This window comes from Paenirhodobacter populi, assembly GCF_004022215.1.
Classification (GTDB): domain Bacteria; phylum Pseudomonadota; class Alphaproteobacteria; order Rhodobacterales; family Rhodobacteraceae; genus Rhodobacter; species Rhodobacter populi.
Window position 1 is genome coordinate 56,476 of record NZ_SAUZ01000004.1, and the last position, 57,671, is coordinate 114,146.

Genomic DNA, 57,671 nt, shown 5'->3' on the forward strand with positions numbered 1-57,671 from the left:
GTTCGCCCGCATATCACTACCCGAGGCAGTGGTAACGTTGATCGCGCCTTCAATAGCGCCATCTCGCCCAAATACCGGCGCCGTCATGCACGTCAGCGCCCGGGTTGAACTCCCATAATGCTCACCCCCCGCTATCGCGATTGAACGACCCGTGCGAAGGCAGGTCCCGACACCGTTCGTACCCTGGCGCTCCTCGACCCAGACCGATCCCGGCTGAACGCCGAAGCCCGACATATTGTCCATGAACGGGTAATCACACCGGAACAGCATCATGACAGCCTCGGGCGACGCAAAGGATACGAGATATTCGCTGTCGACCAGTCTCGTGAACAGCCGTTCGACCTCCGGTTCCGCAATGCCGATCATCTCGTGATGTCGATCCGCAAGCTCGCGCATCTCGGAGTGGGTAAGCACAGCCGCGCGCGGCACACGATCAGGGTCGAGATTGTAGTCTGAAAGGCAACGTTTCCACGAGTCAGCGACAATACCTGACAGCGGGGCTGCTACTTTCTGGCTTCTGGCGGCACGCAGCCGGTAAACTTCCTGAAGCGAAGCATCCGTTCCGCAAAGATCCGCACTATTCACTTGCTCCCACATCCTGCTCCTCCCAAAGCAATCGCTGGAATATGAATTCAGATCGGTCATGTTCTCGGGTCAGGGTAGGCTGAAATGCCTTCTGCCTGTCCCGATCATGGATTATCCGTCTTTCTTCATCTCCCCTGGCCCTCTGGCTCCTCAGACAGAAGGTCGGCAAATGCTACATTGGGAAATGAAGATTGGTATATGGCTCAGGCGAGACAAAGCAGACGGAATGACTGTCTCAAATGAGACTGGCCACAGATCGGACCTCCCGGCGGAACACCGGGGCTGAAATCCGTCCAACTCGGTTCATAGGAAATCCCATGCTCATCTGACCACACCCTCCCCGAACAGGTCGGCGATTTTCATGTCATCAAAGCCAAACCGGCCAAGAACCTCGCGACTGTGCTGGCCGATCGTCGGCGGGACCAGCCTGACCGAGCCGGGCGTCCGCTTGAGTTTCACCGCAAGACCCGGTCCGCGATAGTCCTCGTATTCGACCGTCATTTCGCGGCTGCGGGTGTGGTCGAGCGCCAGCGCCTGCTCGACCGACAGGACCGGCGCACAGGGAACGCCAAGCTCCATCAGCCGCTCGAAGAGCGCCAGACCGTCATGTTGCGTCAGCAGAGGCTCGATCCGCGCGCGCAGGCTCTTGCGATTCACCACCCGGTCGCCATTGGTGCGGTAGAGCGGGTCGGTGCCCAGGGCCTCGTCGCCGAGTTCGCGGCAGAAGGTGCGGAACTGGCGGTCGTTGCCGATGGCAACGAACAGCTTGACCGTGCCGGTCGGAAACAGGTCGTAAGGAACGATGTTCGGATGCCCGTTGCCGGTGCGGATGGCCTTGCCGCCATTCAGGACATTGGCGACATGCGGATGCAGCATCGCGATGGCCGTGTCGTAGAGCGTGACCTCGACCATCTGCCCCTTGCCGGAGCGATTGCGCTCCAGCAGGGCCATCAGGATGCCCATCGCGCCATACATACCGGTGCAGGTGTCGACGACCGGAACGCCGATGCGACAGGCGTCGTCCGCCGGGTCGCCGTTGATCGCCATCAAGCCCGACATCGCCTGGATCGCCGCGTCGTAGCCCGGAAGCCCGCCATATTCGCCAGTATCGCCGAAGCCCGACACCCGGCAATGGATCAGCCGCGGAAAGCGCCGGGTGATCTCGGTCAGATCGCCGATCCCCCATTTCGCCCAGGTGCCGAGCTTGAAATTCTCGATGAACACATCCGCCTGCTCGAGCATCTCGAACAGCAGCTCCATTCCGGCACTGGTCGAAAGATCGACGGCCAGGTCCTGCTTGTTGCGATTGAGGCCGAGAAAGTAGGGCGCGACACCGTCGACGAAGGGGGGCCCAAAACGTCGGGTATCGTCCCCATCAAAGGCCTCGACCTTGGTGACCTCTGCACCATAGTCGCCCAAAAGCTGGCCGGCGAACGGCCCGGCGAGCACCCGCGAGGCATCTACGACGACCGTGCCGCTCAGGCAGCCCGAAGGCAATGTGTTCATGTTCGCTCCAGCGGGCTTCAGTGAAAGATCGCCGCCCCCATCAGGACAAACGGGGGCGAACAAAGTAAGGGTCAGATATCGCCGCGCGCCCTGCGCCACTCGATCATTTGCGCGACAGAGATGGTCTTGAGCCCAAAGCGACGGGCAAAGGCAGCGATCTGTTCACCGCGCATCATAGTGCCATCCGGATTGACAAGTTCGCCGAGCACTCCGACCGGCACATGACCGGCAAGCCGGACAAGATCCCAAGCGGCCTCGGTATGCCCTTCGCGCGTCAGGACACCTCCCCTACGCGCACGCAGGGGAAAGATGTGCCCGGGCCGACGCAGCATTCCTGGTTGAGGTGTAGCCGCCGACAGCGCGCGGAACGACACCGTTCGGTCACTGGCCGAGACACCCGTCCCGCAGCCGACAGCATCACAGGTTACGGTGAAAGCCGTTGCCTGTGGATCGTTGTTCCGCGCAACCATCGGGGGCAGATCAAGCGCATCCGCCCGCTCATCATCCATAGCCGCGCAAAGAATTCCGGTCGTATGGTTGACCATGAAGGCGACCATCTCCGGTGTAATGCTTTGAGCGGAAGCGATCAAATCGCCTTCGTTCTCGCGGTCATCGTTGTCGACAACGATGACCATCCCACCCACCGAGACTATTTCGATAGCCTGATTCACCGGGTCCGCTTCGTGTGGAACCGCATGGACGGCGAGCGCCTCGGTGGCGGGTTCGATCCTGCAATCAATAGTCACGATCATTTCCTCCGGCTTGCAGGTCCTCTGCGGTCAGGATGCATTCACCAATGGCAGAACCTCCTGGGCCAGAAGGCGCATCGTCAGGCGCTCGCGTTCAAGATTTTCCCCGCTACCGTCCATTGCCGCCATCAACAGCGTGCCGAAGGGGCCGGAACGCTCGCGCAGACTGCGGATCTTTTCGGCCACGGTCCTCGGCGAACCGAATATGACCGAGGCCCGAACAATATCCTCGACCGTCACATCCTCGTCCTTCATGTCGGGATCTGGTTTGATCACCGAGATGTAGTCGGCGCGCTTCAGCACTTCGAAGAGATAGTCAAAGTAGTAGAAGTTGGAGCCCTTGGGATCCATCAGCCAGTCCTCGGCCTGCGCGTCGCTTTCGGCGATCAGCACGTTGCGCGCGATGGTCCAGTCATCACCCGTGGGTTCCCGCCCGATCGCTTCACAGCCCTCAACATATTTCGCCCAGTGGCTGATGATCGTGCTTTCCGGGGCGAAATTCGCCGAAACCGGCCTGTAACCCTTTTTGACTGCAAAGGAAATCGAGCTGCTGCCGGGCGACATTGAAGTCATTGCGATCGGCGGATGCGGCTTGGTATAGGGCTTCTGCATAAAGCCGACGCCGAGTTCGGGGATGATGTTCTCGGTGATCTTTATCTGCCAGTGCTTGCCCTGAATGTCATAGGGCGGGTCCTGCGACCAGATCTTCAGGATCATCTGCATCGACTCGGCCATGCGTTCGTTGCGGATGCCGGCGTCAAGGTTCCCGAACAGTTCCATGTCGGAAGCAAGACCGCCCGGGCCGACACCGAACACGAAGCGACCTTCGGCCATATGATCGAAGAGCGCGACCTCGGCAGCCACGATGGCGGGGTGGCGGTTCGGAAGGCAGACCACACCGGAGCAAAGCTTGATGTTCTTCGTCTGCGGCAAAAGCGAGGCAAGGAAGACCAGCGGCGAGGTGATCGGCTCGGTCGTCGCCGACATGTGCTCGCCCACCCAGGCCTCGGCGAAGCCGAGTTCATCGGCGTAGATGATCTTCTGGGTGTTTTCCTTCACGACATCCGAAAGCGCACGAGTGGCCGGATGCAGCGGCATGTGGAACAGTCCGATTTCCAAGGTATTCCTCCCTCAGGTTTGTTCGACGCCCTGTCGGGCGATGTTGAAAGTTTCAGGCCACATGGGGGTGGATGGAGACCCGCCCGCCATTCAGCCATACGAGCGGCGCCGCCGCCTGCCCGTCGTCCCCGGGCAGAACGACATCGTCGACCTGGCCGAAGAAAACCGTGTGAGTGCCGAACTCATGCGCGGCGACAACGGTGCACAGATGCGAGGCCAAGGCGCCGCGCAGGACCGGAAGCCCGTGCAGCCCCGCAGACCAGTCGTCGGTCGCGAAACGCATCTCGCGCATGTCGCTGCGCGAAAAGCGCTCGAGGATTGCGCCGTGGTCCTCGGCCATCAGGTTCAGACAGAACGTGCCGCCGGCCGCGATCACCGGATGAATCGACGCCGAACGATTGACGGCGACCATCATCGACAGCGGATCCATGGACAAAGAGGTGGCGCTGGTCACCGCCATTCCGTGCCGGTTGCCCGACCCATCGCGGGCGGTCACCAGAGAAATGCTCGCCGCGGCAAGGCGCATGCTGGCCCGAAAGCGATCTTTCAGGGCCTGGTCCACACTCACATCGTTCATCTTCATCTCCAGCCTCCCCTCCGGCGCTTCGGGCAACTGCCCGTCAGGCAATGCTTCCGACCAGCATCCTCCAGCTATTCCCCCTATGAATATCAATTGGTTAGCGTCTGTATACTGGTCCAATTGCGCCAGTCCGGGCGTGCCCGATGTCTCATGAGAGACAGTTGTCACCGCACACGGCGACCAATTATTTTCTGTTCCTGCTGCCCTCGGCACACCCGCGCTCTTCCAAAGTCCGAGTTCGGTGGGTCCGCCAGAGCAGTCCGCCTGACGCCTCCGTCAGGTGGCACGAGGGAGGAGGAAACCCCATGAAAGCACTGCGTTTCCACGCAGCCAAAGACCTGCGCGTCGAGACCATTCCGGAGCCGGCAGACCCGGCGCCGGACGAGGTGGTCATCCGCAATCGCTATGTCGGCATCTGCGGCACCGACCTGCATGAATATGCCTACGGGCCGATCTTCGTGCCGAAGGAGCCGCATCCCGTGACCGGGGTGTCCGGCCCGCAGGTGCTGGGCCACGAATTCGGCGGCGTGGTCATGAAGACCGGCCGCGATGTGACGCATGTCGCCGTCGGCGACCGGGTGTCGGTTCAGCCGTTCATCACCCCGCGCAGCGGCGACTATTACATCGACCGTGGCGCCTTCAACCTCTCGGACACGATGGCGCTGGCCGGGCTCAGCTGGGTTGGCGGTGGAATGGCCGAGGCATGCCTGTTGAAAGGCTATAATGTCTATAAGGTGCCCGAGACCTTGTCGGATTCGGATGCGGCCTTGGTCGAGCCGACCGCCGTCGCCGTTTATGGCTGCGAGCGGGGCGGTGTGAAAGCGGGCGACTCGGTCCTGGTGACCGGTGCGGGTCCGATCGGCCTTCTGACGCTGCTGGCCGCGCGCGCGGCCGGGGCGGTGCAGCTCTTCGTGTCCGACCCGAACCCGACGCGCCTGGAAATCGCCAGGAGCATTCTGCCGGACGTCGTGACCATCGATCCGAAGAAACAGAATGTCGGTGAAGTCGTCCGCGCCGCGACCGAAGGAAATGTCGGTGTCGATGTGGCTCTGGAATGCGTCGGTAACACCTTTGCCTTGCAGGCCTGCGTCGATGGGGTCCGCAAGCAAGGCGTCGTGGTGCAAATCGGCCTGCATTCCGGCGAGGCTCCAGTGAACTGGTTCAACGTGGTCTACAAGGACATCGACATCCGCGGGTCCTGGGCCTACCCGAGCCAGATCTGGCCGCGCGTGATGCGTCTTCTCGCTTCGGGACAGATCCCGGCACATAAGGTGGTGACCCGGACGGTTACGCTCGACAGCGCGATCAGGGAAGGCTTCGACGTGCTGCTCGATCCTGCGGGCAGCCATCTGAAGATCCTGATCGACCTCCAGCCGTAGCGATTGCCTGGAACGCTCTATGAGTTGAGGAAAGCGGGGCCGGATCGCGCGCCGGCACGATCCGGCCCCCAGCGGTGGTGAGACGCCCTTGTGCCGGCGTTCATCATGTAGTGCCCACCGACGGCCAGACGCTCCAGACAGTCTGCACCTTCAACCGGGGGTGCCGGCCCGTCACGGACGCTCAAGCAGCAGGGCGACACCCTGCCCCACGCCCACGCACATCGACACGATCGCCCGGCGGGCATCCGTACCGTGCAGATCCAGCGCTGCGCTGCCCGCGATCCGGGCTCCCGACATGCCCAGGGGATGGCCGAGCGCGATGGCCCCGCCATGCGGGTTCACCCTCGGATCGTCGTCGGCGATGCGCAGACCGCGCAGACAGGCCAGAACCTGCGAGGCGAAGGCCTCGTTCACCTCGAAGAGGTCGATATCCGCCGTACCGAGCCCTGCCCGCTCCATCAACTTGCGCACCGCCGGGACCGGGCCGTAGCCCATAATCCGGGGCGCAACCCCCGCCGCCGCACCACCGGCGACGCGGGCCAGGGGGCGAAACCCGTGGCGTTTCACCGCCGACTCCGACGCCAGCAGCAGCGCGGCGGCACCATCGTTCACGCCCGAGGAATTGCCTGCAGTGACAGAGCCATCGGCGCGCACCACCGGCTTCAGCCGCGCCAGATCCCCGGCTGTCGTCTGAGGGCGGGGATGTTCGTCCTGCGTCACCTCGACCGTTTTGCCCCGGCCGACCGGAACGCTCACCGGCACGATTTCGCGCGCGAAGAACCCACTGGCCATCGCGACCCCGGTCTTTTGCTGCGAAGCCAGCGCGCAGGCATCCTGATCAGCACGCGAAATCGCGAAATCTGTCGCGACATTCTCGGCGGTTCCCGGCATAGGATCGACGCCGTATTGCGCCCGCATCTTCGGATTGACGAAGCGCCAGCCGATGGTGGTATCCTCCATCGCGACAGTCCGGGAATACGCGCTTTCCGCCTTCAGCATCACGAAGGGCGCGCGGCTCATGCTCTCGACGCCGCCCGCAATGGCCATGTCCATCTCGCCCGCGCGGATCGCCCGCGCCGCCGTCAGCACCGCCTCCAGCCCCGAGGCACAGAGCCGGTTCAGCGTGACCCCCGGCACGGAATCAGGCATGCCCGCCAGCAAAAGCGCCATGCGCGCGATGTTGCGGTTGTCCTCACCGGCCTGGTTGGCGCAACCCAGCCATACCTCCTCGATGGCGGCCGGATCGAGCTGGGGTTGGCGTGCCAGCAAGGCCGTCAGCGGCACGGCCGCGAGATCGTCCGTTCGCAACGCCGCCAGCGCGCCGCCGTGACGCCCGATCGGGGTCCGCACATAGTCGCAGATGAACACATCGCTCATGGTCGTTTCCTGTCGGTTCAGTCGTTAAGGTCGGCAAAGGCCGTCCCGGTGTCGGCGAGGCGGCGCAGCAGAGGCGGCACACGCCAGATGAGCGGATCAGCGGCGGCCAGTTCCTCGATCCGGCGCAGGATCGCAACGGTGCCCAACGTGTCGGCATAGTGCAGCAGGCCGCCGCGCCAGCGCGGGAAGCCATAGCCATGCACCAGCACGATATCGATATCGCGCGGGCGCGCGGCGATGCCTTCATCAAGGATGTCCGTCGCTTCGGCGATCATCGCCAGCAGTATCCTGCCCGAGATTTCCTCGGGCACGAAGCTCCGGCGCGTGACACCAGTGCCTGCCGAAGCATCGAGAATGACCTTTTCCACCGCCGCCGAAGGCACCGGCGTGCCCTTGTCGTCGTAGTCGTACCAGCCCGCGCCAGTCTTGCGGCCGAGACGCTTCATATCCTCGACCAGCGTGTCGGCGACAGGGACATAGCGGATATCCGTACGGCCCTTGAGGTTCTGGCGCTTGCGGTTGGCATAGGCGATGTCGAGCCCCGACATGTCCTGCGCGGCATAGGGACCCATGGCCATGCCGAAATCGCGCATCGCAGCATCCACCTGCCCGGGCAAAGCGCCCTCGATCAGCAGGATGTCGGCGACCTGGCGGTAGCGGGTCAGGATGCGATTGCCGATGAAACCGTCGCAGACGCCCGCCAGCACCGGCATCTTGCCCAGCCGTTTCGCCAGCGCGAACGCCGCCCCGAGCGTTTCCGCCGAGGTCCGCTCGCCGCGCACGATCTCCAGCAGCTTCATGATATGCGCCGGGCTGAAGAAGTGCAGCCCGAGGAAGCGGCCCGGATCGCGAATGCCGTCGGCCAACCGGTTCACATCGAGATAGGAGGTGTTGGTGGCGAGGATCGTCGTGTCAGGCTGGCTGGCCTGCAAGCGGGCGAAGATGCCCCGCTTGACCTCCATATCCTCGAAGGCGGCCTCGATCGCCAGATCCACCTGCGGCAGGGCATCGAACCCCGCCACGCAAGTCAGCCGCGCACCGATCCGCGACGCCGCATCGGCCGATAGCACGCTGCGCTTCACCCCCTGCTGCACCAGCCCGTCGACATTCGCCTGCGCCCTCGCCTGGCCGACGGCATCAGTCTCGACCACCGTGACCTGGATGCCGCTGCCCGCAAGCGCATAGGCGATCGCGGCGCCCATGTTGCCGCCGCCCACAACGATGGCGGTCTCGATAGCGCCGGCCGGCACGGGGAAGGCCTTGCCCGCCGAAAGCGCCGAGCGTTCGGCAAAGAAGATGTGCCGCAGCGCGCGCGACTGGTCCGCGCCGCGCAAGTCCAGAAACGCTTTCCGCTCGGCCGCCAGATTGGCCTCCAGGGGACGCTCTGCCGCAGCCTCGACCAGGCCGATTGCGATCAGTGGCGCTGTCTGTCCCGGCATGCGTCTGGCCACCAAGCCGCGCGCCGCCGCGATGGCCGCCGCATCGGCCTCGGGGGCGGGGCGGACATCCGCCACGATGGCGCCGCGCAGCATGACCTCGTCCAGCGCCTTCGCCGCCGCGACCGGATCCTCGGCGATCGCATCGATCATACCCAGATCGAGCGCCTCTGCCGCCTTCACGCTACGCCCCTGACCGATCAAATCGACCGCGGCCGCGATGCCCGTCAGCCTGGGCAGCCGCTGTGTGCCACCCGAGCCGGGAACGATCCCGAGCGTTACCTCGGGCAGACCCAGCACAGCCGAGGGCGCCGCGATGCGATAGCGGCAGGCCAGCGCGATCTCGCAACCACCGCCGAGCGCGGTGCCGTTGATCGCGGCGACCGTGGGGATCGGCAGCGCGGCAAGACGCGCAAGGATCTCGTTCAGATGCGGCGCCAGGGGCGGGCCATCGAATTCCCTCGCATCCGCCCCGGCGACAAAGGCGCGCCCCGCACCGGTCAGGACGATGCGGCCGACTCCGGCCTCGACCGCCTGCCCGATCGCCGCCTCAAGACCGGCGCGCGTTGCCTGGCCGAGGACGTTCAGGGGCGGATTGTCGATGGTGATGAGGGCCACGCCGCCGGCGATCTGACAATGTACAGTCATCTGATCCTCACGCCACGGGCCGGGTCATCATGGAAACGAATTTGGTGTTGAGATAGGCATCGAAGGTCTCCGACCCGCCCTCGGTGCCATAACCGCTGTCCCGGACCCCGCCGAAGGGCGTTTCCGGCAAAGCGAGGCCGAAATGATTCACGCTCACCATGCCCGCCTGCAACCCGGCCGCCGATTGCTCGGCACGCTCCAGCGAATTGGTGAAGACATAGGAGGCGAGGCCGAGCGGCAACCGGTTCGCCCGCGCCAGACCATCCTCAATGCCACGGAAGGGCGACACTACCGCGATCGGGCCGAAGGGCTCGTCATTCATCAGGGCGATCTCGTCGCCCTCGGTGGTGACGATGGTCGGCGCGTAGAAGTTCCCGACATTGCCGATCCGGCTGCCGCCGGTCACCACAGTCGCCCCACGCTCGACCGCATCGCCCACAAGGGATTCCATCGCGGCGACCCGGCCGGGATGGCACAGGGGCCCCATCTGTACGCCCGGCTCCAGTCCGTTGCCGACCTTCACCTTAGAGAAAGTCCCCACCAGTTCATCGACGAACCGCTCATATCCGCGCTCCTGGACGAAAAACCGCGTCGGCGAGATGCAGACCTGCCCGGCATTGCGCAGCTTGTTCGCCGCCAGCGCGCGGGCCGCGGCCTCGGGATCGGCATCGTCGAAGACCAGCACCGGAGCATGTCCGCCGAGCTCCATCGTCAGCCGTTTCATGTGCCGGCCGGCCAGTTCCGCCAGATGCTTGCCCACCGGAATCGAGCCGGTGAAGCTGAGCTTCTTGACCTCGGGCCGCGCCAGCAGCGTCTGCGAGATCAGGTTGGAATCTCCCCAGAGGAGGTTGAGGCAGCCGTCCGGAAGACCAGCCTCGCGCAGAAGATCCGCCATAGCCATGACTGAGGACGGCGTCTCGGCCGCCGCCTTCAGGATCACCGTGCAGCCCGAGGCGAGCGCCGCCGCGATCTTCCGTACCGCCTGGCTCATCGGGAAGTTCCAGGGCGAGATCGCGAGGCAAACACCCACCGGTTCGCGCAGAACCTGCTGCTGCACGCCGGCGACACGGGCGGGAATGATGCGCCCGTAAATGCGCCGCCCCTCCTCGGCGTGCCAATCGACGTGATCGGCCCCCGAACGGATCTCGATCACCGCTTCGGAGAGCGGCTTGCCCATATCGCGCGTCAGGTTGGTCGCGATGGCTTCGGCATTGGCGCGCAGCAGATCGGCAAACCGCCGCAGGATCGCGCTGCGCTCATAGGCCGACATTGCGCGCCATATGGCGAAAGCCGCTTCGGCCGCGCTGACGACCCGGTCCAGATCCTCCGGCGTGGCCGAGGGCATCATCCCCAGCTGTTCGCCCGTCGCCGGATTGAGCACTGGCCGGGCCTCGCGCGCCTCGGGGCCGATGCGTTCGGCGCCGATCACAAGCTCGATCCGGGGGTATTGGGTGGAAAGCATCGCGGGTCCTCCTCATTGCCGACGGCCCGCACCCGGGAGCGATCCGAAATGTCCGCATCCGGCCCCACCGAAAGCTGCGCCGCCACATTCCCCTTCATTGCTAGAGGGGTCCTCACCCCCGCGGCAATTGTCTCTTGTGCGACAGGTCATCCCTCCCGCGCTGGTACATCTGCGCCAGTTCCGCGGTTCCCAAGTGTCTGATATTCCTTCCGTGAAATGCCGATCACCGGACGGCTTCAGCCAACCGGCCGCCAAGAAGAAGGACACGCCAGACCATGAGCCTGGATCCCGAGACCCTGAAGCAGTTTCTGGAAACGCTGGATCGGTTCGTGCGCGAACGGCTTGTGCCGCATGAAGCGCAGGTTGCCGAAGAAGATCGTATTCCGTCCGGGCTCATTGCGGAAATCCGTGAAATGGGCCTGTTCGGCATGTCCATCCCTGAGGAATTCGGTGGGCTGGGCCTGACCATGTCCGAAGAGGTTTCCGCCGCATTTGTTCTTGGCCAGACCTCGCCCGTGTTCCGCTCGCTGGTCGGTACAAACAACGGCATCGGCTCGCAGGGGATCATCATCGACGGCACGCCCGAGCAGAAGGCGGCCTATCTGCCGAAGCTCGCCAGTGGCGAGATGATTGCGTCTTTCGCCCTGACTGAACCCGAAGCTGGTTCTGATGCGGGTTCGCTGCGCACCTCGGCCCGCCGCGACGGCGACCATTTCATTTTGAACGGGACCAAGCGGTTCATCACCAATGCACCGCATGCCGGGCTGTTCACCGTTTTCGCGCGCACCGACCCGACGTCGAAAACCTCGGCGGGCGTTACCGCCTTTCTGGTCGAGGCCGGTACGCCGGGCCTGTCGATCGGCGCCGTCGACAAGAAGATGGGGCAGAAGGGGTCGCATACTGCAGATGTGATCCTCGAAGACTGCCGCGTTCCGGCCTCAGCGATCATCGGCGGGCCCGCGCGCGAAGGACAGGGCTTCAAAACCGCGATGAAGGTGCTGGACCGCGGGCGCCTTCATATCTCGGCCGTCTGCGTCGGCGCCGCCGAACGTCTGATCCGCGACAGCCTGGCCTATGCGATGGAGCGCAAGCAGTTCGGCGAACCTATTGCCGAAAAGCAACTGATCCAGGCGATGCTGGCTGACAGCCGGACCGAAGCCTTCGCCGCGCGCTGCATGATCGAGGAAACCGCGCGTCGCAAGGACGCGGGGGCCAAGGTCTCGACCGAGGCTGCATGCTGCAAGATGTTCGCCTCGGAGATGGTGGGCCGCGTGGCCGACCGCGCAGTGCAGATCCACGGCGGAGCGGGCTATGTCGAGGAATACGGCATCGAGCGGTTCTATCGCGACGTGCGCCTGTTCCGCATCTACGAGGGCACGACCCAGATCCAGCAGGTAGTGATCGCGCGCAACATGATCCGCGATGCCTCAGCCTGAAACGACCGGATTCGGATGGCCTCCTCCCCGCGAATTCGCACCATCCGAAACATGGAGCGGCCCCCGTCCGATGCGGGGGCCGCTTTCCGTTGCAGAACTGCTCTTGCCTTCAGAATGCTTTTCTCTGTCTTTCTTTCGAGAAACGCCTAGATTGATGAGATTCCCGGTCGGCCAGACCCACCGGAATGACGACCATGTCTGTTGCAGGGGAGGGCCCGGGCATGCTTTCTGACATTCATCGAATGCGCACGCTGCCCTTGACGGAAATACCAGAAGGGTTGCCGGCTATGGTTGAAGGTAGCTGGCGCAGGTGCCTTGGAACCCATCGGCTTTCGCCTGATTTCACGCGCCGCGCTGACGTTCTGAGCTATGGCGAACTCCGTGAAACGCTTGATCAGGAGGAGTTGCTGATCCGCTCGGCCACTGCGGAAATAGATCGGCTGTTCCGCCGCCTGGCACCCGATGCCTGTACCGTGTCTCTGGCTTCGGCTCAGGGGGTCAAGCTGCTTTTCCGGTGCGATCCTTATCATATGGACGACCTGAAACGGGCAGGCGTTCTGCCGGGTTCGATCTGGGTCGAGGACATGCAAGGGACAAATGGCATTGGGACCTGCCTGCTGGAACGTCGTCCACTCTCCATCGTTGGAGATGAACACTTCAATCGCGCATTGAGTGGCATCACCTGCACCGTCGCGCCGATCTTCGGCAGCCATGGCCTGCTCGCAGGTGTCCTCAACATATCTTCGCTTGACAAGATTGGCGCACAGGCCGTCCGCCTTCTGAGCGATGTGGTAAACCGTTCCGCGCGCAGGATCGAAACCCAGCTCTTTCAGCGGCGCAATTCCGGCCACCGGCTCGTCAGCCTCTCGGCGGACGGCGATTTCGCCGATGCAGCGGCGCTTTCTATGCTGGCGCTAGATGATTTCGGGCTAATCGTCGATTTTACGCACGACGCTCCCATGATGCTCCGTCGCACGGCAGACGAACTCCGGACGGCTCGCCTCGATCAAATCGTCGAGCCTGATGCTGTACATGGAGTTCGGTCCGAACCAGTGACCCCGGCCGGAGCAGGGCACTTGCGGATGGCCGCCCTGAGCCAGGCAGCTGCGGCAATCAGCGATCACGGGCCAGCGGCACCGCCCGAATCCGAAGCCCCGCTCTCAGATCCCCGGTTAGACGAAATACTGCAGCAGGCTCTTGGTCTCGCGCTCCGACAACTGCCGCTTATGCTCACAGGTGAAACGGGAACCGGAAAAACGACACTCGCGCTCCGGCTCGCCCGCCTTGTCTCTGGCGATTTTCTGATGCTAGAGGGTGGAGCGGCTGATGAGATCACCCGTCTGAAACTCGATACGCTCAGGGCACGACCAAGCTGTACTCTTGTTCTGGATCAGATCGACGAGATGTCTATTCCAATGCAGAGAAGCCTAGTTCAGGTTCTCGAAGGCGCCCAACACCCTCTCATCACGATCACATCTTCCGCAAAGAACCTGCAGCCCGAACTGGCGGGATTGCGTCCAGACCTAATCCATCGGCTTAACGGTGCCGCGTTCACTCTGCCCCCGCTGCGATCTACCCCCGAGCCGGAGAAGGTAATTCTGCGGGCTCTGGCCGAAGAAGCCCGACTGGCCGGCCGGGCTGCGCCGCATATCTCCGGCGAAGCCCTGGCAATCCTGTCCTGCCATCACTGGCCAGGGAACCTCAGGGAGCTTCACTTCGCCCTGCGTCGTGCAATCGCGCTGGCAGAGAATACAGTCACCGTGGCGAATCTTCCTGCCCGGCTGATCGAGCTTTCTGAAACTCATGATGTTCTGGCACGCTCGAAATACGAGACGGCAAGGATTGAAACAGCCCTCCGCTATCACAAGGGCAATGTGATGGAGACGGCACGCTACCTCGGAATTTCGCGCGCCACGCTCTATCGCAAAATGCAGGGCAAGCGATCAAATGGCCTGATCGACAAACCCTGACCTTGATCGCAGACTTCACCATCATTCATGACAGGGCCTCCGCCACAAGCTGGTAGGAGCGGCAACGGGCAGCAGGATCGTGGATCCGTGCGTCAATGATCAGTTCATCCGCACCCGTCCTGGCAATGAAGTCCGACAGCCACTGCCCGACCTGCGTCTTGTCGCCGAAAACGGAATAGGCCAATGCCTGCTGTAAGCCCTGCTTTTCCCGATCGGAGAGCGTTGCGAGATAGCCTTCCTGCGGACGCGGCAAGGGGCCCGGGCGACCCTTGTGCAGCATGTTGACCCAATGGAAATGCGAACTCGCAAGAAAAGCTGCTTCGGCCTCGGTATCAGCGGCGAAGGCATTGACACCCGCAATCACATAGGGCCTGGCCAGCGCCGCAGACGGCCTGAAGTTCTCACGATAGTACGCAAGAGCATTCATCAGGAAATGCGGCGCGAAATGCGATGCGAAGGCATAAGGGAGGCCAAGCCTGGCGGCCAGATCGGCGCTGTACATGCTTGACCCCAGAAGCCAGATCGGCACTTCGTGATTGCCGGGAATGCCGCGCACGGGCTGGCGGCCGTTGTCATGCAGAAAATCGGCCAGCTGCCGGATATCGTCTTCAAAATCCCGCTCGGGGGCGAGGCCCCGCAGCGCCCTTATACTCGGTCCCGCAGCACCTGCGGCGCGGCCGATACCCAGATCGATCCGTCCGGGAAAGATCGTGTCGAGCGTCGCGAACTGTTCGGCCACCACCAGCGGCGAGTGGTTGGGCAGCATGATCCCACCTGAACCCACACGCAGTCTGGACGTCGCACCGGCAAGATGCTGCACAAGCACGGTCGTCGCCGACGACACGATGCCCGGAAGATCGTGGTGTTCTGCGATCCAGTAGCGGCAATAGCCGTGTTGCTCGACATGCCTGGCGAGCAGGGCCGCATCGGCCAGGGTGTCGGCGAAGGTCTTGTCTTCACCGATCATCATGAGATCGAGCACGGAAAGGGGAATCATATGCGCCTCCTGACTGACGGGACTGCGGGCATCGAGATATGGCCGCCGACCAAATTAAAGGATCGGGGTTACAGTCCCGCCCCGAAATCGGCCCATCCCGGATGAGCCTGAAGGCGCCGGTCGATGGCACGTATCGTCGCAAGGCAACGATCCAACTTGGGATAAACGTCGCCGCAATAGTCCCAGCCAAGGATACCGAGGCTGCCGGTGTAGCCGATGCGGTCGAGCGCGGCGATCACCGCGAAATTGTCGAGCTCGCCGCGATCGACAGGCTCCATCGTCGCAACCCCACCCCAGCCCAGAGGCGAGAGCGCGCTGCCAGACAGCACCACCTGCATCAGCCAGGGCCGCATTGCAGCGAGGCGCTCTGCCAGCCTGCCTTCCTGGCTTGCGTACCAGTGGTAGCCGTTGAAGGACGCGCCCAGCCTGGGGTGGTCGAAATATTCGCACAGGCGCACGACTTCGCTCGTGGTCTGGGTGACGTGCCGCAGATGCGGATAGAGCGCGATCCGCAAATCCCGACGCTCCGCTATCCGCAACACTGCCTCGATGTTGCGCAGGATGGCCGCCTCGCCGTTGACGGATGTCTGCACGGCCAGCTCGATCAGTTCTACCCCATCGACGGATTCGATGATCCGGCGAATAAGGGCGTCATTGCGCCCCTCATGCAGCACGGCATACAGGCCGGTGACATCCAGACCGTGGCGTGCCTTGACGGATGGCAGAAGGGAGAGATCGGTCAGCGGTTGACCGCCCCAGGCCGAAACCGTGATCCCGTCATAACCGAGTTCGGCAAGCATTTCGCATTGCGACTCGAAGGCATAAACCCCCATCGAAGTGTAGAAGAATGAGTCGAGCGCGTGGACAGAATGGGACATCGGGCGACTTTCTGTCACGTCAGCTGGGTCATGACCGCCCAGCCCGGATGCGCGGACAGCCGTGCCTCCATCGAGCGGAATGCGCTCATCGACCGTTGCAGGTTGCCATAGACATCGCCGCCCATGCTTTCCCAGCCCAAGACACCGCAGCGGCCCTTGAACCCCCGGCGGTCGAGCGCGCCGAGCAGCACGAAATTGTCCATCTCTCCCTCGTCAAGCGGCTCGATGGTGGCAAGGCCGCCCCAGCCCAGGGGCGACATTCGGCATCCGGCAAGATTGACCTGTCGCAACCATGGCCAGAGCGCATCGAGGCGCGCCTCCAGCGATCCTTCCTGCATCGCATACCAGTGATAGCCATTGAAGACGATTCCGAGGGCCGGGTGATCGAACCGCTGGCACAGCGCGACGGCCTCGGCGGTCGTCTGCATCCCGTAGCGCCCATGCGGATAGAGCGCGATGTCGATGCCCCGGCGTTCGCAGATCGGCAGCAGCCGCTCGATCATCCTGAGGTCGGCATCCGTGACCTTGTCCCCGGAATGCAGCGCCAGTTCGATCCGTGTGCAGCCTTCGATGGTTTCGAAGATGCCGGCAACGAAATCTTCGAGCCCCCGGCGGTAGATCAGGTAGATCGCTCCGACATCCAGCCCCCATCGCGGCTTCACCGAAGGCAGGGCATCCAGTTCCTTGCTCCAGGCCGAAACGGTGAAACCCTGATAGCCTAGTTCGGCCAGCATCTCGCATTGCGCAGTCAGCGGATAGGTCCCGAGCTTTGTCTGGAAGACGAAATCCATGTGGTGCAGTGGCAGGGTCATGCGCGGTCTCCGACGGCGTCTGCCCTGGTGTCTTCGGGCTCGTGGCTGGTGAACAAAGGCAGCAGATAGGTGCCAAGCTCATCGATGACTTCCGACGCCGGTCTCCGCTGCGGTTTGAAGTGCAGGCCGACATGCGAGACGCCCATCTCCTGCTGTCTCAGCCATAGCTCGCGCAGCGCGTTGCGACCGCCGCGCAGGATGCGGCCGGGTTGTACCGGCATGTCGGGGTCACGGTCGAGATCGAACAGCGTTCCGTATCCATAGGGCTTGAACACGGTCGCCGGGCTGGCAGCGCGCCATTGCGCGATGATGGCCGGAATATGCGCCGGATTGGCGATATAGGACAGGATCCCGTCGGAATTCTGCGCGGTCCAGTCCAGCGTCTGACCGGCATGGCCGATGATGATGGTCGGAAGGCGCGGCGCGGCCGGTTTCGGCACAAGATCGAGCCCGCCGTTCAGGGTGCCGTAGAAATGCGAGGCATGCACCGGCCATTCCTGCTCGGTCGCGGCCCGGATCATGGCGAGCGCATCGCGGAAGCGGGCCGAGCGGGTGTCATAGTCGATCCCGAAGGCCGGATATTCCACCGCACGGTCACCGGTCGCCAGTCCAAGCAGGAAACGACCGCCCAGCAACTGATCGATCGTCGCGGCCTGCTTGGCGACGATCAGCGGATCGCGTAGCGGCAGCACGATACCGGCGGTGCCGATCGAAATCCTTCGGGTGATTGCCGCCAGATAGCCCGCATAGACCAGAGGATCGAGAACCTGACCGATATCACCGAAATTCGGGTCGTAGAATGGCACGTCACGCAGCCAGATCGCGGAAAAACCGGCATCGTCGACCATTCTCGCCATGGCGGCATGACCTTCCAAAGTCGGGCCCACGCTGTCGGGATAGCTTTCGAGCGGCGCGATGAAGCCGAACGTGAGATGCCCCGGCTGGAAAACGCGCGCATAGCCCCGATGTGTGGCGAGCTCGGGGGGAGGAGCGCCCCATGCAGCAGTTGATGTCATTGCGGTCCCACTTCCGATTGATACGCGCCGCGTCGGTCACGCATCATCTTCCTAGATGTCATGCGCTCTGGATATAACGCGCGCCCGGCTATAGAAAAATGGTCCACTGTTCCGAACATATCGGAATTAATCGCTGAAATGGGATCACCATGAACTCTTTCGGAGCACTCGAGGCATTCGTGCATTCGGCGGAAACCCGCAGCTTCACGGAAGCCGGACACCGGCTGGGCATATCGCCTTCAGCGGTCGGAAAAGCAGTGGCGAGGCTTGAGGAGGAACTGGGTGCGCGGCTGTTCCACCGCTCGACACGTGCCATCACGCTGACGGCCGAAGGCGGCCAGTTCCTCGATCGGTGCTATCGCATCTTTGCCGAGTACGACGAGGCGAAAAGAGAGCTGACCCACGCTTCGAGTAAGCCGCAGGGGAAAATGCGTGTCGGGCTGCCGCAGCTCGGCATCTACCTCATGCCGCATCTGATCGCGTTCCAGCAGCAATTTCCCGAAATCGAACTGGAACTGGATTTCAGCGACAGGATCGTCAATCTCATCGAAGAGGGCTTCGATGCGGTCATGCGCATCGGCGAACTCAATGATTCCCGACTGACCATGCGCAGGCTGGACGGCTATCGTCACCGGCTTGTGGCAGCGCCCGCCTATCTGGCGCACCACGGCACCCCACATCGACCGGCAGAGCTGATGGATCATGCCTGCTTGCGGTATCGATATCCGACCACCGGCAAACTCGCCCCCTGGCCATTGCATACGCGCGGTCGCCCGCTGAACATAGACCCACCCCAATCGTCCGTCACCAATACCATGGATTCGCTGTTGGGTTTGGCGCAAGCGGGCCTGGGCATAGCGCTGCTGCCCGATTTCATCGTGTCAGATGCCATCGCGGCAGGTCGGCTGACCCTGGTGTTGGACACATATGTGCAGGATCAGCGCGATTTTTGCATCCTGTGGCCTTCCAGCCGCCACACCGCGCCGAAGATCAAAGCATTCATCGACTTCATGGCGTCACGTCTCGGTGCGGCCGGAACGCTGCGGGGTTGAACGGATACCCTTGGTTGCGCTGCGAACGAGCGGACGCAGGCAACGCCTGTCGCGCACCCCGGCCATGTGGCATTAGCCGGAGCGAAAAGCGCGCACGAACAGATCGGCGCAAGAGGCCAGATAGATGTCCAGCGCCTGCGCATCCCTGCCGGGTTGCAGATCCAGAAACGCCCTCATGTGTTCATTTCCGCGGACCATGGCGAGAAATTGCTCCGCGGCCATTCTCGGCGAGGGAATGGCGAACAAATCCTGGTCGCAGTACCGCCGCAGAAGCATTTCAACCTGGAGAACCGCAGCCTGCGGCCCGCTGTCGAAGAACGCTGCCGCAGCACGGACATCTTTCGCACGCGGCTGGCACAGCAGATGCAGCTGCTGAATCGTGGCGGGTGCGGTGATCGCTTTGAGATAGTGCCTCGCGATCTCGACGAGTACTTCCCGGGGGTCGGCATCCAGAGAAAGCTGCCCCACCCGAGGCAAGTGGCTGATCAGCAGATTGTTCCGAACCTCATGGAACAGCACCATCTTTGAGGCGAAGTGTTGATAGAGCGCCATCTTCGATGTGCCCGCGCGCAGGGCGATGCGTTCCATACGCGCCCCATCCAGCCCTTCGTCCAGGAACTCGGCCTCGGCGGCTTCCAATATCCGTTCGCGCAAGCCTGCGTCTCGCGGCCTTCCCCGGCCACGGCCGGAGGGGTTTTCTGGCTTCGCGGTCATGCAGATCCTATTTACTTTACCAGCCGGTTCTGAAAATAGACGGGTCTGCTTGTTTCGGCAACCTTCCCGTCCGGTCTTCTTGACAGGATGGACAGCCTTTCGGAACGCTCCGATGAAAAACCTGAACGGCGCTTTGCGTGATCCGCTTGTCCGGGCAACCGCCCTTCGACTGACTCTGGCCGCGATGATCGCGATGGTTGTGGCCACCGGGCTTGGCCTGGAGAACCCTTGGTGGGCCGCGATGGCGACATGGATGATCGGCCAGCCACCGCGCGGGCTGCTCTTGGAGCGCAGCGTTGCCCAGTTCGTCGGAACCCTTCTGGGCGCGGGCGCCGGGGTGGCCATCGCGTTTGCGGGGAACCCGTATCTTGAACTGACAGGCCTCGCGCTTTGGCTTGCGTTCTGCTGCGGCCTGGCGAACGCCATGCGACATCAGCGCGCCTATGGGGCCGCGCTGGCGGGGCTGACCGCCAGCGTCGTCGTAACCCTGACGACCGGAACCGGAATCTCACCGCTGAACTTTGCCGGCGCCCGCATCGCCGACACCCTGATCGGGATCGGCGCATCGCTGGCCGTGGGATTCCTGCTGCAGCCCCGCGCGCGGAGCCAGAGCCTGTCGGCGCGCTCGGCGAATGTGTTGGCCAATGGTCTTCGCCTGGTCGGCATGGCGCTGCAGGAGCATCAGACCGACCTGATAGCACGGGAAAGCGCCTTTCTTTCGGCCCTGGCCGCTATCTCGGCTGGCGCCGAGGATGCGGCCGCCGGATCGTTCAGGGCCCGCCGCCGCCTGCGGCCGCTCAACACAATGTTCGCATCGCTGCTGGATCTGATCGTGGTGGCCAGGATGATCCGCAAAGCATCGGAAAGCCGATCCTTCACCGAACAGGCGGACCTGCCGGCGCTACGCGCCGAACTGGAGCGTGCGGCAGATGTTCTGGAGCAAACCGGTGAACTCGCCCCACTGCGCGCCCTCGGTGTAGTCGAGCGGACCGCAGCCGCGCATACCGAACTGAAGGCAATCCTGGGCACCTTCGCGGCCGAATTGCGGGAGGTTGCCCAAAGCCATAGAGCACTCGCCGATCCCTCGCTCATTGTCGCCACCTCACGCATGCGGCCGCAACCGGATTTGACCGGGCTCAAGCGCGCAATGGCGCGCGGCTTTCTCGCGATTGCAACATCTGCCCTTATCTGGATCGTGACGGGATGGGAGGCGGGGCGCTTCCTGGTGCTCGGCGCCTCAATTTTCACCGTGCTATTCGCAACGCTGGATCAGCCCTTGCCCCTCGTCCGCCAGGGTTTGATCGGCGGCACGGTCGCGGCACTGGCGGCCGTCGCATGGCGGCTGGATATTGTCCCCTTTGCAGAGCTTTCGTGGCTCTCGCTGCTGCTTGCGCTCCCGCTGTTCTGCGTTGCCTCCCTGCTGCAGGCAGGCCGGGCAACGGTTTTCGCCGGGCTGACTTTCAACATGTTCTTTGCCGTCATGGCGCGTCCGGTGGACATGTTGCCGTCCTCGCCGCAGACTGTCGTATCTGGCGCCGCCATGCTGATCGTAGGTGTGGTAATCAGCGATTTCTTCTATCGATGGATCCTGCCCATGGATGTCGATCGCCGCCGCCGCCACATCGAAACTTCGATCAGACGCGAGATCGCGTTCGTCAGCCTGCGCGCTGGCACCCCCTGGGCTGAGCGCCATCTGTCGCGGCTACGTCATTTAGTCCTGGAAATGGTAATGCGTGCCCGAGCGGACACGGCGGTCATCGGCGATGCAATTGCCGCGCTGTCCCTGGGCCATATCGCGATGCGGCTTGGGCAGATCGTGCATCAGGAGGCGCCCGCCGCCGATGTGGGCGGCATTGCAAGGGATTGCCTGCGCAGGCTGGCAAACCCGATAGAAGATCCTGCCGGCTGTGGTCGCGAAATTCTCGGATCAAGCCAAGATGGTCTGCCAGAGAAAACGACCTCTACCATTCGGCTAGCGCATCTGATGGCGCGCGAACTCATCGACCATCCGAGGGCTTTTACAAGCGCCGCCGCGTGAAGACCCCCGCGGAGCGACAAGGCTTCGACATCGCCCCACCGGGCGGCAGGCCCTGAGGATGATGGTCCTGATCGTGACCAGTGCAGTTTTCGTAAGGATCGCCCCAGGTCTGATTCCCATCCAGCGGGCATGCGCCAGACGGCAGACGCAACTGAGGTGAAACCGTAATAGGGCGCCGGAGAAGAACTCCCGCGCCCATGCTCCCCATAGCCAGACCAGAAGTCCCGCTTTAGCGTGTCAGTCGGCGTTGTTTCCGAGCTTTGCATCGACGCTGACCGGTCCCGGCCCCGAGGTCACGAAATACAGGAACAGAAACGAGAATACGATTGCGGCGTACCCACCATTTTCGGTCGGGAAGAAGCTCTGCGGCAAATGGGCGATGAAGTATGCCGAAGCCATAAGCCCGCTCATGACAAAAGAGACCGCCCTCGTCTGATACCCTATCATGAACAGGAAACCACCAATCAGCTCAAAAAGCCCTGCAACCCACACGAGGGAATACGCCGGCGGCGTAAACTGCCCGGCGTGAAAGTGGAAAATCTTCGCCAGGCCAAAGGAAAATATAACGAGGCCGAATACGATGCGCAGCAGGCTCAGAACATACGGCTGCGCGGATTTGATGTTTTGTTTCACTTTTTTCTCCAATGATGATACCGATCAAGATCGCGCAGATGCCCCTCATCTAGGAGGTGCTCCTTCTTGCCGGATTAGCTCGCCGCATATTTACGGCGTCAGATTTAGGCGGCTGCTCCGAGCGAAACATCCGGTCTTGTTGTCATGTCCGGCTCAGGCCTGCTTTGCAGCGATTTTGGCGATATAGGCGCCCTGGAACCTCGCGCCTTCCAGCTCAACTTCAGAAGGCTGCCGCGAGCCGTCGCCATCGGTGAGTGTTGTGGCCCCATAGGGCGAGCCGCCCTTGACCGCATCGACGCCCATCTGCCCCTGGAAGGCGTAAGGCAGGCCGGCCACGATCATGCCGTGATGCAGGAAGGTGGGAATAAAGCCGATCAGAGTAGATTCCTGGCCGCCATGCTGCGTGGCCGATGACGTGAAGACCGCACCGACCTTGCCGACCAGCTTGCCGGTGAACCACAGTCCACCCGTCTGATCCCAGAAATTGCGCATCTGCGCCGCCACCGTGCCAAACCGCGTGCCCGCACCGACGATGATCGCGTCGTATTCCACCAGTTCGTCGACCGTCGCAATCGGAGCCGCCTGATCGAGCTTGAAGTGGGACGCTTTGGCCACCTCTTCCGGCACCAGCTCAGGCACACGCTTGACGGTCACTTCGGCACCGGCCGATTTCGCGCCCTCGGCCATGGCATAGGCCATCGTTTCGATATGCCCATATGAAGAATAGTAGAGAACCAGAACCTTGGTCATTTTCACTGTCTCCTTGTTGATGGTGGGGGTCGAAGGCGCAGCACTTGCCGCACCGTGGAAAAGTCGTCTGATGAGTCCGGACAGCATGCTTCGTCTCTCGTGGTTTCGTTCAGTTCAGCGGCTTCAGCTTCGCCTCGATCTCGGCACGCCTTGCTTCGAGGAACGGCGGCAGCGACAGGGTTTCCCCCAGGACCTCAAGCGGTTCGTCCACCGTGAAGCCCGGACCATCGGTTGCGATCTCGAACAGGACCCCGTTCGGTTCCCGGAAATAGAGAGACCGGAAGTAGAACCGCTCCACCTCCCCCGAAGACCGCATGCCGCGCCCGCTCAGCTTCTCGGCCCATTCTGTCAGATGATCCGGGTCCGGCGTTCGAAACGCGACGTGGTGGACGGCCCCTGCCCCGCGTTTGGTCGCAGGCAGGCCGGGCTGCACCGCAACATGAAGCTCGGCCGCCAGCCCGCCGTCCCCCATGCTGAACACATGCACATCGCCGATCCCGTCCGGTGACGGGTAGCTCCGGATCCGGCCCATGTTCATCACGTCTTCCAGAACCGATTGAGTGCCGGCGAGATCCGGAACGCTCATCGTGATCGGACCCAGCCCCTTGATCTGAAATCCTGCCGTTACAGGGCCTTCCAGCCAGGGATGTGCCGGCGCGCCGCCACCGTCATCGACCAGCCGGAACCGCTGCCCTTCCGGATCCTCGAAATCCAGCGAAAGGCGGCCATCGACCTCAACCAGATCGCCCCTCTGGACCCGCAGATCATCGAACCGCGCTTGCCACCAGATCAGCGCATCCTGCCCGGACACCCGAAGCCCGGTCCTGGAAACGCTGTGAGTTCCCCGCTCTTCCCTCTCCAGCGGCCAGTCGAAGAAGGTCAGATCCGTTCCCGGCGTCGCGGCGCCATCCGCGTAGAACAGATGATACGCGCTGGTGTCGTCCTGGTTCACCGTCTTCTTCACCAGCCGAAGACCAAGCGTGCCGCTGTAAAATGCCCGGTTCCCCGACGCATCCGCCGTAATCGCCGTCAGATGATGGAACCCTGTCAAAGCAAGAGACATGCAAGCCCTCCTATGGCCAAACAAAAGTCCGTGTCCCGCTCCCATTTCCCGCTGCTCGGAAAAACCTGGAACGGGTCTCTCACCCCGCCTCACTTCGCGAAGGGCGCTGGCTCTCCGGCTCCCGCTCAGAGCCGACTTAACTTGATGCCTTGCTTTCCGTCGCCTTGGCCGCCCTGTCCACGCGCCACCGAAGCGGAGTTGTCCCCGCTTGCGTCGGCAACCGCTCTTCAGGCCGTTCTCTTGGTCGCCGCTCGCCGGGCGCGATGACAAGCATTTCACCGTTCCGATATCGAGTAACAGCGCTCTCCACTCATAGACACGACCGTTCGCAGCATGTGGCCACAAGATAGCCGTTCCGAAGGCAACATAAAGATAGCGCTCTGGGTTTGACTATCCCATACATGAGACAATGTAGCGACGAGCGCGCTACGCGTAGCGTCGCTCATGCAATTTCGAAGGCAGAGCCATGGACAGAATCGACCCCAACGACCTCATGATGTTTGCCTACATCGTGGAGCAGGGCAGTTTCAAAGGAGCTGCGGATCGCACTGGCATACCTCACTCAACGATCTCACGGCGAATAATGCTGCTGGAAGCGCAACTAGGAGAAAAACTTCTCCACCGCACGACCAGAAAAATAACGTTGACCGAATTCGGCAAAGGCGCACTGACACACGCCCGGCAAATCACCGCCGAAGTCGAAGCCGCCGAAGAGCTTATTCAAGGCCGCAGCCCGGAGCCATGCGGTCGGCTCCGCATTTCGATTCCGACAGACTTTACGAGCGACATACTCGGCTCGCTGCTGACGCGCTTCGCGGTCGCATACCCCAAGATTACACTCGATATCGACGTCTCCCGGCGCCGCGTTGACCTCGTTGCGGAGAATTTCGACCTCGCGATACGAATCGGCAGTCTTCCGGATGACGCAACACTTATCGCGAGAAGAGTGGGCACATTTCACATGGGCCTCTATGCCTCACCGAGCTACCTCAATGAGTACGGTCTGCCGAGACACCCGGATGACCTCGCAACACACGCCATCCTACATCTGACTCAACGCTTTGACGAATCAATGACATTGAATCTCAATTGGGATCAGCAAAATTGGAAGGGAAAACCAGAAAGGCGAGTCGCCGCAAATACGCCAGGAGTACTCATGCATATGGCAATGAATGGTGCGGGGATCGTGAATTTGGCAAGCCATTTTGCGCGGGACAATGTACAAGCAGGCCGCCTTATCGGTATTCTTGACAAATGGCAGCAACCGGAAATTCCGATATGGGCCATAGTTCCGGGTCGAAGACTCCTTCCTGTAAGGACAAGAACATTCATTGACCAGTTAAAAGCGGATCTTTCCAATTAAGCCGATCACATGCAAACCGAATCAGATCGAGAACAACCCTGCCAGATCCATTTGGTATCGTCTGATGCCGGCGCCCGAGAAAACACGCCCGCCTGAGGCCGGCCCCCCGGACCGGAATTTCTCTCAAAGCGACCTTCCCGATCAAGGGTGTCGTGGAGATGCAAGTATGCTCGATTTCGGAAGGCAACACGCTCGAATTTCCAGACGATCACGCAGACTATGGTGGAGATCGACAAGCGCAGTCCGCAAGGAAGCTCGCTGCAAGGTTCGCCGAGAGGCTTTGCATAAGAAACCCGCCCCCGTTGGGGCGGGCTTTCAATTTCAATTATCTATAATCTGCGGGAGATTACTCGGATCACTGCTCGTCGGGCAAAGCGTAGGCGACCACATAGTCGCCGCGATCCGGCGATTGGCGAGCACCGCCAGCCGACACGACCACGAACTGGCGCCCGCTTTTCGGGGAGACATAGGTCATCGGGGTGGCCTGGGCGCCAACCGGCAGCCGGCCTTTCCAGATTTCTTCACCCGTCGCAGCATCCAGTGCGCGCAGGTAGTAGTCCTGCGTGCCCGCGTAGAAGACCAGACCAGAGCCAGTGGAGATAGGGCCGCCCAATGTGGGCATGCCCAGCGGGACCGCCAGACCGGCCTTTATGCCACCGGCAACCACAGTGTCCTCCACCGTTCCGGCGGGCCGCTGCCAGACCAGTTCACGCTTGGACAGATCGATTGCCGAAAAGGTGCCCCACGGCGGCGCATTGCACGGCAGCCCAAGGAACGACACCAGCGAGCTATGTGTGATACCGAAGGGGACACCTTCCTGAGGATAGGTACTGCCGACGCCATGGCCCGCATTCACCCCGGCGAGGTCGGCCTGCGGGATCAACCGGACAACCTGCGGCATGCGAATGTCGTTGACGATCAGATAGCCCGTCCCCGCGTCGATCGAGGCGCTGCCCCAATTCATCCCGCCGTAGTAGCCGGGGTAGAGCAGGCTGGCCTCCGTCGTGGCCGCGGTGAACTCGCCCTCGTAGCGCAGCTTGCGGAAGGCGATCCGGCAGGAAAGCTGATCAAAGAAGGTCGCACCCCACATCCTTTTCTCGGTCAACGGCTCGGTCCCGATGGCGGGCATGCCGACCGAGTAGGGCTGCGTGGCGGAGACCCAGTCGCCTTCCTGATGCTCCTGCGGAACCGGCTTCTCGACGACTTCGGCAATCGGCTCGCCGGTGCGGCGGTCGAGCATGAAGATCTGGCCGCGCTTCGTCAGCTGAATCAGGGCCGGGATCGTGCCACCCTTTCCATCCGGCACGTCATAGAGCGCCGGCTGGGCCGGAACGTCGTAGTCCCAAATGTCGTGATGCACCGTCTGGAACTTCCACCGCTCGCGGCCGGTGGCGATGTCGAGTGCGACGATCGCCGACGAGTATTGCTCGGAAAGCTCTGGCCGCAGCGCACCCCAGAAGTCGGGATTCTGGTTCCCGGTCGGCAGAAAGACCAGGCCCAGATCCTCGTCGAAAGCAGGCGTAGACCAGACATTGGGCGTGGTGCGCGAATAGGTCTCGCCCGTCGGCGGCAGTCCGGTGATCTCGGGGTTGCCCAGATCCCAGGCCCAGACAAGCGCGCCGGTGTCGGCATTGAACGCGCGGACGACGCCCGAGGGCTCATCGACCGAACGCCCGTCGAACACCCAGCCGCCGACGATGATCAGCCGTCCAACCACAGTCGGCATCGAGGTGGGTTGATACCAGGCCGGCTTGATTTCGCCCATACCAGCCTTGAGATCGACGATTCCGCCCGTCCCGAAAGTTTCGCACAAGGCGCCCGTCTCGGCATCGAGTTGGATCAGACGCGCGTCGATCGTCGTCGTCACAATACGACGACCACAGATCGCGTTTGCGGCGATGATAGCCGGAACGGCGCCCGTATTGGCATCCGGGATCGGCGGATCGGCGACGGCGGAGGGTTCGTAATATGCCACGCCGCGGCAACGGTTCCACACGGTCGTGTCCGCTGGCTTCGGATCGTAGCTCCAGCGCTCTTCGCCGGTGTCCGCGTCGATAGCGAAGACCTTGTTCAGCGGCGTGCAGATATAGAGAGTATCTCCGATCTGGATCGGAGTGTTCTGGTTTTCAGACCCGAGTTCGGCCATCTCACCGGTGCGGAAGGTCCAGGCAACAGTCAGCTTGTCGACATTCTCTGGCGTGATCTGGGCTTCGGGGGCGAAGCGCGTCCCATCTGGGGTGCGGCCGTAATACTGCCAACGAGATTCCTCCGGCGCATCCACCGGTGCCCGCGCGACGGCCGTGCCCGCCGCGCTGACGACGCCGTGGGGAACAAATACAGATGCTCCACCGGCGATCAGGATCAGCGCAGCGACCAGAGAAACCGAATAGCCGGTTCGCTTCTTCATTCCCACCACCAGCAGTGGCGCTAGCAGTCCCATGACGAGGGTCATCACCACGAAGGGCGCAAGGCGGGGCATCAGTGCCCAGAAATCCAGCCCGGCTTCCCAGAGCGCCCAGAGAATCGTAGCGGAGGCGGTTGCGCCGAAAAGCCACAACGCTTCGGACCGCCGCAGGGCGACAAGAAAGCCGGAACCCAACAGCGCCAAACCAGCAAGAATATAATACCAGGAACCGCCTAACCAGGCGAGTTGAATTCCCCCCAAGGCGAGGGCGAGACCGACCAGAGCGAGCAGCGCTCCAAAAACCAAGAGCGTCCACCTCGCACGGGAACTCTGGCCGACACGGCCGTCCACGCCACTTAATCCTGATCCTGACATTTCAGTCCTCGTCCTTGCTGGTCATACGCTTCTTTAATGCTCGAAGCCGCAAGACGACCCGGAGCAGTCTCATTGACAAATTATCTGCGGCTGCTGACGCACACGCATACTCGTTTCCACTCACACACGAGCCAGCTCCGGACGAACTTTCCCTAATCTTCCAGGTCCCGACACTCACCGATCCAATTTCATCGGCCGGGTTGGGCAAGAGCCTCCGCAAGCTTGCCATCGTCGTCCAAACCTGGGTGCCGCCGCCCATGCATGCGGATCCGGTCTCATCTGCGAAATCCCGGTACGCGGCACAAAGCATCCGAAACGTCCCCTTGTCCGACATACCGATCACACCTGCATGTTGGGTAAGGGATGAGATTTTTTGACCACGCGTCCGAGCAGTCAGATCGCAACACCCGCCTCAGTATGCCACCGCATACAGTCCTAGATTTCGGTATCCCTGTGAAGTTTCAGCGTCAATCTCGTAAAACTCTACTCAGAGGTTCCGAATTTTCTACTATACGCGGCCATCGACATGTCACGATCTCGGGGTCGGGCGCTCGAATCGCGCCCCCCCCCGCGAAAGGCAGCTGTCGGCTAAGAAGCGGGGCACAATTGCCTCGGCCAGTCTCGTATCCTATGCTATCGCGCACCGTCAGAACCGAGCTTTAGCAATTTATACTCCACGTTGCCGATATGCGCTGTCATCATCACCAACGGCTCGTGAAAGAGCGCTATCATTCGCCGTGCCGACCCAAGTTCTTGTAAAGCGCTCAGCGAAAAATTGCTTCTGTATCTTATGATACAGCTACATGAGAACACCCTGATTCATTTGCTACACTGCCTCAATTGACGTGATTAAATTCGGCATTGAATGTCGGCAAATTCAGCTACCCCCCAGAAATTGGACAGTGACGAAAGCTTAAGCCATGGACCGGCAAGTGAGACGTGGCATGATTGAACGGGACCATCCCGCGCTTTCGATCAGGGCGCAGTACCGGTTGCTGTCGATCTTGCGCTCGTCGTTCTGTCATGAACCGGAGGGCGAAATGGAACAGAACTTCGGCCTGATGCGTATGATTGACCGGCAGTTTTTGGATACGCCCTTCTACGGCATCCGGAGGTGGTTCAGTTTATCCGAACAGGTTCCGGGCGTTTTCTAAGTGATCTTCCACCTTGGTTATGCCGCCCCTGCTTCAGGCATTTTCTGGTTGAAGTAGGCTTGACCGGGGGGCTCGCGTCAAGAGATGAATGCGGCTGTCGTAGAAGCCGAGATGGCAGCTAATGCCGGTCCCTGCCTCGGACACGCTGGCAGAGGCCCACAGGTAGACTTCCCCGCATTTGATGATCCGCCAGAGGCGCTCGACGATCACTTTGTCGCGCCATGCGCCTCGGCCATCCATGCTGATCATGATCTCGCGGGCGGCCAGCGCCGATACGTTGACACGACCGACAGCCACGTTTCGATCCGGAATCGAGCAGGACCTCAGTCAGCCACCGAAACCCATGCGGGCGCGATCCCGGTTCCGCGACCAAGGAAATAGCCGAACTGGATGTTCATCTCGCCGATTGGCTCAAGGAAGCGACTGTTTGTGAGCGGTCCTGCGTCCGTGGGTGCAAAGCCAAGTGCGGCCGCGAGATCGCGGACTTTCCCGGTCGCGCTTGGCTCATCCCCGGCAACGAAAACCTGAAGGGTCTTGCCCGGCCGTGCCTCCTGAGCGAGCAGCCCAGCAAAGATGGTATTGAATGCCTTCACGACAGTCGCCGTCGGCGCGGCTTTCTGTATTTCCTCCGCTGCAGAGGTGGTCAGCCCCAGGACCAGATCCTTGTAATCCGGAGCGATTGGATTGCTGATATCCACCAGAATCTTACCCGTCAGGTCACCGGCTTCCTTCAGGTGCGCGATTGTTGCGTCATATGGCAGTGCGAAGATGGCAATATCCGACACCTTCAGCGCGACAGGGATGCCTCCCCCTTCGACATTCGAACCGATGTCGGCCGCCAGCGCTGCGGCCTTCGCCGGATCACGATGACCGATAATCACTTCTTTGCCTGCAGCCACCAGGGCTCGCGCGAACCCGCTTCCCATGTTTCCGGTCCCAATCACCGCAATCTTCATGATCCGTCTCCATTCTACGGTTGGTTACATCCGCACTATCAACCTGAAAGCCAGTGCGATAAATCTGCACTCCAGCTCATCAAATGAAACAGGGTGTTTGCAATGGACAGGCTCGCCGCAATGGAGGTGTTCGTCAGGGCCGTCGATCTCGGATCGTTCAGCGCCGCAGCGGACGCGCTCCAGATGTCATCACAGCTGGTCGGCAAGCATGTCCAGAAGCTGGAACAGCATCTCGGTGTTCAGCTTCTGCATCGAACGACAAGGCGGCAAAGCCTGACCGACTTCGGACGCTCGTTCTATGAAAGGGCAAGAATTATTCTCGCCGAAGTCGCGGCGGCCGAAGGGCTGGCGGCGGAAACCCGCGCCATCCCGAGCGGCAGACTTCGGATCAATGCCCCCGTCAGCTTCGGAATGCGGACGCTTTCCCCGAAGCTTCCCGAATTCATGAAGGCCTATCCGGATGTGACTGTCGATGTAACCCTTGGCAACCGCGCCGTCGATCTCGTTGACGAAGGTTTCGACGTGGTCTTCCGAGTAGGAGAACTGATTGACAGTGGGCTGATCGCGCGAGCGCTCGCACCCTACCGTCTGGTGCTCTGCGCTGCGCCCGCCTATCTGACAGGGCGATTGCCGATACGCGAACCAAAGGACCTCGCACATCATGAATGCCTCGGATTCGCACATACAGAACTGCGCACTCACTGGGCCTTCTACGGACCCGAAGGACGAGAGGAGGTGACAGTCTCCAGCCATCTTATGTCAGATCATGGAGAGCCCCTGCTCTGTGCAGCCTTGGCTGGCCTTGGAATAATCCTTCAGCCCGAAGAGCTGGTTCACGACGCAATTTCCGATGGAACCCTCATCCCGCTCCTGCCCGGATATCGCGTCCCGACGCGCCCCCTGCACCTTCTCTACGCACCGGATCGGCGGATCACACCCAAGCTGAGATGCTTTATCGACTTCGCGGTTCATGCGTTTGGGCACAAAAGACCGACGACGGACGGAGAACCAAGGTTTCCAGAGCTCCCACCAGGGAATGTTCAAACGGACTAGAGAGTGCCCTGCTGCCCATGTCTGGCAAGCACATCTACAACGTAGCGGATACGGGCCAGCAGATGGCGCGTCTCTGGCCAAAGCGCATATATTCCTACCGGAGCTATGCCATATTCCGGCAGCACTTCAACCAGCCGGCCTTCCGCAAGCGGCCGCGCGACCAATGACAGTGGCATCTGTGCGATGCCAAGTCCGGCCATCGCTGCCTCCACCACTGCTGAGCCATCTCCTATCTCATGAGTTGCGAGGACATGAAGGCGTTCGGGCTGACCATCACCTCTTGCGATCCGATACCCGGTCGGCACATCGCGCCTGACACCGGTAATACAGTCATGATGATGCAGATCCTCCGGGGTCGATGGAGCGCCCTTGCGAGCAAGATATCCGGGTGCCGCCACCAACGGAGCGCGCTGCTCAGCGAGCTTGCGCGTGATCAGCCCACTCGTATCCGGCGTTTCTCCGAAGCGGATCACAAGATCGACGCGCTCCTCGATCGGGTCGATAATGCGATCAGTGAAGGAGAGCGAGAGATGAAGTCCCGGATGCTCCTGTGTGATGCCGAAGAGGATCGGCAGCAGAACTTCCCGTCCCCACGCTGCGGGGGCGTCGACGCGAAGACGCCCGACAATGTCGCGATTGCCGCTCGCAAGAGACGTCTCGGCCGCGCCGATTTCCTCCAGGGCGCGACGCGCCACGGCAAGATAGGCCTCACCATCCGCCGTAAGGACCAATCGACGCGTGCTGCGATGGATCAGCTGGGTTCCAAGGCGCGCCTCCAGACGACTGACGCTTTTGCCCACCGCAGACTTGGTGACGCCGAGCGTGCGCGCGGCCTCGGTGAAGTTCAGATGACGGGCGGCCTCGACAAAGGCCTGGACGCCGGCGAGGTGATCGAGCTGGGCCATTGTAGAGTTTAGCTCCACTCTGAAGTCACTTTGGAAGTATTTATGCCAACCAAAGATACGACTATTTTTGCCAACGCAAGTCTTCTCGCGCTTTCAATCGGAACGCAGAGGGTCTGCGCCCCATGTTCTGACAATGAAAGGAAACAACATGCCCGTGGTTCGCGTAAGCTGGTTCGAAGGCAAATCCGCTGAAGAAAAGGCGAAGGTTGCCGCCGAAATCACCGAAAGCATCGTCCGCAACACCAAGACCGATGCGAGCTACATCTATGTCATCTTCGACGACGTGAAAGCATCCGATTGGGCCGGGGCCGGCAAACTCTTCGGCTGACGCTCCTACAGTGCGGGGCGCCGATACATTTCGGGCCCCCGCCAGGCGCACGTTGAACTGCGCTCCCCCCCTTGCATTGCATCCCGTGTCGGCGCATTTCGAAGGAGACCCCATGAAACGTTTTCTTTTCTCCATTTTGGCCTGTGTGCCGCTACTGACGAGCCCGGTTCTGGCAGAGCCTGCCGTCGAGGCGCTCGGCACCGATTTCACCTTCCCCAATCAGATCGAAGGCATGCCCGGGAAACTCTCGGATTTCGTGGCGCTGCAGATCAATGCTTTTACGACCAATGACGATGTTCGGCTGACCTACTGGGAAGCGGGCAGCGGCGATCCGATCGTCTTCATCCCGCCTTGGGGCGGCAATGGGGCCGAGTTGATCAGCGTGATCTGGCTGATGTCGCAGACACATCACGTCTATGTTCTAGACCCGCGGAACCAAGGGCTCTCGGAAAAAACCCTGAAAGGGGCGCGGGTTTCCCGCTATTCGATGGATCTGAACGAGTTCCTTGATCATGCAGGGCTGGAGAAAACAACACTTGCAGGTTGGTCGATGGGAGCCTCGGTCCTGTGGGGGTATATCGACCTCTTTGGCACAGACCGGATCTCGAAAGCTGTCTTCGTCGACGAACCCGTATCGATCTATACCCATGCCGATTGGTCCGAGGAAGAACGCCGCAATGCCGGTGGCATGACAACTTCACCCGAGCGGATGATCGCGGCATTTCAAGGCGCACCCACCAACCAGCAGATCGTCGACATGAAGGTGGTGGAACGCTCCCAGATGATGGATTCCCCTTACGCCCAAAACTCCGCCGCCCTCGCCAAAGCGGTGGTCGACACCGACATGGCCTATGCGATGAGAGTGATGTTCGATCATGCGACCAACGACTGGCGCGACGTGATCGAGCACAAGCTCGACATTCCGGTGGCCGTCTTCTCTGGTGAGCAAAGCAACAATCTGCTGAGCCAGGTCTGGATTGCCGAAACGGCTCCCGACGGTCGCCTTTTCAGCTATACGACCGCCGAGGAGGGCGATCATTTCCTCATGCTCAAGAACCCGCTGAAGTTCGTGGAAGATCTACGGACCTTCCTTGCGGAGTGAGCAGATGAAGATTTGTCCCACACATCGGGGAAAAGAACATGCTCGGCATTGGCATTTTAGGCTGCGGACTGGTGTCGCAACATCTGCACATTCCGGCTCTCGCGCAACTTGCTGACCGCTTTGCGATCAGGCCGCTCTACGAGACACCTCGCCACAGTACGGGAGCAACTGGCCGCGCGACTGCCGGGCACTGCCGCCTATTCATCGGTCGATGCACTTGTGAGTGATCCCAGTGTCGATGCCGTCCTCGTTGCCAGCCCATCAGCCTTGCACGCACGACATGCATTGGCATGCCTTGGGCACAGGCCGACATGTGCTGATTGAAAAACCCATGTGCATGACACTCCCTGAAGCAAACGAGCTTGGGGCCGCAGCCTGTGATGCAGCAAGAGTCGTTCAGATTGGCTATATGCGCCGCCACACGCCCACATTCGAAAAGGCAAGGCAGCTGGTCGACGCGATGGCAGGTGGAATCAACATGGCGCGCGTACGGGCGATCATCGGTCCGAACAGCACGTTTCTCACACCCACAACGGCAGTCATCTCCGGTGAAGACATGCCATCCGACATGCTTGACGAGGCGACAGAGGCGCTGGCGACGCGCTCAGTCGCCGGAACGACCGAAGGTCCCCGTGCCTTCGTACACAAGCTTCTGCTTGGGCTGTAGACTCACGATCTTTCCGTGATGCGCGGACTGATCGGCATGCCGAAACAGGTTCTGACTGCCCGGTACCGCCGGGAGGGACGGTTCCTCAATGCTGATTTCGATTTAGGCGATTTCATCTGCTATTTCGAAACCGGGATCGACCGCATCGCGCGCTTCGATGCCACTGTGGAAGTGCTGTCGGATGATCGCATCCTGCGCCTTGACTACGGCACTCCTTTTGTCATGCATCTCCCGGCAACGCTTCATATGACCGAATGTGAAGGTGACGGCGGCGTAAAGCGGACCATATATCAACCTGAAGGGCAGGACTCGTTCGTCCCTGAGTGGCAAGCCTTCCATGCTTCCGTCACGAGACACGTTATGCCACGCACCGACATCGCTGATGCCTGCGAGGATCTGATACTGATCGAAAAGATCATGACCGTCCTTGAGGGATAGAAGACTCGTTCACGGGAGCCATCCAGTTCAACCCCGTCCTGTCCAGACCGGTAGGACGATATCGTCGACGATTTCGGTGATATCCGCCTCGGTCAGCGGTTGAAACGTGATCATCATCTCGTGGCGCGCAAGATCGACCGGCAAGCGCAACAGTCTCGGGGTCACGTGGCCCGGGCGCACCTCACCTCGCGCGATTGCCCGATCCAGTATCTGCTGCAGCGGATACCCCGTACTGCCCACTTGGGCGCGGATATCAGCGAAGCTGGAATACGCAGCCTCCAAGTCCTTCCGCATTTCATATATCAGGTGCACAAGTTTCGGTGAGGATCGCCGCGCGATCTGACGGAAGAGCAACATGAGCTCCTCTCGGACGCTTCCCAGATCCGGAACTTCCGTAGGGTTCTGAAGTGCATACCGAACAATCGCCGCAGAAGCGAGCTTGGACAGAGTATCCCAACGCCGACTCAGCACGGTGCGACTTGTTCCGGCACGACGGGCAACAGATTCCAGCGTCAGCTTCTCGTAGCCATAGGTCGTCAACTCTTCCCATGCGGCATCCAGTATGGCCTCCTCCAGCGCCGCGCCGCGTCTCCGCCGTGCCTTGTCCTCTCTGGTCTCAGACATCACCGTACTCGCCCTGCAGTCGTTTCACGATTCCGATCCTGATGTCGCGATGCGCGCACCCGGTCAGACAACCAGTACTACCATTTCACCGCATCGAACGAAACTTCATGTCGGCTTAGGCGGCGAACCTGCGCAGGGCGCCGACCCGAGAACAATTCCCCAGAAAGCTATCCGACAAAAAAAGGCGACACGGACAGATCATAAGATACATCCACGAACCCTATTGACAAGACCCCCAATCACGTAAGATACATATTCGCATCTTATTTGTTCTTGGTGAGCCTTGAGCAACTTCGCCGACCTTCGTCGTTACCAAGAACAGGGCCGCGCCCCTGATCGGTCTTGCCGCTGACAAAAGTTCATCTCGAAAATGGAGCAGAGTATGAAGAAGCCCCCCTCGATCAGCCTTGCACGGCTCTGCGCCGCCACACTGGCGCTAGGCACCGTCGGACTGGTATCCCAGGCCGAAGCCCAATCCCAGGCCAGGACCCAGGCACAAGCGCAGGTCACGTCCACGGACCGCATGATCTTCGGCCTCGGCGCCGCAAGTGCACCAGAGTATCAAGGCTCGGATGAAAGGAAAACGCGAGCGATCCCGCTCATCGACATCGCACGCGGACCTTTCTTCATGAACCTGCGCAACGGTATCGGCGCTTATCCGTTCGAATATGGGGACTTCAGGTTCGGGGCGAGCATCGTCTACATTCCCGGCTTCGACCTTCCCTATGCGCTTGGAGAGGTTTCCGGCAGTGCGGGCGCCCGCCTGTTCACGGACTGGGAGCGGGACGGATTCAACGCGACCTTCGGCATGACCAAAGCCGTATCCGGCGATCTCGAAGGCATGCTCGTGGATGCCAGCCTGTCCTACCGCTACAACGTCACCTCGAAGCTGACGCTCATCCCGGTGATCGGCACCACATGGTCGGACGGCGACTACAATCAGAGCTACTTCGGCGTCACGCCGGCACAGGCGTCGGCAGCGGGCATTTCCGCGTTCTCGCCGGGTGGAGGCTTCAAGGATGTCTCCATCGGTCTGAGCGCGAACTACCGCGTCACCGACCGCGTGAACCTGACGGCCTCGGCGACGATGTCCAAGCTTCTTGGAGACGCGAAGGATAGCCCGATCGTCTTCGACGACACCCAAGCCTTCGGCTTCATCGGGGTCTCCTATCGCTTTGGCAACTGACACCTGACGTTCCGCGCCGTCGCGGGATCGCTGAAGAGGTCGATCCCTTCGGCGGTGCCGCGATGGCGTGATCCGCTTTTTCAAAGAGGGCCGCATGACATCGCGCAGAAAATGGATGGCCGGAGGCGCGGTTGCGGCAGCGGCGGCACTTGGCACCTGGTTCTGGCTCAACACAGAGCCGCAGTCCCTTCCGGTCGGGATCGCCGGCAGCAATGGTCGGCTGGAAGCCGTGGATATCGACATCGCAGCGCAGACCGGCGGCCGACTGAAGGATGTGTTCGTCACCGAGGGCGACTTCATTGAGGCCGGGCAGGTTCTGGCGCAGATGGACACAGCCCGCCTCGAAGCGCAGAAGCTGGAAGCCGAGGCGCAGATCCGTCGCGCCGAAATCGGCATCGACACCGCGAACAGCCTGGTGACCCAGCGGGAAGCCGAGCGCGAGGCGGCGGCCGCCAATGTCGAGTTGCAGGAGGCCGAACTCGATGCCGCGGAACGGCGTCTGGCCCGATCCGAGGCGCTTGCCCGCGCAAACACCGTCTCGCAACAGGTTCTGGACGACGACCGGGCGAGCGAGCGCAAGGCGCGTGCTGCACTGGCCTCGGCAAGAGCCTCCGTGGCGGCTTCGGAGGCGGCGATCGGGGCGGCGCGGGCGCAGGTAGTGGATGCAGAGGCCGCGGTCGCTGCGGCGAAGGCCGCGCTCGGCAGCATCGCCGCCGAAATCGCCGACGCGACGCTGACCGCCCCGCGGGACGGGCGGGTGCAATACCGGCTCGCACAGCCCGGCGAAGTGCTGGGTTCGGGCGGGCGGGTCATCAACATGATCGACGTCACGGACGTCTACATGAACATCTTCCTGCCGACCGAACTGGCGGGGCGGATCGCCATCGGCACCGAGGTGCGGCTGGTGATGGATGTGGCGCCCGGTGCCGTGATCCCGGCCACGGTCTCCTTCGTCTCGGATGTGGCCCAGTTCACGCCCCGTTCGGTCGAGACCGAGGAAGAGCGCCTGAAGCTGACGTTCCGCGTCCGGGCGAAGATCGCGCCGGAACTCCTCGTGCAACATATCCGGCAGGTGAAGACCGGGCTTCCCGGCATGGCCTATGTGCGCGTCGATCCGGCTGCCGAATGGCCCGGCTTCCTGCAACAGGGTCTCGTCGCGCCATGAGCGACGAGGCCGTTGCGCATATCCGGGAACTCGGGCTGACCTATGGCAGGGTCAAGGCGCTGGACAGCGTCACGCTGGAGATCCCTGCCGGCCGGATGGTCGGGCTGATCGGGCCGGACGGTGTCGGCAAATCCAGCTTGCTGGCGCTGATTTCCGGCGCGCGCACCCTGCAGACCGGAACGCTGCAGGTGCTGGGCGGCGACATGAGCCAACCGGGACATCGACGGCAGGTCTGTCCGCGTATCGCCTATATGCCGCAGGGGCTCGGCCGGAACCTCTATCACACGCTGTCGGTCTTCGAAAATGTCGATTTCTTCGGGCGCCTCTTCGGTCAGGACCGCATCGAACGCGAGGCGCGGATCGCCGATCTGCTGGTGGCGACCGGGCTGTCACGCTTCCGCGACCGCCCGGCGGGCAAGCTCTCGGGGGGCATGAAGCAGAAGCTGGGCCTGTGCTGCGCGCTGATCCACGACCCGGATCTGCTGATCCTTGACGAGCCCACCACGGGCGTCGACCCGCTGTCGCGCCGCCAGTTCTGGGACCTGATCGACCGCATCCGCGCGGGACGTCCCGGCATGAGCGTGATCGTCGCCACCGCCTATATGGAGGAGGCCGCGCGCTTCGACTGGCTGGTCGCGATGAGTGCCGGAAAGGTCCTTGCAACAGGTACGCCGGCAGACCTGATGGCGCGCACCGCGACCGCCGATCTGGACGCCGCCTTCATCGATCTGCTGCCCGCGGAAGACCGCCTGGGCCACAGCCGGGTGATCATTCCGCCGATGCAGCGCGACGCGGGCGAATACGCCATCGAGGCCGAACATCTGACCATGCGCTTCGGCGACTTCACGGCCGTGGACGACGTGAGCTTCCGCATCCCGAAGGGCGAGATCTTCGGCTTCCTCGGCTCGAACGGCTGCGGCAAGACCACCACGATGAAGATGCTGACCGGGCTGCTCTCGGCCAGCGAAGGCACGGCAAAACTGTTCGGCCACCAGGTCGATCACGATGACCTCTCGGTGCGCAAGCGCGTGGGCTACATGAGCCAGGCCTTCTCGCTCTACGGCGAGCTGACGGTGGCGCAAAATTTCGATCTGCATGCGCGGCTCTTCAAGCTGGACCCCGCAAAGATCCCCGGCCGGATCGCCGAAATGGCCGAACGGTTCGACCTGACAGCCGAGATGGAGAGCCGCCCGGACGCGCTGCCGCTCGGTATCCGACAGCGGCTATCGCTCGCCATCGCCATGCTGCATGCGCCGGATATCCTGATCCTGGACGAGCCGACCTCCGGCGTCGATCCGGTGGCGCGGGATGCGTTCTGGCAGATCCTGTCCGACCTGTCGCGCAAGGACGGGGTGACGATCTTCGTCTCGACCCATTTCATGAACGAGGCCGAACTCTGTGACCGGATCTCGCTGATGCATGCGGGCAAGGTGCTGGTCTCGGATACGCCGAAGGCGATTACCGAGGCAGGCGGCGCCGCCACGCTGGAAGACGCCTTCGTGTCCTATCTCGAAGCGGCCATCGGCGACACCCCGGCACCGGAGGTTTCGGCCCCGCATGTCCCCGCTGCCCACACCCCGGCGAAAAGCCCGGTTTTCGATCCGCGGCGGATGTTCAGCTATGCCACGCGCGAGACGATGGAGCTCCGGCGCGACCCGATCCGCGGCACGCTCGCCATCCTCGGCACCCTGATCCTGATGTTCGTGATCGGCCTCGGCATCAGCACCGACGTGCAGGACCTCACTTTCGCGGTGCTCGATCACGACGACAGCACGATCAGCCGCGACTATGTCCAGCAGATCGCCGGCTCGCGCTACTTCATCGAGCAGGAACCGCTTGCCGACTATGCGGAGATGGACCGCCGCCTGCGCGAGGGCAATCTGAACCTCGCGCTGGAGATCCCGCCGAATTTCGGGCGCGACATCCTGCGCGGGCGCGACGTCGAGATCGGCGGCTGGATCGACGGCTCCGGGCCGCAGCGCGCCGAGACCGTGCAGGGCTATGTGCAGGGCATGCATTCCCACTGGCTGACCCTGCGGATGCGCGAGGAATATGGCGCGGCGGCCGTAGCGGGCGATTTCAGTCTGCAACTGCGCTACCGCTACAACCCCGACATCAAGAGCCTTGTCGCCATGGTGCCGGCGGTGATCCCACTGCTTCTGCTGCTGATCCCCTCGATGCTTTCGGCCCTCTCGGTGGTGCGCGAAAAGGAACTCGGCTCGATCACCAACCTCTACGTTACCCCGGTGACGCGGCTGGAATTCCTGCTGGGCAAGCAGATCCCCTATACCGCCATCGCCATGCTGAATTTCTTCCTGCTGACGGCCCTGGCGATCTTTGCCTTCAAGGTGCCCTTCACCGGCAGCTTCGCCGTCTTCGTCCTGTCCGGCTTTCTCTACGTCACGGCCGCAACCGCCATCGGTCTTGTGATCTCGGCCTTCATGAACAGCCAGCTCGCGGCGGTCTTCGCCACCGCGCTGATCACCATCCTGCCGGCGGTGCAGTTCTCCGGCCTCACCGATCCGGTATCCTCGCTCGATGGCGTCGGCGCCGTGATCTCGCAGATCTATCCGACCACGCATTTCATCACCATCTCGCGCGGCGCGTTCTCCAAGGCGCTCGGTCTTGAAGAACTCGGCGGCGCGATCCTGCGGCTGGCGCTGGTGATCCCGGTGCTGATCGGCCTCGGCGCGCTCCTGATGCGCAAGCAGGAGAGGTAGGCGATGGACCCGGCCAATATCCTGCATCTCGGCGTCAAGGAGATCCGCGGTCTGCTGCGCGATCCGGCGATGCTGTTCCTGATCGTGTTCTCCTTCACCTTCTCGGTCTACACCTCGGGCACCTCCCGCTCCGAGACGCTCAACCGCGCGCCGATCGCGATCGTGGACGAGGACCAGTCGCCGGTGTCGCTGCGGATCCTGGAAGCCTTCCAGCCGCCCTATTTCGCAGCCCCCGTCCTGATCACCGCCGCCGAGATGGACCGCCGGATGGACGAGGGGCTGGATACCTTCGCGCTGAACATCCCGCCCGATTTCCAGCGCGACCTGCTGGCCGGCAAGCAGCCCGAGATCCAGCTGAACGTCGATGCGACGCGGATGACCCAGGCCTTCCTGGGTTCCGGTTATGTGCAGCGGATCGTCTCGGCCGAGGTGGCCGAGTTCCTCGCGCGCTATCGCGCCAATGAAGTGTCGTCCGTCAACCTCTTGCTGCGGCCGCGCTTCAACCCCGAACTCAACGACGGCTGGTTCCAGGCGATCATGAGCGTGGTCAACAGCGTCACCATGCTGTCGATCATCCTGGCCGGCGCCGCCCTGATCCGCGAGCGGGAGCACGGCACGATCGAGCATCTGCTGGTCATGCCGGTGACCCCGCCCGAAATCCTGATCAGCAAGGTCTGGTCGATGGGCCTCGTGGTGATGGCGGGCACGGGTTTCGCCCTGCTCGGGATGGTGGACTGGCTCCTCGGCATCCCCCTGCAGGGCTCTCTGCTGCTCTTCTTCGCCGGTACCGCCCTTCATGTCTTCGCCACCGCCTCGCTCGGCATCTTCCTCGCGACCATGGCGGGATCGATGCCGCAGTTCGGTCTGCTGCTGATCATGGTGCTGCTGCCCCTTCAGGTGCTGTCGGGCGGCAGCACCCCGATCGAGGCGATGCCGGAGGCGGTCCGGCTCTTCATGCAGGCCGCCCCCAACACGCATTTCGTCAAGCTCGCGCAGGCCGTCCTCTTCCGCGGCGCGGGCCTCGACGTGGTCTGGCCGCAGATGCTGTGGCTTCTCGCCATCGGCAGCGTTCTGTTCGCGCTGTCCCTCGGCCAGTTCCGGAAGTTCCTCAAATGAGCTCCCGCACCCCGACGCCATCAGACGATGCCCTCCCTCCGGCAGAAGGAACCCCGAGGATGAAGGTCTGGACACGATCCCTGGCGCTGGTCGCAATGACGGGGGCCGGTCTCTATCTCGCCTCCACCCTTCTGGGGTCATCGGATGGCGCATCCCAGGGCCTCGACACGACAGCCGGAGCACAGGCGGCCGTGCCGCAGGCGCAGCCCGTGATGCAACTCCTGCCGCGCGAGGTTCTCCGCGTCGCCCCCGCAACCCTTGTCGAGCGCCTGACCGTGAGCGGCGAGGTCCAGCCGGTTCAGCGCGTCACCCTGCGCGCCCGATCCGCAGGCGTCGTCGCCGAGCTTGGTGCGCGCGAGGGTGAAGCGGTCAAGGCCGGGGATCTGCTGGTCCGCTTCGACACCGAAGATCTCGCGGCCACCCTGGCGCTGCGGCAGAGTGAGATCGACGCCACCGAGGCCCAGCTTCTCTTCGCGCGGCAGGCGCTGGACCGGATCGAGCGACTGGCCGAACGCACGATCGCCACGCAGGAACAGCTCGACCAGGCGCGGCGCGAGGCCGCCGTTCTGAAGGCGCAGCTCGACGGACTGAGGGCACAGGCCGGGATCGCGCGGGCGGCCTTGCGCGACGCGGAGATCCGCGCACCCTTCGACGGGGTGGTCGCAAGCCGCAATGTGGATATCGGGGAACGCACCGCCGCCGAGGCCGAGCTGATGACGCTGGTCGATCCGACCAGACTGGAAGCACGGGTTCTCATCGCCACGCGCGACGTGCCCCGGATCGCGCCCGGTCAGGCCGCAGAACTGCGGATCGACGGGCTGGAGGGCGAGACGATCGAGGGCTCGGTCCTGCGCATCAATCCCGTCGCGAATGACGGCTCGCGCTTCATCTCCGTCCATATCGGGCTGGACGACCCGGATGGGCGGCTGCGGGGCGGGATGTTCGCGACCGGCACGATCCTTGTCGAGGAACGAGCCGATGTGCTGGCCCTGCCCGCGACCGCGCTGCGCGAGGACGGGGCGGGGGCCTATGTGCTGCGGCTCGCGGAGGGGCAGATCGAGCGCCGGCCCGTGGTGACCGGCGCCGCCTGGAGCGGCGGACGGATCGAGATCCGCGACGGGATCGCATCGGGCGACATGATCCTCATCGCCCCGCTGCCGGGTCTCGGCGAGGGCGTGCTGGCCGAAGTCTCGGGGGGCTGAGCGATGTTCCTCACCCGCATCTCGGTCACCCATCCGGTTTTCGCCACCATGATGATGGTGGCGCTGGTGGTCTTCGGCGCCTTCTCCTACCTCCGGCTGGGGCTCGACCAGTATCCCAACGTCGACGTGCCGATCGTCGTCGTCATGACCACCTATCCCGGCGCCACGCCCGAGACGGTCGAAACCGAGGTTTCCAAACCCATCGAAGACGCGATCAACACCGTCAGCGGGCTTGATCAGGTCACCTCGACCTCCTACGAGGGCCGGTCGGTGGTGGTGGCCGAGTTCCGGCTCGACGTGGCCGGTCCCGCCGCCGTGCAGGAGGTCCGCGACAAGCTCGCGCCGCTGGAGGCGAGTTTCGCGGATGATGTCGACAAGCCCGTGGTCTCGCGCTTCAACCCCTCGGACCAGCCGATCCTGTCCATCGCCATCAGCGGCCCGCGCTTCGATGTCGCGGGACTGACCGCCCTGACCGAGCAGCAGATCATCCGGCAGCTGACCACCGTCTCCGGCGTCGGTCAGGTCACGCTGGTCGGCGGCCGGACGCGGCAGGTCGATATCGTCATCGACGAGACCCGGATGCGCGCGCTGTCCATCGGTATCGACGAGGTGCTGGCGGCCCTGAGCAACGGCAACCAGAACCGGCCCGCCGGAAACCTGGTGACCGGCTTCTCCGATCTCGGCATCCAGGTGCAGGGCCGGATCGACGAGCCCGCGGATTTCCTCGACATGATCGTGGCGCGGCGCGGCGGCGGGCCGGTCTATCTGCGCGATGTCGCGACCGTCACGGACGGCGCGGCCGATGGCGAGAGCCTCGCGCTTTACAACGGCGAGCCAGCCCTCGCGCTCGACATCGTCAAGGTGCAGGATGCCAATACCGTGCAGGTGGTTGATGACGTGATCGCGCGCCTCGGCCGGTTGAACAGCGAACTCGCCGCGAGCGGCGTCACGCTCAGCGTGGTCACCGATGCCTCGCTGCCGATCCGCGAGTCGGTGGCGCAGGTGCAGGCCACGCTGATCGAGGGCGCGGCGCTGGCCGTGGCCATCGTCTTCCTGTTCCTGAACTCCTGGCGCAGCACGGTGATCACCGGCCTGACCCTGCCCATCGCCATGATCGGCACGCTGGCGGTGATCTCGGTGCTGGGCTTCACGCTCAACACCCTGAGCCTGCTGGCGCTGACGCTTTCCATCGGCATTCTTGTCGATGACGCCATCGTCGTGCGCGAGAACATCACCCGCCACCTGCATATGGGCAAGTCACACCTTCAGGCCGCGCTCGACGGCACCAACGAGATCGGTCTCGCGGTGCTGGCGACGACCGCGACCATCGTCGCGGTCTTCCTGCCCGTCGCCTTCATGGACGGGATCGTTGGCCGCTTCTTCTACGAGTTCGGGGTGACGGTTTCAGCGGCCGTGCTGATCTCGCTCTTCGTGGCCTTCACGCTCGACCCGATGCTCTCCAGCGTTTGGTACGACCCCGACACCCAGCCCGATGCGAAGCGCGGGCCGGTCGGCCGCCTGATCGCACGGTTCGAGCACGGCTTCGAGCGGCTGGCCGGCGGCTACCGCCGCCTGATCGGCTGGACCCTGCGCCATCGCCTCGTCACGCTGACCGCGACCTTCGGCATCTTCATCGGCAGCCTCTTCATGGTACCGATGGTCGGGGCCGAGTTCACGCCGACAGCGGATGAAGGGCGTTTCCAGATCAATGTGCAGACGCCGGTCGGCTCCTCGCTCGACTATACCGCCGCCAAGGTCGGGCAGATCGAGGCGGCGCTGCGCGAGTTCCCCGAGGTCGATACGCTCTATTCCACCGTCAACACCGGCACCGCCACCGGCAAGCATCGCGCCGCCATCCTGGTCGGCCTCGTGCCGCAGGGCGAGCGCACGCGCACCCCTCTGATGCTGGCCGACCCGATCCGGGAGCGCCTCTCGGTCATCCCGGGGATCGAGATCGCCATCGTGCAGCAGGGGCTTGGCGGCGGCGACAGCCCGATCCGCCTCAGCATCCTCGGCGACGACCAGACGGAGCTCGAGCGGATCGCGGCCGGGCTGATGGAAAGGATGCGCGCAATTCCCGGCATGGTCGACATAGCCTCCAGCGCCGATGCGGCGAGCAGCGTGATCGCGGTGCGGCTGCGGCGCGAGGCCGCCAGCGACCTCGGCCTCGGCATCCATCAGATCGGCGCTGCCCTCGCGCCGCTGATCGGCGGCGAGGAGGTCACCACCTGGACCGACAGCTCGGGCGAGACCCACGATGTCGTGGTCCGCCTGCCGGCCGAGCGGCGCGCGGATACCGATGTGCTCGGCGATCTGATGCTCACGACCGGCGGGACGGATGCCAATGGCAACCCCGCGATGGTCCGGCTCGATCAGGTGGCCAGGTTCGTGCAGGTCGGCACCGCCTCGGAAATCCGCCGCCTCGACATGACCCGAGAGGTGCAGGTATCGGCGGACATCTCCGGCCGCGTGCTGGGCGACGCCACGGCCGATCTGGAGGCCCTGATCGCCACGCTCGACCTGCCCCAGGGCTATCGCATCCAGTTCGGCGGCGATTCCTCGACCATGCAGGAGACGATGGGCCACATGATCACCGCGCTCCTGATGGCCGTGACCTTCATCTATATCGTGCTCGCCTCGCAGTTCGGCAGCTTCCTGCAGCCCCTTGCCATCATGGCGGCGCTGCCGCTGTCACTGATCGGCGTGCTCCTCGGCCTCATGGTCGCGGGCAGCACGATCAACATGTTCTCGCTGATCGGCTTCATTATGCTGATGGGGCTCGTCACCAAGAACGGCATCCTGCTGGTGGATTTCGCGAATCGCGAGCGCAGGCGCGGCCTGCCGCTGAACGAGGCGCTGATCAACGCCGGCGCAATCCGGTTCCGCCCCATCGTCATGACCACGCTCGCGATGATCGTCGGCATGATCCCGCTGGCGCTGGCCGTCGGCGGCGGCGGGGCGCAGCGCGCGCCGATGGCCCATGCAGTGATCGGCGGGCTGATCAGTTCCACCGTCCTCACGCTGATCGTGGTGCCGGTGATCCTGTCTTATATTGACGGAATTTCTCGATGGGCAGCGAAGTTCTCGCAGAAGCGTCCGGAAGATCACAGCTTCGAAACGGCGTCACGTGCTCCGCATCCATGACGCGAAATCGTGGTTTTTGACCCTCGGCAATTCATTAAAGCAGTCCTTGCTTCGGCGTTCCAGCTTCGGGGCGGCACCTACGTTCCTCAAGTGATCCATTTGCATTGGCCGCAGCAATCAACAGACCATGACCCGGGCCTCTCCATCAGATGCCCAGAAACCCGCAACGGAAAGCAAAAGCGAATCCGTCTCTATCGAAATCTGCTGCGGGCAAAGGTCTGTGCAGGAAGACCCGCCTAGTCTTCACATTTCTTCTGGCGACCCGGCGAGCAAGACTGCCGAGAGCAGACCCGGGAACTTCCGATCCAGTTCCTCCCTGCGAAGATTGTTGATATGTGTCGGTCCCTCAATTCGAGTGAGAACGAGACCCGCATCCCGCAGGACGCGGAAGTGATGGGACATCGTCGACTTCGGTCGTCCGGTATCCAGAGCATAGCATGTTGCCTCACCACCGTCCGCAAGCTTGCGGACGACATCCAGCCGAATGGGATCGCTGAGCGCATAGAGCACCCGGCAAAGATCCACTTCTTCTATATCAGGATGTCTGATCACCCGCATGAAGGCACACTAGCACGTCCTTGCCACCCTCGCCAATGTTCGATAATACTCGAACTAGCATACATTAAGCCGATCCCACGGATCGCCTGTCGCACCGGAGAATTCCATGGCACCGCTGTTTACACCCTTCACGCTAAAAGATGTCACCTTGCGCAACCGGATCGTCGTCTCGCCCATGTGCCAGTACTCGGCCGAAGATGGTCTGATAGGCGATTGGCACTATGGACATCTGACAGCCCTTGCACGCGGCGGCGCGGGGCTCGTGATCGCGGAGGCAACTGCTGTCTCACCGGAAGGGCGCATCACCCCCGGCTGCCCCGGCCTGTGGAATGATGACCAGACGGAACGGTGGCAAAAGGCAGTCGCCCTCATGAAGGCCGCCGGAGCAGTCCCTGGAATCCAGATTGCGCACGCGGGCCGCAAGGCCAGCGCGAACCGCCCCTGGGAAGGCGACGATCATATTCCGGTCGGCGATCCTGGCGGATGGGATACCATTGCCCCGTCAGCCATCGCCTATGGCGCAAATCTGCCAAATGTCCCGAGGGAAATGACCCTCCAAGACATCGCCCGTGTGCAGGCTGACTTCGTCGCAGCCGCGCAGAGAGCCTATACCGCTGGCTTCGAATGGCTGGAGCTTCACTTCGCCCACGGCTATTTGGCCCAAAGCTTCTTCTCCACCTGGTCCAACAAGCGCAAAGACAGCTACGGCGGCGATTTTGATGGGCGCGCACGCTTCATTATTGAAACGCTCGCCGCAGTCCGTGAAGTCTGGCCGGCGCACCTACCGCTGACCGCACGCTTCGGCGTGACGGAATTCGCCGGCGATGATGACCTCGACGAAGGGATCGAACTGGTTCGCCGCATGAAATCCACCGGCCTCGATCTGATTGACGTGAGCGCGGGCTTTTCTACACCGACAGCGGATGTACCCTGGGGGCGGTCATTTATGGCACCGATCGCCAAGCAGGTCCGTGACGCGACCGACATGCCGGTTACTACCAGCTGGTTCATCAGCACCGCAGATGAGGCAAATGAGCTTATCGCCACCGAAAATTTGGATCTGGTATCCCTCGGACGGCCGTTTCTGGCCAACCCACACTGGCCTTATGACGCAGCGATGAAACTTGGCGTAGAAGGTTCCGCCTGGGCAACACTGCCCGCCCAATACGCACATTGGCTGGACCGCTACCGCTCGGAGTAAGTCGCGCCTTCAAGCAAGCAGGGCGGGCGCTTGAGACATGGCGGGCGCGCCTATAATCCACCACAGCACCCAACGCACATCCCTCCCGCAACGTCATGCGGATACTTCCAAAAGGGGCATCACCCCTACGCAGATCGTTCCGACCGGAGCCAGCGGCTATATCGGAGCGTCTGTCGCAGCCGGTCTGTTATGGGTGCATTCCGCCAAAAGGACTTTCCAATGAACTGGACCGACGATTCTGATGGCGCGGCGTCCATGAAGCTGGCTGCAACCGCAGCGAACTCCTGCAAATCGGAAGAACTGCTAAAAAGCAGCACCTCATGGAATGGCACACCCTATGACCGTTACCCGCCTGGGCGCCCCCAACTGTCGGTGATCCGGTTTACCATTCCACCCCACACATCCCTGAGCTGGCACACGCACCCCATGCCAAACGCGGCATTCGTCATTTCGGGGGAGTTCACGCTTGAAGAAAAAGGGACAGGCAAATCCCGACTGGTCAAGGCAGGTGAAGCGTTCGCGGAATCCGTCGATGACATCCACCGGGGCTACACAGGCGATACGCCTGCGGAGATCATCTGCACCTATGCTGGCGTGGAAGGCCTGCCGCTCTCCATTCCTGCCCCCTGAGACGCCGTCTGCAAGCTATCGTTTCGGCAAAGTATCTGTGTTCACTCCGCAGCTGGACGAGCCGTTTCACGCCTTGCCTCAGGACTCGCCCGATGGCTGAATCCACAGCCAAACCGAATCCCGTGCTCCCTCCACCCGCCGGTCGGGCTGCCCAATTTTCCACCTGAAAACTTACTGGCCTCGTAGAGCACGATCTACTGCCACTCGATTGTAGCCGCAGGGGATACTCTGGGTAGAAGCGATCAGAATTTACGCATCCTGAGTATAGAGATAGCACGGAAAGAGGTTTGTCGACCACGGCATACAGCCGAATTCCTATTCAGAAAGGAGTTGATCATGCCTGAATCAATCACCCCCGATTACGTTTATCTGGTTGGAACCCTGAAGGCCCGCCCCGGAAAAGTTGGTGATTTGATCACTGCGGTCAAAAGCATCGTTCCCGGAGTGCGAACCGAGCCAGGTTGCATTTCCTACGCCGCTTTCGTCGATCGCACTGATCCGAATACCGTTGTGATGCTGGAGACTTGGGACAGTGCAGCGGCGCTGGAAACCCATGCCTCTGCACCGGCATTCAGTGGACTCGCGGCCACCTTCGATGAACTTCTGAGTGAGCCACCCGTACTGGTAACCCTGCAACAACTCGCCTGACCACCCGACCTGGAGGCCGGATTGTCGGCCTCCTCGCCTCGTCATCGAAGAACTGACACCGGCTCGCGCAAGGCAGATCGCACCGACCCTACGCCAACCTGACAGTCTCTTCGCCGTCAGAGCAGGATCCTCGCCCCACTCGCGCTACCAATTCACTGCATCCCAATTGCGCGTCCCGGCGCGCAACGCGATGGCGGATCCGCCACGCAACCGTCAAGTTCAAGGAGGAACCCTTTGCCATCCACATCCGAAACCAGCAATCCCGGCGCGCCTCTTGACCGCCGCATTTCCGCAGGAGTGAAAATCTGCGCCTATGTTTTGAGTGCTATCCTGCTCATCATCGGCGGATATTTCATATACGGTGGCGTGCAGCTCATCGCCCTTGGCGGATCTCTCTACTATCTGCTCGCAGGCCTTGCTCTTGTTTTCACTGCATTCCTGATGTTCCGCGCCGATCTGCGCGCCGTCTGGCTCTATGCCGCATTCTTCGCGGCGACCTTGATCTGGGCGATTTGGGAAAGTGGATTGCAGTTCTGGCCACTTGCAGCCCGGCTTGGCATGTTCGCAGCAATCGGCCTGCTGATCGCCCTCATCACCCCGTCGCTGCCACGAGCCCGCGCCTTCAAGCGCATCAAGCCGATTTCCTATGGCGTGGCGGGGATCACTGCCATCGCGCTGGTCGCTGCGTTCGCCAGTTCTTTCAGTCCAATCTGGCTGGTGAAACCAACCTATGCGCCGCAGGTCGCGGCCGACTACGACCTTTCTGCGGAACCTGATCGTTGGGTCGGCTTTGGTCGCACAGCCTCTGGCGAGCAATTCGCTCCCTATGACCAGATCAGCCGCGACAACATCGGTCAACTCGAGGTCGCCTGGACGTTCCACACCGGCGATATCTCCGGCAATGGCCGGGAAAACCAGAACACCCCACTGCAGATCGGCAATACGCTCTATCCCTGCACCCCAACCAACCAGGTTTTCGCGGTGCGCGGCGACACGGGTGAGCAACTCTGGCACTTCGATCCCGGCGTCAACCCGGGAAACACCGCCGGCTGGATGCGCTGCCGCTCGCTGGCCTATTACGAAGTGCCGGGACTTGCTGACGACGCACCGGGCAAGAATCGCCTTTACGTCACCACCGGCGACATGAGGTTGATTGCGCTCGATGCGGCAACCGGTGAACCTGTCCCGGAGTTCGGCGAGAACGGCACCGTCTTCCTGGCCGTTGGCATGGGTGCGGTGATCCCCGGCTTCTTCAACCCAACCTCCGGCCCCCTGCTGGCCGGCAACAACCTGATCGTCGGCGGTTGGGTCATGGACAATCAATCCACAGACGAACCGTCCGGTGTCGTGCGCGCCTTCAATGCCGTCACCGGGGACCTTGCCTGGGCGTGGGATGTTGGCCGTCCCGGCCAGCCGAACCCGCCTGCGGACGGTGAGTTCTACACCCGTAGCACCCCTAACATGTGGGCAACCCCCAGCTACGATCCGGACCTGAACATGGTCTATTTGCCCACCGGCAACGGCACACCTGACCTCTTTGGAGGGATGCGGTCAGAAGCTACAAACAGGGTCGGCAGCTCGGTCGTTGCTGTGGATGCGACGACCGGGGAAGAACGCTGGACATTCCAGCTCGTACATCATGATGTCTGGGATCTCGATCTTCCTTCAAAGCCGGTGCTCTATGACATGCCTGACGGCAAAGGCGGTCGGATTCCCGCGCTGATCCAGGCCGCCAAGAACGGCGAAATCTTCGTCCTGGATCGTCGAACCGGCGAGCCGATCACCGAGGTGGAAGAGCGCGCGGTGCCAACGAACGGAGTTGCTGGAGAGACGCTGTCGCCGACCCAGCCCTACTCCGTCGGCATGCCCTCCATGCGCGATTCGGTGCTCACCGAGGCGAAAATGTGGGGCATCACCCCCATTGATCAGCTGAACTGCCGGATACAGTTCAAGGGCCTCTACTACGATGGTGACTACACGCCGCCGCAACTAGAATGGTATCTTCAGAACCCGTCCTGGTATGGAACGACCAACTGGGGCGGCCAGGCCATCGACAAGCGTCACGATATCATGATCGTCAATGACATGCGGGTGATGATGAAGGGCCGCCTGCTGAGCCGAGAAGACGAAATCGCGCGGACGGCGGCAACCGGCAAAGCCTCGCACAGCACCGGCGGCGTGGTCCCGATGGAGGGAACACCCTATGGCGCTGAACGCGGCATGGTCGAATCCTTCCTTGGTGTCCCCTGCTCAACGCCGCCCTTCGGCACCATGGGCGCGATCGACATGAAGACCCAGACCATGCTGTGGCATCGCTCCCTCGGGACCCCCGAACAGTTCGGTCCTCTCGGCATCAAGACCCATCTTCCGGTCGAGCTCGGCATGCCGACGCTTGGCGGGGCCGTGCCGACGGCTTCGGGCCTGGTCTTCTTCTCGGCGACCTCGGACTACTACCTGCGCGCACTCGACGTGATGACCGGGGAAGTCGTCTGGAAAAGCCCGCTGCCGGTGGGCGGCGGCTCTACGCCGCTCGTCTTCCTGTCGCCTGAGGATGGCAGGCAATATGTGGTTGTGACCGCGCACGGATCCCGCGCGGCTCCGGACTACGGTGACTATATCATCGCCTACGCTCTGCCAAAGAGCTGAAACCACGGCTCAAGGCATTGAGAGCAGCCGAACATCTGTCTCTCGCGCAGTGGAAATCGGCGATCGTAAGATCGCCGATTTTTCGTTCCGGGTTGTATCTGGAGCATCCCATGGCTGAGTGCGAAACTTAACGCCGATATTTCCCAGGGGATTGCTGTACTCTACCTTCCCCCGATGATTTGAACCGAAATGTTTCATGTCTAGCGATCATTGGGCAGATTATTGCCCCTGCGGTTTCTGCTATCTCGCGCTAGACTTCACTAGACAAACCACGCAGTCCGCCTCTGACGATAGGCTGACCAGCGTGAACCTGCCCGAAGAGGCGCGACCGCCGCTACAGCAATCCGCAATGAGTGTTACTCTGTTGCGACGCCCCGACCTGAAAGGATCAGGAAATGTTCAAGTTTGCCATGCTTCCCCTAGCCATAGTCGCAAGCCTAAGCGCTGCCAACGCCCAGGTGGTGGTTTCGTCCAAGATCGACACCGAAGGCGGAGTTCTGGGACAAATCATCCTTCAGGTCCTGGATCACGCCGGCATCCCGACACAAGATCGCATCCAGCTCGGCGGGACACCCATCGTACGCGAAGCGATCATCTCGGGCGAGATCGATATCTACCCTGAATATACTGGCAACGCGGCCTTCTTCTTCAATCGCGCTGACGAGCCAATCTGGCAGGACGCCGTCGCCGGCTATGAGGCGGCCCGCCAACTCGATCGGGACGCCAATGACATTGTCTGGCTGACACCCGCTCCAGCAAACAATACGTGGGGCGTCGCACTTCGCTCAGACATTGCTGGGGCGGCAGGCATTCGCACATTTTCGGAGTTCGGCTCCTGGATTGAGGGTGGCGGCGAAGTCAAGCTTGTGGCTTCGGCCGAGTTCGTCAATTCGGCCCCCGCCCTGCCCGCATTCCAGACCGCATATGGCTTCACACTCAGCCAGGATCAGCTGATCGTGCTGTCCGGCGGCGACACCGCGGCCACGATCCAGGCAGCAGCGAACCGCACGAGCGGTGCCAATGCGGCGATGGTCTACGGAACAGACGGAGCCATCGCATTCTCAGGCCTGACGGTGTTGGAGGACGACAAGAGTGTCCAGCCGGTCTATCAGCCTGCACCGATCGTGCGCGCCTCGGTTTTGGCTGAGTATCCGCAGATAGGCGATCTCCTGGCTCCTGCCTTCGCCGGGTTGAATCTGGAAACCCTGCAGAGGCTTAACGGCCAGGTCCAGGTCGAAGGCATTCCTGCCGCCGACGTCGCACGCGGCTATCTGACAGACGCCGGACTTCTCGACTAGGCATGGCCATCGCGACGCGTATTACCCGTATCGACAGGCTGACGGCCGTTCTTGCGGTGCCTCTTCTTGCGGCGCTGCTGCTCTCAGTGCTGAGCTACCGACCCAACCGGATCGCGCCGCCAGAACCCCGCTCACTTGCCGATGTCTTCGATGGAGGGACCGTCAGCGCGATCATTGCCTCAGCGGTTCTGTTGACGATTGTCCTTTTGGTTCAGCATCGGCCTGCGGTTCGTGCAGCGATCGTCGGCCTTGCCGTGATCATTCATGTCGTCCTTCTTGGCTGGGGCGCGCAAATCCTGATGGAGGGTTCTGCACCTGCCGCACGGGTCTCGCCCGGGACCGGGTTCTGGCTGGGCTTTGGTGCGCTGGTCCTGTTGCTGCTGGACGCCATCGCGCGGTTGCAACCCAGTATCAGAGCCAGGGCGGCTTTACTGGTCGGCACGGTCGCCGCACTTGCCTTCGTACTACGCTCCGGTCTGCTCGCCGATCTATCTCTCGCCGCCGAGTACCGGGGTCGCAGCGACGCGTTTCACCGCGCGACCCTGGATCATCTGACGCTGGCCTTCGGCTCTTTCCTCGCCGCGCTTATCATCGGGCTGCCTGCGGGCGTGCTGATCCAGCGACGGCGGCGCCTGCGCGATCCAGTGCTGAACCTGCTGACGCTGATCCAGACCATTCCCTCCATGGCGCTCTTCGGCGTGTTGATCGTGCCGCTCGCATGGGTCGCGGCAAACATCCCCGGCGCGGCCAGCGCTGGCATCAGAGGCATCGGGATGGCTCCCGCGCTGATCGCGCTTTTCCTGTATTCCCTGCTGCCTATCGTCGCCAATACCGTGGCAGGCATAGATGCCGTGCCGCACAACGCAACCGAAGCTGCAACCGGCATGGGCATGACCGGAGCCGAACAGCTGCGGATGGTCGAACTGCCGCTGGCAATGCCGGTCATTCTGGCGGGAGGGCGCATCGTGCTGGTCCAGAACATAGGCCTCGCCACGGTGGGTGCGCTGATCGGATCGGGAGGGTTCGGAACCTTCATCTTTCAGGGTATCGGCCAGACGGCGACGGATCTCATCCTGCTGGGTGTATTGCCCACTGTAGCGTTGGCCTTTCTTGCGTCTGCGATCATGGATCTGATGATCGCGATGTTTCGGGGGCAGTCGCAATGATCGCTTTCGAAGCCCTGACCAAAAGCTACGACGGTCGGAATGTGGTCGACAACGTGACCGCCAGCTTCGCGACTGGCACTATCACTGCCGTTGTAGGTACATCCGGGTCGGGCAAAACAACGCTGCTGCGGATGATCAACAGATTGATCGAACCGACAACGGGTTGCGTACAGATCAACGGCAGGGATGTCAGTGAGCTCCCCGAGGTCGCTCTCCGGCGCAGCATAGGCTATGTCATTCAAGGCTACGGACTGTTTCCACACTGGACAGCTGCGCGCAACATCGGCGTCGTACCGAGACTGCTTGGCTGGCGGACGTCCGAGATCGAGGCCCGGACTGCGGAGTTGCTGCGCCTGCTGCAGCTTGACCCGGCGCAGATCGGCCCGCGCTATCCGCACCAGCTGTCCGGAGGGCAGGCTCAGCGGATAGGGGTTGCGCGGGCGCTGGCCGCGCGCCCGGACGTGCTGCTGATGGACGAGCCCTTTGGCGCGCTGGACCCGGTGATCCGCCGGCAGGCGCAGCGAGACCTGTCCGAAATCCAGCACCAGCTTGGAACGACGATCATCCTCGTTACCCATGACATGAATGAAGCACTCAGGCTGGGGAATGCCATCGCCGTGATGCGCGATGGCCGGTTCGAGCAGTTCGCACCACCGTCCGAAATCGTTTGCGCTCCGGCTACGCCATTCGTGGCTGAGCTGGTCGGCGAAGAGGGTCGCGCGCTACGGCTTCTGTCGCTGACACCCGTGGGTCCGCATCTGCGCACCGGAGAGGCTCCGGGAGACCCTGTGGCCGACACGGCCTCGCTTTCAGATGCGCTGTCTGAAATGATCTGGACCGGGCGAGATCGATTGCCCGTCGCGGACAGGAGCGGGCGGCGGCTCGGGGTCATCGAACGGGCCGACATTCTGTCGGCCGGGCGGCGAGCCGCCCCGGTATGACAATGCTGCGGTGGATCCTTCTGCTGGCAATAACCGGCGGGCTGCTGTTTGCACCCAACCTGCTCGAGCCAATGCTGCGTCCGCTCGCACCCGCAGGAGGACCGGTGCTCTACAACCGTGCGACGCTCTCCAGCCTGACGGGGGCGCATCTGATGCTGGTAGTGATGGCCATGGTGCCCTCGACCATCATCGGGCTCACACTGGCAGTCTTGGTGTCACGCCCAGCCGGGGCCGAGTTCCTGCCTCTGTCACGTACCATCGCAAACATCGGCCAGACGTTTCCGCCGGTTGCCGTTCTGGCACTGTCTGTTCCCCTGCTGGGATTTGGCAGCCTGCCGACGATCCTTGCACTGTTCCTCTACGGTCTGTTGCCCATCTTTGAGAACACGCTGGCTGGACTTCGTGGCGTGCCGGGCGCAGTGGCGCTGTCGGCCCGCGCCGTGGGAATGACTCCGGGCCAGGTTCTGGCCCAGGTTGAGCTTCCTATCGCTATGCCCCTGATCCTGGAAGGCATTCGCATTTCGACAGTGATCGCGCTCTCGACCGCGACAATCGGATCGACCGTCGCTGCTCGGAGCCTGGGCGAGGTGATCATCGCGGGGCTTACCTCAAACAATCTCGCCTTCATCGTGCAGGGCGGGGTCCTGACCGGCTGTATCGCCGTACTGATCTATGACCTCTTCGGCCTGCTGATTGCATTCGCCAAGCACCGTGCCGGAATTGAAACAGGAGACCAGCTATGACCCGGTACATGAAAGCCGCCGTCATCCGCGAACCTGGTGGACCCGAGGTTCTTCACATCGAACAGGTCCCCGTGCCACAGGCCCGGCCTGGCCACGTGCTGATCCAGGTTGCCGGCTTCGGGTTAAACCGGTCCGAAATGTTCACCCGGCAGGGCCACTCGCCGTCAGTAAGCTTCCCGCGGGTCCCGGGTATCGAACTCGTTGGCATTGTAGCCGAAGACCCTTCGGGCCGGCTCCGCCCGGGCCAAAAGGTTGCAAGCGTCATGGGAGGCCTGGGTCGGGCATTCGACGGCTCCTATGCTGAATTCTGTCTTGTGCCCGCCGATCAGGTGAGGACAATCGAAACCAACCTCCCCTGGTCTATGGTCGCCGCACTGCCCGAAATGATGCAGACGGCCTGGGGGTCGCTCTTCTCGGCACTGGATCTGAAGAAGGGTGAGCGCCTGCTCATCCGGGGCGGAACAACCTCCGTCGGACTGGCTGCCGCAGCACTCGCGAGCGCGCACGGGGCGCTGGTCACGTCCACCTCACGGCAACCCGATCACCTCCAACTGATGAAGGCCGCAGGCGCAACGGACGTTATCCTCGACGACGGCCGGATCGCGGACCAACTTGCGAAACATAACCGCTTTGACAAGGCGCTCGAGCTGGTCGGAACAATCACATTGCAGGACAGTCTGAACTGTATGGCGATACGTGGTACGGTCTGCATGTCCGGAATCGTCGGCAATCGTTGGAGCCTGCCAGAGTTCGCTCCGATGGAGGTCATTCCCAGCAAGGTTCGGCTCACGATCTACTCGGGCGATGTCAGCGACTTCATGGCAATGCCGTTCGACGAAATCCTACAGCACGTGGCAACCGGAACCCTGCCGATAAAAATCGGAGCTGTATTCGGATTGGACGACATCATTGATGCCCATCGTCTGATGGACAGCAACAAAGCTGGCGGAAAAATTGTCGTACTGACAGAGCTTGCTGAGCCCAGTCTTCAACCTGGTTGGCGGGTCATGCCTCGCTGAGCAGTTTCACTGATGCGGCATGAAAAGACGCCGGTCCTTGTGAGGGTGTCTGCCCACCAGACAAGCATTTGAATTTCGATTACTTTCCTCATCCCTGACCCACATGGCCAGTATCACTCCGCCCTGAACACATGGATTGGGCCAACCATATTAAGTTGATAAATTCTGCAATTCGCCGTGCCAACGAGCCGCGAGCTCGATCAGTGGAAGCGCGGCCGACCGCAGGCATCGGGAGACATGCATGATCACGCGCCCGTCCGTTGGGTTTCGAGGTCGCGAACGCATTCTTCAAGCCATTTGACGAAATGACCTGCCTTCGTCCGACCTGGCCGCGCGACCTCCACCACATAGACGTAGTTACTGTCGACCAAGCCAAAAGGTGCAACCAGCCGACCGCTTGCGACATCCCCGGCCACCAGATGCCAGGGGGCGATCGCAATCCCAAGGCTGTTCAAAGCGGCTTCGATGGTCATGTGATAATGATCGAAAATCCGGGTTGTAGTGGCATCCCCGATGCCTCTGCCGGTCAGCGACACCCATTCGCGCCAGACATCAGGGCGTGTCCGCGTCTCCAGCCGCGGCAGGGCAAGTACATCCTCCTTACGGACCGATGCGAGCGAAGGTGCCACGACCAGCGCCAGCTTTTCCGTGAAAAGCCGGGTGCAGGTCGCGGGCAAATGCGCTTGTGGCGGCAGAACCAGAATGCGGACATCGACCTG

Annotated in this window: 50 protein-coding genes and 1 pseudogene (2 of these 51 only partly in view); 28 read left to right on the forward strand and 23 right to left on the reverse strand. The window is 62.2% G+C overall.

All coding sequences use genetic code 11. From position 1 onward, the window contains the following. From D2T30_RS04930 to D2T30_RS04950, 5 genes are all read right to left on the reverse strand, one after another. Positions 1-597, reverse strand: partial view of a sigma-54-dependent Fis family transcriptional regulator gene (locus D2T30_RS04930; protein ID WP_164884208.1) — the beginning only. Its footprint begins 1,290 nt before the window's first position; the window shows 597 of its 1,887 coding nt (coding positions 1-597); it begins with the start codon at positions 595-597; the stop codon falls past the left edge of the window. Positions 598-906: 309 nt separating this feature from the next. Next, on the reverse strand, positions 907-2,091 hold the full coding sequence (locus D2T30_RS04935) for a CaiB/BaiF CoA transferase family protein (protein WP_128207960.1): 1,185 nt from the start codon (positions 2,089-2,091) through the stop codon (positions 907-909). Positions 2,092-2,162: 71 nt separating this feature from the next. Further along, positions 2,163-2,843 (reverse strand): 3,4-dihydroxy-2-butanone-4-phosphate synthase, encoded by a 681-nt coding sequence (gene ribB, locus D2T30_RS04940; RefSeq protein ID WP_128207961.1) that lies wholly within the window; start codon positions 2,841-2,843, stop codon positions 2,163-2,165. 27 nt (positions 2,844-2,870) lie between these two features. Further along, positions 2,871-3,959, reverse strand: coding sequence for an LLM class flavin-dependent oxidoreductase (locus tag D2T30_RS04945; RefSeq protein ID WP_128207962.1), 1,089 nt, complete (start codon positions 3,957-3,959; stop codon positions 2,871-2,873). A gap of 52 nt (positions 3,960-4,011) precedes the next feature. Further along, positions 4,012-4,542, reverse strand: a complete 531-nt coding sequence (locus tag D2T30_RS04950; protein ID WP_128207963.1) for a flavin reductase family protein — start codon at positions 4,540-4,542, stop codon at positions 4,012-4,014. 302 nt (positions 4,543-4,844) lie between these two features. Between D2T30_RS04950 and D2T30_RS04955 the strand changes: the two genes are divergently transcribed. Beyond that, positions 4,845-5,918, forward strand: coding sequence for a 2,3-butanediol dehydrogenase (locus tag D2T30_RS04955; protein ID WP_128207964.1), 1,074 nt, complete (start codon positions 4,845-4,847; stop codon positions 5,916-5,918). Positions 5,919-6,089: 171 nt separating this feature from the next. Here D2T30_RS04955 and pcaF read toward each other — a convergent pair whose 3' ends face one another. From pcaF to D2T30_RS04970, 3 genes are read right to left on the reverse strand one after another with little or no spacing between them, the layout of a single operon-like run. Then, a complete protein-coding gene (pcaF, locus tag D2T30_RS04960; RefSeq protein ID WP_128207965.1) occupies positions 6,090-7,295 on the reverse strand; it encodes a 3-oxoadipyl-CoA thiolase in 1,206 nt (401 codons plus the stop codon). Positions 7,296-7,312: 17 nt separating this feature from the next. Next, positions 7,313-9,379, reverse strand: coding sequence for an FAD-dependent oxidoreductase (locus tag D2T30_RS04965; protein ID WP_128207966.1), 2,067 nt, complete (start codon positions 9,377-9,379; stop codon positions 7,313-7,315). A gap of 7 nt (positions 9,380-9,386) precedes the next feature. Further along, a complete protein-coding gene (locus D2T30_RS04970; protein WP_128207967.1) occupies positions 9,387-10,841 on the reverse strand; it encodes an NAD-dependent succinate-semialdehyde dehydrogenase in 1,455 nt (484 codons plus the stop codon). Between the two features lie 275 nt (positions 10,842-11,116). On the opposite strand from D2T30_RS04970, the gene D2T30_RS04975 reads away from it, so the two are divergent. Continuing rightward, the gene (locus tag D2T30_RS04975; RefSeq protein ID WP_128207968.1) at positions 11,117-12,277 is read left to right on the forward strand and encodes an acyl-CoA dehydrogenase family protein; all 1,161 of its coding nucleotides are present in this window, start codon (positions 11,117-11,119) and stop codon (positions 12,275-12,277) included. Between the two features lie 221 nt (positions 12,278-12,498). Then, on the forward strand, positions 12,499-14,247 hold the full coding sequence (locus tag D2T30_RS04980; RefSeq protein WP_164884209.1) for a sigma-54-dependent Fis family transcriptional regulator: 1,749 nt from the start codon (positions 12,499-12,501) through the stop codon (positions 14,245-14,247). Positions 14,248-14,272: 25 nt separating this feature from the next. On the opposite strand, the gene D2T30_RS04985 is transcribed toward D2T30_RS04980, so the two are convergent. From D2T30_RS04985 to D2T30_RS05000, 4 genes are all read right to left on the reverse strand, one after another. After that, complete coding sequence (locus tag D2T30_RS04985; protein ID WP_128207970.1) at positions 14,273-15,244, reverse strand: LLM class flavin-dependent oxidoreductase; 972 nt, start codon at positions 15,242-15,244, stop codon at positions 14,273-14,275. Positions 15,245-15,312: 68 nt separating this feature from the next. Then, complete coding sequence (locus tag D2T30_RS04990; RefSeq protein WP_128207971.1) at positions 15,313-16,122, reverse strand: sugar phosphate isomerase/epimerase family protein; 810 nt, start codon at positions 16,120-16,122, stop codon at positions 15,313-15,315. 14 nt (positions 16,123-16,136) lie between these two features. Next, positions 16,137-16,934 (reverse strand): sugar phosphate isomerase/epimerase family protein, encoded by a 798-nt coding sequence (locus D2T30_RS04995; RefSeq protein WP_128207972.1) that lies wholly within the window; start codon positions 16,932-16,934, stop codon positions 16,137-16,139. After that, positions 16,931-17,950, reverse strand: coding sequence for a TIGR03571 family LLM class oxidoreductase (locus D2T30_RS05000; protein WP_128207973.1), 1,020 nt, complete (start codon positions 17,948-17,950; stop codon positions 16,931-16,933). Before D2T30_RS05000 ends, D2T30_RS04995 begins: the two co-directional genes overlap by 4 nt. Positions 17,951-18,099: 149 nt before the next feature. On the opposite strand from D2T30_RS05000, the gene D2T30_RS05005 reads away from it, so the two are divergent. Beyond that, positions 18,100-19,002, forward strand: coding sequence for a LysR family transcriptional regulator (locus D2T30_RS05005; RefSeq protein WP_128207974.1), 903 nt, complete (start codon positions 18,100-18,102; stop codon positions 19,000-19,002). Positions 19,003-19,074: 72 nt separating this feature from the next. Here the strand turns inward: D2T30_RS05005 and D2T30_RS05010 are convergent, their stop codons facing one another. After that, the gene (locus D2T30_RS05010) at positions 19,075-19,716 is read right to left on the reverse strand and encodes a TetR/AcrR family transcriptional regulator (protein WP_128207975.1); all 642 of its coding nucleotides are present in this window, start codon (positions 19,714-19,716) and stop codon (positions 19,075-19,077) included. A 112-nt stretch (positions 19,717-19,828) separates the two neighbouring features. Between D2T30_RS05010 and D2T30_RS05015 the strand changes: the two genes are divergently transcribed. After that, positions 19,829-21,754: an FUSC family protein gene (locus D2T30_RS05015; protein ID WP_164884210.1), complete on the forward strand. Its 1,926-nt coding sequence runs from the start codon at positions 19,829-19,831 to the stop codon at positions 21,752-21,754. A gap of 237 nt (positions 21,755-21,991) precedes the next feature. On the opposite strand, the gene D2T30_RS05020 is transcribed toward D2T30_RS05015, so the two are convergent. The 3 genes from D2T30_RS05020 to D2T30_RS05030 all read right to left on the reverse strand — a co-directional run bounded on the left by D2T30_RS05020 (position 21,992) and on the right by D2T30_RS05030 (position 24,200). Further along, on the reverse strand, positions 21,992-22,387 hold the full coding sequence (locus D2T30_RS05020) for a DoxX family protein (protein ID WP_128207977.1): 396 nt from the start codon (positions 22,385-22,387) through the stop codon (positions 21,992-21,994). A 153-nt stretch (positions 22,388-22,540) separates the two neighbouring features. Then, entirely contained in the window at positions 22,541-23,137 is a 597-nt protein-coding gene (wrbA, locus tag D2T30_RS05025) for an NAD(P)H:quinone oxidoreductase type IV (protein ID WP_128207978.1), read from the reverse strand. Positions 23,138-23,246: 109 nt separating this feature from the next. Then, positions 23,247-24,200, reverse strand: coding sequence for a ring-cleaving dioxygenase (locus tag D2T30_RS05030; protein ID WP_128207979.1), 954 nt, complete (start codon positions 24,198-24,200; stop codon positions 23,247-23,249). Positions 24,201-24,666: 466 nt separating this feature from the next. Here D2T30_RS05030 and D2T30_RS05035 point away from each other — a divergent pair, with 466 nt between their 5' ends. After that, a complete protein-coding gene (locus D2T30_RS05035; protein WP_128207980.1) occupies positions 24,667-25,563 on the forward strand; it encodes a LysR family transcriptional regulator in 897 nt (298 codons plus the stop codon). A 355-nt stretch (positions 25,564-25,918) separates the two neighbouring features. Here D2T30_RS05035 and D2T30_RS05040 read toward each other — a convergent pair whose 3' ends face one another. Further along, the gene (locus tag D2T30_RS05040; RefSeq protein ID WP_241651201.1) at positions 25,919-28,318 is read right to left on the reverse strand and encodes a membrane-bound PQQ-dependent dehydrogenase, glucose/quinate/shikimate family; all 2,400 of its coding nucleotides are present in this window, start codon (positions 28,316-28,318) and stop codon (positions 25,919-25,921) included. A 968-nt stretch (positions 28,319-29,286) separates the two neighbouring features. Between D2T30_RS05040 and D2T30_RS05045 the strand changes: the two genes are divergently transcribed. Next, a complete protein-coding gene (locus D2T30_RS05045; RefSeq protein WP_128207982.1) occupies positions 29,287-29,496 on the forward strand; it encodes a hypothetical protein in 210 nt (69 codons plus the stop codon). Here the strand turns inward: D2T30_RS05045 and D2T30_RS05050 are convergent. Together D2T30_RS05050 and D2T30_RS05055 are read right to left on the reverse strand one after the other, a co-directional pair. Continuing rightward, positions 29,462-29,751, reverse strand: a pseudogene (locus tag D2T30_RS05050) (hypothetical protein); the annotation flags it as partial. The gene D2T30_RS05045 and the pseudogene D2T30_RS05050 overlap by 35 nt on opposite strands. Before the next feature lie 68 nt (positions 29,752-29,819). Further along, positions 29,820-30,452, reverse strand: a complete 633-nt coding sequence (locus D2T30_RS05055) for an NADPH-dependent F420 reductase (protein WP_128207984.1) — start codon at positions 30,450-30,452, stop codon at positions 29,820-29,822. A gap of 102 nt (positions 30,453-30,554) precedes the next feature. On the opposite strand from D2T30_RS05055, the gene D2T30_RS05060 reads away from it, so the two are divergent. Continuing rightward, on the forward strand, positions 30,555-31,505 hold the full coding sequence (locus tag D2T30_RS05060) for a LysR family transcriptional regulator (protein ID WP_128207985.1): 951 nt from the start codon (positions 30,555-30,557) through the stop codon (positions 31,503-31,505). On the opposite strand, the gene D2T30_RS05065 is transcribed toward D2T30_RS05060, so the two are convergent. Continuing rightward, positions 31,502-32,410, reverse strand: a complete 909-nt coding sequence (locus D2T30_RS05065; RefSeq protein WP_128207986.1) for a LysR family transcriptional regulator — start codon at positions 32,408-32,410, stop codon at positions 31,502-31,504. The genes D2T30_RS05060 and D2T30_RS05065 overlap by 4 nt on opposite strands. A 148-nt stretch (positions 32,411-32,558) precedes the next feature. Here D2T30_RS05065 and D2T30_RS05070 point away from each other — a divergent pair, with 148 nt between their 5' ends. From D2T30_RS05070 to D2T30_RS05090, 5 genes are all read left to right on the forward strand, one after another. Further along, entirely contained in the window at positions 32,559-32,738 is a 180-nt protein-coding gene (locus tag D2T30_RS05070; RefSeq protein ID WP_128207987.1) for a tautomerase family protein, read from the forward strand. A 112-nt stretch (positions 32,739-32,850) separates the two neighbouring features. Further along, entirely contained in the window at positions 32,851-33,840 is a 990-nt protein-coding gene (locus D2T30_RS05075; protein WP_128207988.1) for an alpha/beta fold hydrolase, read from the forward strand. Between the two features lie 120 nt (positions 33,841-33,960). Next, on the forward strand, positions 33,961-34,164 hold the full coding sequence (locus tag D2T30_RS24055) for a Gfo/Idh/MocA family oxidoreductase (RefSeq protein ID WP_380728046.1): 204 nt from the start codon (positions 33,961-33,963) through the stop codon (positions 34,162-34,164). Next, positions 34,121-34,507, forward strand: coding sequence for a Gfo/Idh/MocA family oxidoreductase (locus D2T30_RS05085; protein WP_164884212.1), 387 nt, complete (start codon positions 34,121-34,123; stop codon positions 34,505-34,507). The genes D2T30_RS24055 and D2T30_RS05085 overlap by 44 nt, the downstream gene beginning before the upstream one ends. A gap of 18 nt (positions 34,508-34,525) precedes the next feature. After that, on the forward strand, positions 34,526-34,945 hold the full coding sequence (locus D2T30_RS05090; RefSeq protein ID WP_128207990.1) for a hypothetical protein: 420 nt from the start codon (positions 34,526-34,528) through the stop codon (positions 34,943-34,945). A gap of 27 nt (positions 34,946-34,972) precedes the next feature. Here the strand turns inward: D2T30_RS05090 and D2T30_RS05095 are convergent, their stop codons facing one another. Continuing rightward, entirely contained in the window at positions 34,973-35,569 is a 597-nt protein-coding gene (locus D2T30_RS05095; protein ID WP_128207991.1) for a TetR/AcrR family transcriptional regulator, read from the reverse strand. A 382-nt stretch (positions 35,570-35,951) separates the two neighbouring features. Here D2T30_RS05095 and D2T30_RS05100 point away from each other — a divergent pair, with 382 nt between their 5' ends. The 6 genes from D2T30_RS05100 to D2T30_RS05125 all read left to right on the forward strand — a co-directional run bounded on the left by D2T30_RS05100 (position 35,952) and on the right by D2T30_RS05125 (position 46,102). Beyond that, positions 35,952-36,755: a MipA/OmpV family protein gene (locus tag D2T30_RS05100; RefSeq protein WP_164884213.1), complete on the forward strand. Its 804-nt coding sequence runs from the start codon at positions 35,952-35,954 to the stop codon at positions 36,753-36,755. Positions 36,756-36,849: 94 nt separating this feature from the next. Continuing rightward, positions 36,850-37,920, forward strand: a complete 1,071-nt coding sequence (locus D2T30_RS05105) for an HlyD family secretion protein (protein ID WP_128207993.1) — start codon at positions 36,850-36,852, stop codon at positions 37,918-37,920. Beyond that, entirely contained in the window at positions 37,917-40,640 is a 2,724-nt protein-coding gene (rbbA, locus tag D2T30_RS05110) for a ribosome-associated ATPase/putative transporter RbbA (RefSeq protein WP_164884214.1), read from the forward strand. Before D2T30_RS05105 ends, rbbA begins: the two co-directional genes overlap by 4 nt. 3 nt (positions 40,641-40,643) lie before the next feature. After that, positions 40,644-41,756, forward strand: a complete 1,113-nt coding sequence (locus D2T30_RS05115; protein WP_128207995.1) for an ABC transporter permease — start codon at positions 40,644-40,646, stop codon at positions 41,754-41,756. A 59-nt stretch (positions 41,757-41,815) separates the two neighbouring features. Further along, entirely contained in the window at positions 41,816-42,958 is a 1,143-nt protein-coding gene (locus tag D2T30_RS05120) for an efflux RND transporter periplasmic adaptor subunit (RefSeq protein WP_128207996.1), read from the forward strand. A 3-nt stretch (positions 42,959-42,961) separates the two neighbouring features. Further along, the gene (locus D2T30_RS05125; RefSeq protein ID WP_128207997.1) at positions 42,962-46,102 is read left to right on the forward strand and encodes an efflux RND transporter permease subunit; all 3,141 of its coding nucleotides are present in this window, start codon (positions 42,962-42,964) and stop codon (positions 46,100-46,102) included. A 243-nt stretch (positions 46,103-46,345) separates the two neighbouring features. Here the strand turns inward: D2T30_RS05125 and D2T30_RS05130 are convergent, their stop codons facing one another. Continuing rightward, positions 46,346-46,660, reverse strand: a complete 315-nt coding sequence (locus D2T30_RS05130) for an ArsR/SmtB family transcription factor (RefSeq protein WP_128207998.1) — start codon at positions 46,658-46,660, stop codon at positions 46,346-46,348. Between the two features lie 106 nt (positions 46,661-46,766). On the opposite strand from D2T30_RS05130, the gene D2T30_RS05135 reads away from it, so the two are divergent. The 9 genes from D2T30_RS05135 (at position 46,767) to D2T30_RS05175 (ending at position 56,952) form a co-directional block, all read left to right on the forward strand. After that, positions 46,767-47,861, forward strand: a complete 1,095-nt coding sequence (locus tag D2T30_RS05135; RefSeq protein ID WP_128207999.1) for an NADH:flavin oxidoreductase/NADH oxidase — start codon at positions 46,767-46,769, stop codon at positions 47,859-47,861. Between the two features lie 219 nt (positions 47,862-48,080). Further along, on the forward strand, positions 48,081-48,491 hold the full coding sequence (locus D2T30_RS05140; protein ID WP_206612863.1) for a cupin domain-containing protein: 411 nt from the start codon (positions 48,081-48,083) through the stop codon (positions 48,489-48,491). A gap of 336 nt (positions 48,492-48,827) precedes the next feature. After that, positions 48,828-49,139 (forward strand): putative quinol monooxygenase, encoded by a 312-nt coding sequence (locus tag D2T30_RS05145; RefSeq protein WP_128208000.1) that lies wholly within the window; start codon positions 48,828-48,830, stop codon positions 49,137-49,139. Between the two features lie 234 nt (positions 49,140-49,373). After that, complete coding sequence (locus D2T30_RS05150) at positions 49,374-51,785, forward strand: membrane-bound PQQ-dependent dehydrogenase, glucose/quinate/shikimate family (protein WP_128208001.1); 2,412 nt, start codon at positions 49,374-49,376, stop codon at positions 51,783-51,785. 395 nt (positions 51,786-52,180) lie between these two features. Beyond that, positions 52,181-53,083 (forward strand): glycine betaine ABC transporter substrate-binding protein OsmF, encoded by a 903-nt coding sequence (osmF, locus tag D2T30_RS05155; protein WP_128208002.1) that lies wholly within the window; start codon positions 52,181-52,183, stop codon positions 53,081-53,083. A gap of 2 nt (positions 53,084-53,085) precedes the next feature. Continuing rightward, positions 53,086-54,249, forward strand: coding sequence for an ABC transporter permease (locus D2T30_RS05160; RefSeq protein WP_206612864.1), 1,164 nt, complete (start codon positions 53,086-53,088; stop codon positions 54,247-54,249). Further along, complete coding sequence (locus D2T30_RS05165) at positions 54,246-55,190, forward strand: ABC transporter ATP-binding protein (protein ID WP_128208003.1); 945 nt, start codon at positions 54,246-54,248, stop codon at positions 55,188-55,190. The genes D2T30_RS05160 and D2T30_RS05165 overlap by 4 nt, the downstream gene beginning before the upstream one ends. After that, a complete protein-coding gene (locus D2T30_RS05170) occupies positions 55,187-55,933 on the forward strand; it encodes an ABC transporter permease (protein ID WP_128208004.1) in 747 nt (248 codons plus the stop codon). Before D2T30_RS05165 ends, D2T30_RS05170 begins: the two co-directional genes overlap by 4 nt. Beyond that, positions 55,930-56,952 carry a zinc-binding alcohol dehydrogenase family protein gene (locus D2T30_RS05175; RefSeq protein ID WP_206612865.1) on the forward strand — a complete coding sequence of 341 codons (1,023 nt, stop codon included), beginning with the start codon at positions 55,930-55,932 and terminating at the stop codon, positions 56,950-56,952. The genes D2T30_RS05170 and D2T30_RS05175 overlap by 4 nt, the downstream gene beginning before the upstream one ends. A 245-nt stretch (positions 56,953-57,197) precedes the next feature. Here the strand turns inward: D2T30_RS05175 and D2T30_RS05180 are convergent, their stop codons facing one another. After that, positions 57,198-57,671: the 3' portion of a LysR substrate-binding domain-containing protein gene (locus tag D2T30_RS05180; RefSeq protein WP_128208005.1), read on the reverse strand. 408 nt of this gene lie beyond the right edge of the window; the window shows 474 of its 882 coding nt (coding positions 409-882); its start codon lies beyond the right edge, outside the window; its stop codon occupies positions 57,198-57,200.

Excerpts from the sequence above, each read along its gene's own strand:
- D2T30_RS04935 (WP_128207960.1), bottom strand. The coding sequence starts at position 2,091 with ATGAACACATTGCCTTCGGGCTGCCTGAGCGGCACGGTCGTCGTAGAT.
- ribB (WP_128207961.1), bottom strand. The coding sequence starts at position 2,843 with ATGATCGTGACTATTGATTGCAGGATCGAACCCGCCACCGAGGCGCTC.
- D2T30_RS04950 (WP_128207963.1), bottom strand. The coding sequence starts at position 4,542 with ATGAAGATGAACGATGTGAGTGTGGACCAGGCCCTGAAAGATCGCTTT.
- D2T30_RS04955 (WP_128207964.1), top strand. The coding sequence starts at position 4,845 with ATGAAAGCACTGCGTTTCCACGCAGCCAAAGACCTGCGCGTCGAGACC.
- pcaF (WP_128207965.1), bottom strand. The coding sequence starts at position 7,295 with ATGAGCGATGTGTTCATCTGCGACTATGTGCGGACCCCGATCGGGCGT.
- D2T30_RS04965 (WP_128207966.1), bottom strand. The coding sequence starts at position 9,379 with ATGACTGTACATTGTCAGATCGCCGGCGGCGTGGCCCTCATCACCATC.
- D2T30_RS04970 (WP_128207967.1), bottom strand. The coding sequence starts at position 10,841 with ATGCTTTCCACCCAATACCCCCGGATCGAGCTTGTGATCGGCGCCGAA.
- D2T30_RS04975 (WP_128207968.1), top strand. The coding sequence starts at position 11,117 with ATGAGCCTGGATCCCGAGACCCTGAAGCAGTTTCTGGAAACGCTGGAT.
- D2T30_RS04980 (WP_164884209.1), top strand. The coding sequence starts at position 12,499 with ATGCTTTCTGACATTCATCGAATGCGCACGCTGCCCTTGACGGAAATA.
- D2T30_RS04985 (WP_128207970.1), bottom strand. The coding sequence starts at position 15,244 with ATGATTCCCCTTTCCGTGCTCGATCTCATGATGATCGGTGAAGACAAG.
- D2T30_RS04990 (WP_128207971.1), bottom strand. The coding sequence starts at position 16,122 with ATGTCCCATTCTGTCCACGCGCTCGACTCATTCTTCTACACTTCGATG.
- D2T30_RS04995 (WP_128207972.1), bottom strand. The coding sequence starts at position 16,934 with ATGACCCTGCCACTGCACCACATGGATTTCGTCTTCCAGACAAAGCTC.
- D2T30_RS05000 (WP_128207973.1), bottom strand. The coding sequence starts at position 17,950 with ATGACATCAACTGCTGCATGGGGCGCTCCTCCCCCCGAGCTCGCCACA.
- D2T30_RS05005 (WP_128207974.1), top strand. The coding sequence starts at position 18,100 with ATGAACTCTTTCGGAGCACTCGAGGCATTCGTGCATTCGGCGGAAACC.
- D2T30_RS05010 (WP_128207975.1), bottom strand. The coding sequence starts at position 19,716 with ATGACCGCGAAGCCAGAAAACCCCTCCGGCCGTGGCCGGGGAAGGCCG.
- D2T30_RS05015 (WP_164884210.1), top strand. The coding sequence starts at position 19,829 with ATGAAAAACCTGAACGGCGCTTTGCGTGATCCGCTTGTCCGGGCAACC.
- wrbA (WP_128207978.1), bottom strand. The coding sequence starts at position 23,137 with ATGACCAAGGTTCTGGTTCTCTACTATTCTTCATATGGGCATATCGAA.
- D2T30_RS05030 (WP_128207979.1), bottom strand. The coding sequence starts at position 24,200 with ATGTCTCTTGCTTTGACAGGGTTCCATCATCTGACGGCGATTACGGCG.
- D2T30_RS05035 (WP_128207980.1), top strand. The coding sequence starts at position 24,667 with ATGGACAGAATCGACCCCAACGACCTCATGATGTTTGCCTACATCGTG.
- D2T30_RS05045 (WP_128207982.1), top strand. The coding sequence starts at position 29,287 with ATGATTGAACGGGACCATCCCGCGCTTTCGATCAGGGCGCAGTACCGG.
- D2T30_RS05055 (WP_128207984.1), bottom strand. The coding sequence starts at position 30,452 with ATGAAGATTGCGGTGATTGGGACCGGAAACATGGGAAGCGGGTTCGCG.
- D2T30_RS05060 (WP_128207985.1), top strand. The coding sequence starts at position 30,555 with ATGGACAGGCTCGCCGCAATGGAGGTGTTCGTCAGGGCCGTCGATCTC.
- D2T30_RS05065 (WP_128207986.1), bottom strand. The coding sequence starts at position 32,410 with ATGGCCCAGCTCGATCACCTCGCCGGCGTCCAGGCCTTTGTCGAGGCC.
- D2T30_RS05070 (WP_128207987.1), top strand. The coding sequence starts at position 32,559 with ATGCCCGTGGTTCGCGTAAGCTGGTTCGAAGGCAAATCCGCTGAAGAA.
- D2T30_RS05075 (WP_128207988.1), top strand. The coding sequence starts at position 32,851 with ATGAAACGTTTTCTTTTCTCCATTTTGGCCTGTGTGCCGCTACTGACG.
- D2T30_RS05085 (WP_164884212.1), top strand. The coding sequence starts at position 34,121 with ATGCATTGGCATGCCTTGGGCACAGGCCGACATGTGCTGATTGAAAAA.
- D2T30_RS05090 (WP_128207990.1), top strand. The coding sequence starts at position 34,526 with ATGCGCGGACTGATCGGCATGCCGAAACAGGTTCTGACTGCCCGGTAC.
- D2T30_RS05095 (WP_128207991.1), bottom strand. The coding sequence starts at position 35,569 with ATGTCTGAGACCAGAGAGGACAAGGCACGGCGGAGACGCGGCGCGGCG.
- D2T30_RS05100 (WP_164884213.1), top strand. The coding sequence starts at position 35,952 with ATGAAGAAGCCCCCCTCGATCAGCCTTGCACGGCTCTGCGCCGCCACA.
- D2T30_RS05105 (WP_128207993.1), top strand. The coding sequence starts at position 36,850 with ATGACATCGCGCAGAAAATGGATGGCCGGAGGCGCGGTTGCGGCAGCG.
- rbbA (WP_164884214.1), top strand. The coding sequence starts at position 37,917 with ATGAGCGACGAGGCCGTTGCGCATATCCGGGAACTCGGGCTGACCTAT.
- D2T30_RS05115 (WP_128207995.1), top strand. The coding sequence starts at position 40,644 with ATGGACCCGGCCAATATCCTGCATCTCGGCGTCAAGGAGATCCGCGGT.
- D2T30_RS05120 (WP_128207996.1), top strand. The coding sequence starts at position 41,816 with ATGAAGGTCTGGACACGATCCCTGGCGCTGGTCGCAATGACGGGGGCC.
- D2T30_RS05125 (WP_128207997.1), top strand. The coding sequence starts at position 42,962 with ATGTTCCTCACCCGCATCTCGGTCACCCATCCGGTTTTCGCCACCATG.
- D2T30_RS05130 (WP_128207998.1), bottom strand. The coding sequence starts at position 46,660 with ATGCGGGTGATCAGACATCCTGATATAGAAGAAGTGGATCTTTGCCGG.
- D2T30_RS05135 (WP_128207999.1), top strand. The coding sequence starts at position 46,767 with ATGGCACCGCTGTTTACACCCTTCACGCTAAAAGATGTCACCTTGCGC.
- D2T30_RS05140 (WP_206612863.1), top strand. The coding sequence starts at position 48,081 with ATGAACTGGACCGACGATTCTGATGGCGCGGCGTCCATGAAGCTGGCT.
- D2T30_RS05145 (WP_128208000.1), top strand. The coding sequence starts at position 48,828 with ATGCCTGAATCAATCACCCCCGATTACGTTTATCTGGTTGGAACCCTG.
- osmF (WP_128208002.1), top strand. The coding sequence starts at position 52,181 with ATGTTCAAGTTTGCCATGCTTCCCCTAGCCATAGTCGCAAGCCTAAGC.
- D2T30_RS05160 (WP_206612864.1), top strand. The coding sequence starts at position 53,086 with ATGGCCATCGCGACGCGTATTACCCGTATCGACAGGCTGACGGCCGTT.
- D2T30_RS05165 (WP_128208003.1), top strand. The coding sequence starts at position 54,246 with ATGATCGCTTTCGAAGCCCTGACCAAAAGCTACGACGGTCGGAATGTG.
- D2T30_RS05170 (WP_128208004.1), top strand. The coding sequence starts at position 55,187 with ATGACAATGCTGCGGTGGATCCTTCTGCTGGCAATAACCGGCGGGCTG.
- D2T30_RS05175 (WP_206612865.1), top strand. The coding sequence starts at position 55,930 with ATGACCCGGTACATGAAAGCCGCCGTCATCCGCGAACCTGGTGGACCC.